Origin of the sequence: Sphingomonas sediminicola (assembly GCF_049991885.1) — a bacterium.
Taxonomy (GTDB): domain Bacteria; phylum Pseudomonadota; class Alphaproteobacteria; order Sphingomonadales; family Sphingomonadaceae; genus Sphingomicrobium; species Sphingomicrobium sediminicola.
In genome coordinates this window covers 2,051,919-2,106,790 of record NZ_CP178916.1, presented here as the reverse complement: position 1 = coordinate 2,106,790, position 54,872 = coordinate 2,051,919, and the positions used below count along the sequence as shown (strand labels likewise).

At 64.1% G+C, this 54,872-nt stretch carries 56 protein-coding genes (2 of these 56 cut by a window edge); 33 read left to right on the top strand and 23 right to left on the bottom strand.

Translation table 11 applies throughout. From position 1 onward, the window contains the following. Positions 1-386, top strand: partial view of a DUF4893 domain-containing protein gene (locus tag ACMC5O_RS10955; protein ID WP_246444664.1) — the 3' portion only. Its footprint begins 250 nt before the window's first position; the window shows 386 of its 636 coding nt (coding positions 251-636); the start codon falls outside the window, past its left edge; its stop codon occupies positions 384-386. Continuing rightward, entirely contained in the window at positions 386-1,702 is a 1,317-nt protein-coding gene (locus ACMC5O_RS10950) for an amidohydrolase (protein ID WP_187708763.1), read from the top strand. Before ACMC5O_RS10955 ends, ACMC5O_RS10950 begins: the two co-directional genes overlap by 1 nt. On the opposite strand, the gene ACMC5O_RS10945 is transcribed toward ACMC5O_RS10950, so the two are convergent. After that, a complete protein-coding gene (locus tag ACMC5O_RS10945; RefSeq protein ID WP_187708764.1) occupies positions 1,699-2,640 on the bottom strand; it encodes an aldo/keto reductase in 942 nt (313 codons plus the stop codon). The two genes, ACMC5O_RS10950 and ACMC5O_RS10945, sit on opposite strands and share 4 nt — an antisense overlap. Positions 2,641-2,729: 89 nt before the next feature. Here ACMC5O_RS10945 and prsK point away from each other — a divergent pair, with 89 nt between their 5' ends. The 4 genes from prsK to ACMC5O_RS10925 all read left to right on the top strand — a co-directional run bounded on the left by prsK (position 2,730) and on the right by ACMC5O_RS10925 (position 8,837). Beyond that, complete coding sequence (gene prsK / locus ACMC5O_RS10940) at positions 2,730-4,787, top strand: XrtA/PEP-CTERM system histidine kinase PrsK (RefSeq protein ID WP_187708765.1); 2,058 nt, start codon at positions 2,730-2,732, stop codon at positions 4,785-4,787. Then, positions 4,784-6,148, top strand: coding sequence for a PEP-CTERM-box response regulator transcription factor (prsR, locus tag ACMC5O_RS10935; RefSeq protein WP_187708766.1), 1,365 nt, complete (start codon positions 4,784-4,786; stop codon positions 6,146-6,148). Before prsK ends, prsR begins: the two co-directional genes overlap by 4 nt. A gap of 80 nt (positions 6,149-6,228) precedes the next feature. After that, on the top strand, positions 6,229-8,076 hold the full coding sequence (locus ACMC5O_RS10930) for a DUF885 domain-containing protein (RefSeq protein WP_426692847.1): 1,848 nt from the start codon (positions 6,229-6,231) through the stop codon (positions 8,074-8,076). Between the two features lie 56 nt (positions 8,077-8,132). Continuing rightward, on the top strand, positions 8,133-8,837 hold the full coding sequence (locus ACMC5O_RS10925) for a VIT1/CCC1 transporter family protein (RefSeq protein WP_187708767.1): 705 nt from the start codon (positions 8,133-8,135) through the stop codon (positions 8,835-8,837). A gap of 1 nt (position 8,838) precedes the next feature. On the opposite strand, the gene ACMC5O_RS10920 is transcribed toward ACMC5O_RS10925, so the two are convergent. Both ACMC5O_RS10920 and ACMC5O_RS10915 read right to left on the bottom strand, forming a co-directional pair. Next, complete coding sequence (locus ACMC5O_RS10920) at positions 8,839-9,288, bottom strand: hypothetical protein (RefSeq protein ID WP_187708768.1); 450 nt, start codon at positions 9,286-9,288, stop codon at positions 8,839-8,841. Between the two features lie 57 nt (positions 9,289-9,345). Then, the gene (locus ACMC5O_RS10915) at positions 9,346-11,130 is read right to left on the bottom strand and encodes an ABC-F family ATP-binding cassette domain-containing protein (protein WP_426692846.1); all 1,785 of its coding nucleotides are present in this window, start codon (positions 11,128-11,130) and stop codon (positions 9,346-9,348) included. Between the two features lie 165 nt (positions 11,131-11,295). Here ACMC5O_RS10915 and ACMC5O_RS10910 point away from each other — a divergent pair, with 165 nt between their 5' ends. Continuing rightward, positions 11,296-11,592, top strand: coding sequence for a hypothetical protein (locus ACMC5O_RS10910; RefSeq protein ID WP_187708769.1), 297 nt, complete (start codon positions 11,296-11,298; stop codon positions 11,590-11,592). A gap of 55 nt (positions 11,593-11,647) precedes the next feature. On the opposite strand, the gene ACMC5O_RS10905 is transcribed toward ACMC5O_RS10910, so the two are convergent. Further along, positions 11,648-12,547 carry a hypothetical protein gene (locus ACMC5O_RS10905; RefSeq protein WP_426692845.1) on the bottom strand — a complete coding sequence of 300 codons (900 nt, stop codon included), beginning with the start codon at positions 12,545-12,547 and terminating at the stop codon, positions 11,648-11,650. A gap of 132 nt (positions 12,548-12,679) precedes the next feature. On the opposite strand from ACMC5O_RS10905, the gene ACMC5O_RS10900 reads away from it, so the two are divergent. Continuing rightward, complete coding sequence (locus ACMC5O_RS10900; RefSeq protein WP_426692844.1) at positions 12,680-14,206, top strand: winged helix-turn-helix domain-containing protein; 1,527 nt, start codon at positions 12,680-12,682, stop codon at positions 14,204-14,206. On the opposite strand, the gene ACMC5O_RS10895 is transcribed toward ACMC5O_RS10900, so the two are convergent. Further along, entirely contained in the window at positions 14,203-16,257 is a 2,055-nt protein-coding gene (locus ACMC5O_RS10895) for a TonB-dependent receptor (protein ID WP_426692843.1), read from the bottom strand. The genes ACMC5O_RS10900 and ACMC5O_RS10895 overlap by 4 nt on opposite strands. Positions 16,258-16,434: 177 nt before the next feature. Between ACMC5O_RS10895 and ACMC5O_RS10890 the strand changes: the two genes are divergently transcribed. From ACMC5O_RS10890 to ACMC5O_RS10880, 3 genes are all read left to right on the top strand, one after another. Further along, on the top strand, positions 16,435-17,109 hold the full coding sequence (locus tag ACMC5O_RS10890) for a response regulator transcription factor (RefSeq protein WP_187708776.1): 675 nt from the start codon (positions 16,435-16,437) through the stop codon (positions 17,107-17,109). A 92-nt stretch (positions 17,110-17,201) separates the two neighbouring features. Beyond that, a complete protein-coding gene (locus tag ACMC5O_RS10885) occupies positions 17,202-18,506 on the top strand; it encodes an ATP-binding protein (RefSeq protein WP_426693527.1) in 1,305 nt (434 codons plus the stop codon). A gap of 32 nt (positions 18,507-18,538) precedes the next feature. Further along, complete coding sequence (locus tag ACMC5O_RS10880; protein ID WP_246444276.1) at positions 18,539-19,552, top strand: polyprenyl synthetase family protein; 1,014 nt, start codon at positions 18,539-18,541, stop codon at positions 19,550-19,552. On the opposite strand, the gene ACMC5O_RS10875 is transcribed toward ACMC5O_RS10880, so the two are convergent. After that, positions 19,546-20,157: a hypothetical protein gene (locus ACMC5O_RS10875; protein ID WP_426692842.1), complete on the bottom strand. Its 612-nt coding sequence runs from the start codon at positions 20,155-20,157 to the stop codon at positions 19,546-19,548. The genes ACMC5O_RS10880 and ACMC5O_RS10875 overlap by 7 nt on opposite strands. A 120-nt stretch (positions 20,158-20,277) precedes the next feature. Here ACMC5O_RS10875 and ACMC5O_RS10870 point away from each other — a divergent pair, with 120 nt between their 5' ends. Next, positions 20,278-20,559, top strand: coding sequence for an NADH dehydrogenase ubiquinone Fe-S protein 4 (locus tag ACMC5O_RS10870; RefSeq protein ID WP_187708778.1), 282 nt, complete (start codon positions 20,278-20,280; stop codon positions 20,557-20,559). 278 nt (positions 20,560-20,837) lie between these two features. Here the strand turns inward: ACMC5O_RS10870 and ACMC5O_RS10865 are convergent, their stop codons facing one another. After that, positions 20,838-21,086 carry a hypothetical protein gene (locus ACMC5O_RS10865; RefSeq protein WP_187708779.1) on the bottom strand — a complete coding sequence of 83 codons (249 nt, stop codon included), beginning with the start codon at positions 21,084-21,086 and terminating at the stop codon, positions 20,838-20,840. 83 nt (positions 21,087-21,169) lie between these two features. Between ACMC5O_RS10865 and ACMC5O_RS10860 the strand changes: the two genes are divergently transcribed. From ACMC5O_RS10860 to ACMC5O_RS10820, 9 genes are all read left to right on the top strand, one after another. Beyond that, complete coding sequence (locus tag ACMC5O_RS10860; protein WP_343070204.1) at positions 21,170-22,453, top strand: dipeptidase; 1,284 nt, start codon at positions 21,170-21,172, stop codon at positions 22,451-22,453. Positions 22,454-22,489: 36 nt separating this feature from the next. Beyond that, positions 22,490-24,406, top strand: a complete 1,917-nt coding sequence (locus tag ACMC5O_RS10855) for a S9 family peptidase (protein ID WP_187708780.1) — start codon at positions 22,490-22,492, stop codon at positions 24,404-24,406. Further along, a complete protein-coding gene (locus tag ACMC5O_RS10850) occupies positions 24,403-25,068 on the top strand; it encodes an MBL fold metallo-hydrolase (protein WP_187708781.1) in 666 nt (221 codons plus the stop codon). The genes ACMC5O_RS10855 and ACMC5O_RS10850 overlap by 4 nt, the downstream gene beginning before the upstream one ends. A gap of 14 nt (positions 25,069-25,082) precedes the next feature. After that, positions 25,083-25,742, top strand: a complete 660-nt coding sequence (locus ACMC5O_RS10845; protein ID WP_426692841.1) for a hypothetical protein — start codon at positions 25,083-25,085, stop codon at positions 25,740-25,742. A 145-nt stretch (positions 25,743-25,887) separates the two neighbouring features. Then, positions 25,888-26,067: a 50S ribosomal protein L32 gene (rpmF, locus tag ACMC5O_RS10840; protein ID WP_187708782.1), complete on the top strand. Its 180-nt coding sequence runs from the start codon at positions 25,888-25,890 to the stop codon at positions 26,065-26,067. Between the two features lie 29 nt (positions 26,068-26,096). After that, the gene (gene plsX / locus ACMC5O_RS10835; protein WP_187708783.1) at positions 26,097-27,143 is read left to right on the top strand and encodes a phosphate acyltransferase PlsX; all 1,047 of its coding nucleotides are present in this window, start codon (positions 26,097-26,099) and stop codon (positions 27,141-27,143) included. Then, a complete protein-coding gene (locus tag ACMC5O_RS10830; RefSeq protein ID WP_426692840.1) occupies positions 27,140-28,099 on the top strand; it encodes a beta-ketoacyl-ACP synthase III in 960 nt (319 codons plus the stop codon). The genes plsX and ACMC5O_RS10830 overlap by 4 nt, the downstream gene beginning before the upstream one ends. Positions 28,100-28,245: 146 nt before the next feature. Next, complete coding sequence (locus ACMC5O_RS10825) at positions 28,246-28,539, top strand: integration host factor subunit alpha (protein ID WP_187709805.1); 294 nt, start codon at positions 28,246-28,248, stop codon at positions 28,537-28,539. An 8-nt stretch (positions 28,540-28,547) separates the two neighbouring features. Next, entirely contained in the window at positions 28,548-28,931 is a 384-nt protein-coding gene (locus tag ACMC5O_RS10820; protein WP_187708785.1) for a MerR family transcriptional regulator, read from the top strand. On the opposite strand, the gene ACMC5O_RS10815 is transcribed toward ACMC5O_RS10820, so the two are convergent. Both ACMC5O_RS10815 and ACMC5O_RS10810 read right to left on the bottom strand, forming a co-directional pair. Then, positions 28,928-29,437, bottom strand: coding sequence for a SixA phosphatase family protein (locus ACMC5O_RS10815; protein WP_187708786.1), 510 nt, complete (start codon positions 29,435-29,437; stop codon positions 28,928-28,930). The two genes, ACMC5O_RS10820 and ACMC5O_RS10815, sit on opposite strands and share 4 nt — an antisense overlap. Then, on the bottom strand, positions 29,434-32,139 hold the full coding sequence (locus tag ACMC5O_RS10810) for an ATP-dependent DNA helicase (protein ID WP_426692839.1): 2,706 nt from the start codon (positions 32,137-32,139) through the stop codon (positions 29,434-29,436). The genes ACMC5O_RS10815 and ACMC5O_RS10810 overlap by 4 nt, the downstream gene beginning before the upstream one ends. Before the next feature lie 70 nt (positions 32,140-32,209). Here ACMC5O_RS10810 and ACMC5O_RS10805 point away from each other — a divergent pair, with 70 nt between their 5' ends. After that, entirely contained in the window at positions 32,210-33,766 is a 1,557-nt protein-coding gene (locus ACMC5O_RS10805) for a lysine--tRNA ligase (RefSeq protein WP_246444278.1), read from the top strand. Here the strand turns inward: ACMC5O_RS10805 and ACMC5O_RS10800 are convergent. Together ACMC5O_RS10800 and ACMC5O_RS10795 are read right to left on the bottom strand one after the other, a co-directional pair. Further along, positions 33,763-33,969, bottom strand: coding sequence for a hypothetical protein (locus tag ACMC5O_RS10800; protein ID WP_187708788.1), 207 nt, complete (start codon positions 33,967-33,969; stop codon positions 33,763-33,765). The two genes, ACMC5O_RS10805 and ACMC5O_RS10800, sit on opposite strands and share 4 nt — an antisense overlap. 101 nt (positions 33,970-34,070) lie before the next feature. Continuing rightward, entirely contained in the window at positions 34,071-35,111 is a 1,041-nt protein-coding gene (locus ACMC5O_RS10795; protein ID WP_426692838.1) for a S41 family peptidase, read from the bottom strand. Positions 35,112-35,257: 146 nt separating this feature from the next. On the opposite strand from ACMC5O_RS10795, the gene ACMC5O_RS10790 reads away from it, so the two are divergent. Beyond that, complete coding sequence (locus ACMC5O_RS10790) at positions 35,258-35,731, top strand: Lrp/AsnC family transcriptional regulator (RefSeq protein WP_187708791.1); 474 nt, start codon at positions 35,258-35,260, stop codon at positions 35,729-35,731. Here the strand turns inward: ACMC5O_RS10790 and ACMC5O_RS10785 are convergent. After that, positions 35,724-37,574 (bottom strand): DUF885 domain-containing protein, encoded by a 1,851-nt coding sequence (locus ACMC5O_RS10785; RefSeq protein WP_426692837.1) that lies wholly within the window; start codon positions 37,572-37,574, stop codon positions 35,724-35,726. The two genes, ACMC5O_RS10790 and ACMC5O_RS10785, sit on opposite strands and share 8 nt — an antisense overlap. Positions 37,575-37,663: 89 nt before the next feature. After that, a complete protein-coding gene (locus ACMC5O_RS10780) occupies positions 37,664-38,611 on the bottom strand; it encodes an RcnB family protein (protein WP_246444281.1) in 948 nt (315 codons plus the stop codon). Between the two features lie 127 nt (positions 38,612-38,738). Here ACMC5O_RS10780 and ACMC5O_RS10775 point away from each other — a divergent pair, with 127 nt between their 5' ends. The 5 genes from ACMC5O_RS10775 to ACMC5O_RS10755 all read left to right on the top strand — a co-directional run bounded on the left by ACMC5O_RS10775 (position 38,739) and on the right by ACMC5O_RS10755 (position 42,073). Beyond that, entirely contained in the window at positions 38,739-39,521 is a 783-nt protein-coding gene (locus tag ACMC5O_RS10775) for an alpha/beta fold hydrolase (RefSeq protein ID WP_187708792.1), read from the top strand. Between the two features lie 8 nt (positions 39,522-39,529). After that, on the top strand, positions 39,530-40,690 hold the full coding sequence (locus tag ACMC5O_RS10770) for an acetyl-CoA C-acetyltransferase (protein WP_426692836.1): 1,161 nt from the start codon (positions 39,530-39,532) through the stop codon (positions 40,688-40,690). Position 40,691: 1 nt separating this feature from the next. Then, positions 40,692-41,009 carry a 2Fe-2S iron-sulfur cluster-binding protein gene (locus ACMC5O_RS10765; RefSeq protein WP_187708793.1) on the top strand — a complete coding sequence of 106 codons (318 nt, stop codon included), beginning with the start codon at positions 40,692-40,694 and terminating at the stop codon, positions 41,007-41,009. Positions 41,010-41,308: 299 nt separating this feature from the next. Beyond that, positions 41,309-41,479, top strand: a complete 171-nt coding sequence (locus ACMC5O_RS10760; protein WP_426692835.1) for a hypothetical protein — start codon at positions 41,309-41,311, stop codon at positions 41,477-41,479. Positions 41,480-41,812: 333 nt separating this feature from the next. Then, on the top strand, positions 41,813-42,073 hold the full coding sequence (locus ACMC5O_RS10755; protein WP_187708794.1) for a hypothetical protein: 261 nt from the start codon (positions 41,813-41,815) through the stop codon (positions 42,071-42,073). 96 nt (positions 42,074-42,169) lie between these two features. On the opposite strand, the gene ACMC5O_RS10750 is transcribed toward ACMC5O_RS10755, so the two are convergent. Beyond that, the gene (locus ACMC5O_RS10750) at positions 42,170-42,640 is read right to left on the bottom strand and encodes an ester cyclase (protein ID WP_187708795.1); all 471 of its coding nucleotides are present in this window, start codon (positions 42,638-42,640) and stop codon (positions 42,170-42,172) included. Between the two features lie 73 nt (positions 42,641-42,713). Here ACMC5O_RS10750 and ACMC5O_RS10745 point away from each other — a divergent pair, with 73 nt between their 5' ends. Beyond that, positions 42,714-43,286, top strand: coding sequence for a TetR/AcrR family transcriptional regulator (locus tag ACMC5O_RS10745; protein WP_426692834.1), 573 nt, complete (start codon positions 42,714-42,716; stop codon positions 43,284-43,286). A 166-nt stretch (positions 43,287-43,452) separates the two neighbouring features. Next, complete coding sequence (locus tag ACMC5O_RS10740) at positions 43,453-45,756, top strand: bifunctional salicylyl-CoA 5-hydroxylase/oxidoreductase (RefSeq protein WP_426692833.1); 2,304 nt, start codon at positions 43,453-43,455, stop codon at positions 45,754-45,756. Here ACMC5O_RS10740 and ACMC5O_RS10735 read toward each other — a convergent pair. Genes ACMC5O_RS10735 through ccoN form a run of 9 tightly spaced genes read right to left on the bottom strand, consistent with a single transcriptional unit; the run spans position 45,753 to position 53,620 of the window. Further along, positions 45,753-45,950: a hypothetical protein gene (locus ACMC5O_RS10735; protein WP_187708798.1), complete on the bottom strand. Its 198-nt coding sequence runs from the start codon at positions 45,948-45,950 to the stop codon at positions 45,753-45,755. The genes ACMC5O_RS10740 and ACMC5O_RS10735 overlap by 4 nt on opposite strands. After that, positions 45,940-46,098, bottom strand: a complete 159-nt coding sequence (gene ccoS / locus ACMC5O_RS10730; RefSeq protein WP_187708799.1) for a cbb3-type cytochrome oxidase assembly protein CcoS — start codon at positions 46,096-46,098, stop codon at positions 45,940-45,942. The genes ACMC5O_RS10735 and ccoS overlap by 11 nt, the downstream gene beginning before the upstream one ends. Next, on the bottom strand, positions 46,095-48,224 hold the full coding sequence (locus tag ACMC5O_RS10725) for a heavy metal translocating P-type ATPase (protein ID WP_281389394.1): 2,130 nt from the start codon (positions 48,222-48,224) through the stop codon (positions 46,095-46,097). The genes ccoS and ACMC5O_RS10725 overlap by 4 nt, the downstream gene beginning before the upstream one ends. Next, positions 48,221-48,664: a FixH family protein gene (locus ACMC5O_RS10720; protein WP_246444284.1), complete on the bottom strand. Its 444-nt coding sequence runs from the start codon at positions 48,662-48,664 to the stop codon at positions 48,221-48,223. The genes ACMC5O_RS10725 and ACMC5O_RS10720 overlap by 4 nt, the downstream gene beginning before the upstream one ends. Before the next feature lie 4 nt (positions 48,665-48,668). Further along, positions 48,669-50,132, bottom strand: a complete 1,464-nt coding sequence (gene ccoG / locus ACMC5O_RS10715; protein ID WP_426692832.1) for a cytochrome c oxidase accessory protein CcoG — start codon at positions 50,130-50,132, stop codon at positions 48,669-48,671. Then, positions 50,119-51,081: a cytochrome-c oxidase, cbb3-type subunit III gene (gene ccoP / locus ACMC5O_RS10710; protein ID WP_426692831.1), complete on the bottom strand. Its 963-nt coding sequence runs from the start codon at positions 51,079-51,081 to the stop codon at positions 50,119-50,121. The genes ccoG and ccoP overlap by 14 nt, the downstream gene beginning before the upstream one ends. Continuing rightward, positions 51,074-51,235, bottom strand: a complete 162-nt coding sequence (locus ACMC5O_RS10705) for a cbb3-type cytochrome c oxidase subunit 3 (RefSeq protein ID WP_187708801.1) — start codon at positions 51,233-51,235, stop codon at positions 51,074-51,076. Before ACMC5O_RS10705 ends, ccoP begins: the two co-directional genes overlap by 8 nt. Continuing rightward, positions 51,232-51,963 (bottom strand): cytochrome-c oxidase, cbb3-type subunit II, encoded by a 732-nt coding sequence (gene ccoO / locus ACMC5O_RS10700; protein WP_187708802.1) that lies wholly within the window; start codon positions 51,961-51,963, stop codon positions 51,232-51,234. Before ccoO ends, ACMC5O_RS10705 begins: the two co-directional genes overlap by 4 nt. 13 nt (positions 51,964-51,976) lie before the next feature. Continuing rightward, a complete protein-coding gene (gene ccoN / locus ACMC5O_RS10695; protein WP_426692830.1) occupies positions 51,977-53,620 on the bottom strand; it encodes a cytochrome-c oxidase, cbb3-type subunit I in 1,644 nt (547 codons plus the stop codon). 172 nt (positions 53,621-53,792) lie between these two features. Here ccoN and ACMC5O_RS10690 point away from each other — a divergent pair, with 172 nt between their 5' ends. The 3 genes in view from ACMC5O_RS10690 to moaB are tightly spaced (at most 3 nt apart) and all read left to right on the top strand, a layout consistent with a single transcriptional unit that may run on beyond the window. Next, a complete protein-coding gene (locus tag ACMC5O_RS10690) occupies positions 53,793-54,032 on the top strand; it encodes a MoaD/ThiS family protein (protein ID WP_187708803.1) in 240 nt (79 codons plus the stop codon). Beyond that, complete coding sequence (locus ACMC5O_RS10685; protein ID WP_187708804.1) at positions 54,032-54,490, top strand: molybdenum cofactor biosynthesis protein MoaE; 459 nt, start codon at positions 54,032-54,034, stop codon at positions 54,488-54,490. The genes ACMC5O_RS10690 and ACMC5O_RS10685 overlap by 1 nt, the downstream gene beginning before the upstream one ends. A gap of 3 nt (positions 54,491-54,493) precedes the next feature. Then, positions 54,494-54,872: the 5' portion of a molybdenum cofactor biosynthesis protein B gene (gene moaB / locus ACMC5O_RS10680; RefSeq protein WP_426692829.1), read on the top strand. The gene runs 158 nt beyond the window's last position; only the first 379 of its 537 coding nucleotides appear in the window; its start codon is at positions 54,494-54,496; the stop codon falls past the right edge of the window.

The window sequence follows — 54,872 nt, the reverse complement described above, 5'->3', positions numbered from 1 at the left end:
GACCGATCCCGAACGGCGACTATCGCTGCCGGGTGATCAAGGTCGGCGCAAGGCAGGCCGGACTGCTCAACTACGTCTCCTATCCCGCATTCGTGTGCCGCATCCAGCAGGATGGCGAGCTTCAGGACTTCGCGAAGCTGACAGGATCGCAGCGGCAGGTTGGAAAGCTGTTTCCGGGCGATGCGCTTCGGCAGGTCTTCCTCGGCACCCTGATCCTCGGCGACGAGGCGCAGTCGATGCAATATGGCCGCGACACGCAGCGCGATGTGGCAGGGTTCGTCGAAAGGATCGGACCGAACCGCTGGAGGCTGATCATGCCCCGGCCTCATTTCGAATCTCAGATGGACGTGATGGAATTGCTTCCATCGACCCAGGGAGCGCGTTGATGAAGCTGACCTTCGGACTGGTGATTGCCGCCATGACCCTACCGACCGCCGCCAATGCTGCCGCACTGCGAGACGCGATCCGCGCCGACATGCCGCAGCTGATGACCCTCTACCGCGACCTCCACGCGAACCCAGAGCTGTCGATGCAGGAGGTGCGCACGCCCGCCAAGCTCGCTGCAGAGATGCGCAAGCTCGGCTTCAAGGTGACCGAGAAGGTCGGCAAGACCGGTGTGGTTTCGGTCATGCAGAATGGTCCCGGGCCGGTGCTGCTGCTCCGCGCCGACATGGACGCCCTTCCCGTGGTTGAGCAGACGGGCCTTCCGTTCGCGTCGAAGGTTCGTGCGACCGCACGGTCAGGCGTCGAGACCGGTGTCATGCACGCCTGCGGCCACGATACGCACATGTCCTCGTTCATCGGCACCGCCCGGCGGCTTGCGGCGATGAAGGATCAATGGTCGGGCACGCTCGTCATGGTTCTCCAGCCGGGCGAGGAGACCGGCGAGGGCGCGAAAGCGATGCTCGACGATGGGCTCTACACCCGCTTTCCGAAGCCGAATTACGCGCTCGCCTTCCATGATGCCGCAGCTCTTCCGGCCGGGACGATCGGAGTCACGCCGGGATATGCGCTTGCCAACGTCGATAGCGTCGACATTTTGGTGAGGGGCCTTGGCGGGCACGGCGCCTACCCTCAAACGACAAAGGACCCGATCGTGCTTGCCTCGCGGATCGTGGGTGCGCTGCAGACCCTGGTCAGCCGCGAGAACAACCCCCTCGATCCGGCCGTCGTAACCGTTGGCAGCTTTCAGGCGGGAGCCAAGCACAACATCATCTCGGATGAGGCCAAGCTCCAGCTGACCGTTCGAAGCTACAAGCCGGAAGTCCGGAAGCTGCTGCTCGACGGGATCAAGCGGATCGCCAGGGGTGAAGCCATAGCGGCGGGCGTGCCGGAGGACCGGATGCCGGTCGTTACGATACGCGAGGAAATGTACACGCCCGCGACATTCAACACGGAAGACTTTTCCAAAAAGACGCTCGATCTCTTCCAGCAGCATTTTGGTGCCGAGCGGGCGAGCCTTACGCCCCCGGTGATGGGCGGCGAGGACTTCAGCCGCTTCTGGCTTGCGGACAAGGAGGTCCAGAGCCTGATCTTCTGGGTGGGAGGGACGCCCAAGGACAAATGGGATGCAGCGGGCGGCGACACGCTCAAGCTCCCGTCCTTGCACAGCCCCTTCTGGGCGCCCGATGCGGAGGCAGTCATTTCAACCGCGACCGAGGCGATGACGGTGGCGTCGCTGGACGTGCTCAAGAAAGGCTAGCGACTCGCCTCGTCGAGCAATGCAATCTGCTCCGGCGTGAGCGCCAGGCTCATCGCCGCCGTCAGTTCCTTCAGCTGGTCCACGCTGGTCGCGCTGGCGAGCGCCGCCGTGATTCCGGGCTGCGCGATTGTCCATGCGAGGGTGATCGACGCAAGCGCCGCCCCGGTCTCGGCCGCGATCCGGTCAAGCGCCGCGAGCACGCGCATTCCCCGGCCTTCGAGATATTCGACATTGCGAAGTCCGCGCGGACTTTTGTCGAGGTCGTCCTTGCTCCGGTACTTGCCGGTGAGGAAGCCATTGGCGAGCCCGTAAAAGGGAATGATCCCGAGCCCGTGCGCCAGCGCCGTATCACGAAGCGCGCCTTCCAGCTCCTCTCGCTCAACGAGGTTGTACCAGGTCTGCAGGACGCTGGGCTTAGTGAGGCTATCGGCGGTCGCTGCCCGCATCGCCTCGTCGAGCCGCTCCGGCGAATATTGCGACATGCCGATGGAGCGGATCTTGCCGGCCTTCACCAGCGCATCCATCGCTCCGAGGCTGTCGGCGAGCGGGACGTTCGGATCGTCCTTGTGGTGATAGTAGAGATCGATCGTGTCGATCCCGAGCCGCTGGAGCGAAGCATCGCAGGCCGCGGCGATCTTCTCCGGGGCCAGCCCCTCGAAGAAACCCACCTTCGTCGCGAGGACGATCTTGTCGCGCTTGGCCGGATCGCGCCTCAGCCAGTTGCCGATGACGGTCTCGCTCTCGCCTCCCTTGTTGCCGGGAACCCAGGCCGAATAGACGTCCGCGCTGTCGACCATGTTGCCGCCGGCGTCGACGAACGCGTCCAGGATATCGAAGCTGGTCGGCTCGTCCGCCGTCCAGCCGAAGACATTGCCACCGAGCGCCAGCGGCGCGACCGAGATTCCGCTTTGTCCAAGCGAGCGCTTTTCCACCGTCATAGAGGCGCCTTAGCGCATCCGTTCACCAGATATTTGTAAAATCTAGCGACACCCCTTCGCATGTCGGTGGAATTGACAGGTGTGTGTCGGTGCAGGCCCTGATCGCCTTCTGGAGCCACGCCCTGTGCGCGGCGGCCTTCCTCGGCCTGCTGATCTGGCGTCTGGGCGCGATCCGGCAGCAGGACCAGCGCCTGCTGCTCGCCGGATTCGCGGTCACCGCCTGCTGGGCCTGGCTTAACGCCATACTCCCCAGCGACCCGCTGACCAGTTACGCGGAGACGGCTCGGAACCTCATCTGGATCGGCCTGATCCACAGCCTGTCCTCGAGCAGCGACGAGCGCCAGCATGGGGTTCGGCTGGTCTACGCAGCCGTAGCGGCGGTGCTCGGCTTCCAGATGGTCGTGACGAGCTTGCGCTACTTCATCCCGACCGACTCGGTCCGTGACACGGCGACCCTGCTCCGAATCACCGCGGCCGCCGGTTCGTTGGTGCTGGTCCACAACCTTTACGGGCAGGCGTCACCCGCGAGCCGGTCGAACATCCGGCTGGCCATGCTCGCGCTTTCGCTGACGTGGAGTTACGACCTCAACCTCTACACGATCTCTTACCTGGACAGCCGGCTGGCGCCCGACCTTCTCGAATGGCGCGGGGCGATCGTCGCTGCGACCGCGCCGATGTTCGCGATGGCCGCCAGGCGCGAGGAGGGCTGGCGCATCCGCCTGTCTCGCGCGGCAACGTTCCAGTCTCTCTCCCTGTTGGCGATCTGCGCTTACTTCGCCGTCATGGCGATACTCGCCACGGCACTTCGGGGCACGAGCGTCGAATGGGCGCGCGGCGGCCTTGTCGGGCTACTCGCTGTGATGACGGTCGCGGCCATGGCCCTGTTGCCGAGCGCCAAGGCGCGCAGCTGGGCCAAGGTCAAAATCTCCAAGCATTTGTTCGAGCACCGCTACGACTACCGAACCGAGTGGCTGCGTTTCACCGAGACAGTCGGAACGACCGGTTCGGACGCGGCCCCGCTCGGTGAGCGCGTGGTCAAGGCGTTCGCGGACATCCTCGACGCGCCGGGCGGGATCCTTCTGGCGAGGGATCCGGCAGGCGCGATCACGGCTGCTTCGTCGTGGAACTGGTCGGGCAAGAATCCCCCATCCACGGAGCTGGATCGCGTTCTGACGTTCTGGTCGGCGCTGGAGTCGAATGGCCGGATCGTAGAGTTCGATGCTCTCCGCAGCGGGATTGCGCGGCCTGAGGATTGCGCAATGCTCCCACCGCAATGGATGCTCGACGAGCGACGTGCGTGGGTGGGCGTTCCGCTGATCCATGGCGAGCGGCTCTTCGGCCTGATCCTGCTCGCCGCGCCGGACTATCGCCGCGTCCTCGACTGGGAAGATTTCGACCTCCTGCGCACCGCCGGACGTCAGGCGGCAAGCTCGCTTGCCGAAGCATATGGTCAGGAGGCCCTGTCGAACGCCCAGAGGTTCGAGGAATTCAACCGGCGCTTCGCCTTCATCCTGCACGACATCAAGAATTTGGTGAGCCAGCTGTCCCTGCTGTCGCGCAACGCGGAGCGCCACGCCGACAATCCCGAGTTCCGCGCCGACATGGTCGCGACCCTGCGCAGCTCGGTCGGCAAGATGAACGACCTGCTGGCGAGGCTTTCGCCGCAGGCACAGGCCCGCGCCCAGCGGGCAGAGCCGCAGCCGCTTCGCACCATCCTTTCCGATGCGATCGCCGCGAAGCGGCGGGACCACGAAGTGAAGCTGCTTGGCGACACCACCCTCTGGGCGGTCGTCGACGCGATGGGGCTCGAGCAGGCGGTCGGGCACCTGATCCAGAACGCCGTGGAGGCGAGTTCGTCCGATGCGCCGATCACCGTCCGCGTTGCCCCCGTCGGCGACGAAGTCCGCATCACCATCGCCGATCATGGAACCGGTATGGACGGCGACTTCGTCCGCAATCGCCTGTTCCAGCCGTTCGCGTCCACCAAGCCCGGCGGCTTCGGCATCGGCTCGTTCGAGGCCCGCTCGCTGATCGTTGCGATGGGCGGCCGCCTGGTCGTCGACAGCACGCCGGGCGCGGGCAGTGAATTCTCCATCTTCCTTCCAGCGGCCGACGAGGCTGCTCAACCGCAACGGAAACGCGCATGACCGACCAGAAACTCCCCGTGCTCCTGATCGTCGAAGACGACGAAGGCCTGCAACGCCAGCTCAAATGGGCCTACGAAGGCTATGAGGTCGTGCTCGCAGGCAATCGCGAAGCGGCGATCGAGGCGCTGCGGCTTCACGAGCCTGCTGTCGTCACGCTCGACCTGGGGCTGCCGCCTGATCCGGACGGGACGAGCGAAGGCTTCGAGACCCTTTCGCAGATCCTGAAGCTGAAGCCGGATACGAAGGTGATCGTCGCGTCGGGTCACGGCGCGCGCGAAAGCATGTTGAAGGCGATCGGGCTCGGCGCCTATGATTTCTACCGCAAGCCGGTCGATATCGACGAGCTAGGCCTGATTGTGGCGCGCGCCTTCCACGTTGCCGACATCGAGGCCGAGAACCGGCGGCTCGAACAGGCCGGCGGCGGGCAGGTGCTCGGCTCGATCATCAGCTCGGCGCCCGAGATGCTGAAGGTTGGCAAGACGATTGAGCGTGTCGCCACCGCAGACGTGTCGGTGATGCTGCTTGGCGCGTCGGGTACCGGCAAGGAATTGCTGGCCCGCGCGGTCCACGAGAAGAGCGGACGAAAGGGCGAGTTCATCGCCATCAACTGCGCCGCCATTCCTGAGACGCTGCTTGAGGCCGAGCTATTCGGATACGAGCGCGGAGCGTTCACCGGTGCGGTCAAATCGAACGTCGGCAAGATCGAAATGGCCGAGGGCGGGACGCTCTTCCTCGACGAAGTCGGCGACATCCCGCTCGCACTTCAGGTCAAGCTGCTCCGCTTTCTCCAGGAGCGCGTGATCGAGCGCATCGGCGGACGCCAGCCGATCGCCGTCGACACGCGGATCGTCTGCGCAACACACCAGGACTTGGACGCGATGACTGCGGACGGCCGCTTCCGCGAGGACCTCTATTATCGCCTCGCCGAGATCGTGGTGAAGATCCCGTCGCTTAGCGAGCGGCCCGGCGACGCGGTCCTGCTCGCTCGTCATTTCGTGAATCGCTTCGGCAAGGAGCTGAACACCAAGGTTCAGTCGCTTTCCGCCGACGCTGTTGCGGCAGTCGACGCCTATGGCTGGCCGGGCAACGTCCGCGAGCTCGAAAACCGGATCAAGCGCGCGGTGATCATGGCCGACGGTAAGTCGGTGAGCGCCGACGACCTCGACTTGCCGGGAAGCGTGAACGCGGAGGAGGCCGAGAGTGCGTTGAACCTCCGCGCGGCCCGCGAGACTGCCGACCGCAAGGCGATCCGCCAGGCCCTGAGCCGGACCGAGAACAACATCTCGGGTGCCGCCAAGCTACTCGGGATCAGCCGACCGACGCTCTACGACCTGCTCAAGCAGTACCAACTGCAAGCGTAGGCATTTCTTCGACCAACGGGTCTTGCTGGCGAGGCGGCGCGCCTTATCCCTCTTCGGCGTTTCGAATCCGGGGAGAATTCATGGATCGCCGCCAATTTCTGTCGACTGCCGGTGCGGCCGCCGGTTTGTCGTTCGTCAGCGCATTCGCGTCGAAGCCGGCGCTCGCTTTTGCAGCCTCCGCGCAGACGGCCGCGGGTCCGAAGGATGCGGCGCTCAACCAGATTTTCGACCGGATCTTTCAGGAGCAGGTGGCAACGAGCCCGAGGCTCGCGACCTACACCGGCCTCGACAAGGGCGCGCTCGCGCCGCTCAAGTCGAAGCTCGACACGAGGCCGGACCAGCAGGCGCGGATCGAGGAAATCGCCCGGACCAACAAGTTCATCGGCTGGCTCGAAGCCGTGCCGGAGGCCGGCCTTTCGGATCTATCCAAGCTCAACCGCGAGGTCGTGATCTGGGACCTGCGCACCAACAATGTCGGCCCGGAGAAATTTGACGTTTCCAACCCGCAGAGCCCTTATGTGATCAGCCAGCAGGACGGGGCCTATTTCTCGACCCCCGATTTCCTGCATTCGGCGCACACGATCGAGAATGCCGCCGATGCGGAGGCGTATCTGTCGCGGCTTTCGCAATTCGCGACGGTTCTCGACAACGAGACGGTCGAGCAGCAGCGGCAGGCGGCGCGCGGCTATCTCGCTCCAGGCTGGTCGCTCGACCTCGCGCTTGGGCAGATGCGCGCGCTGCGCGAGCCTGCCGCCGAACAGAGCAACATGGCGGCGTCTGTTGCCGATCGCGCGGCGGCGAAGCAGATCGCCGGTGATTGGCGCGGGCGCGCGGCGAAGATCGTCGCCGACCAGGTCTATCCGGCCCTCGACAAGCAGATCGCGGCAGTCGCGGCGCTTCGGGCGAAGAGCCAGGCCGGTGACGGCGTGTGGCGAGTGCCTAATGGCGACGACCTCTACGAGGCCGCGCTCGCCGAGGCGACGACTACGAAATTCACCGCCGACGAGATTCACCGGATCGGGCTCCAGCAGGTCGCCGAGATCACTGCGGAGCTCGACAAGATCCTCCGTTCGGCCGGTTACACCAGCGGCAGCGTCGGGGAACGGCTGACGGCGCTGAACAAGTCTCCTGATCAGCTCTACTCGAACACGGACGCTGGCCGCACCGAGCTTCTTGCTAGCCTGAATGCCGGCATGGCGGACATGACCGCCCGGCTTCCCCGCGCCTTTCACAATCCGCCGAAAGACCCGCTAGAAATCCGCAGGGTACCGCCGGAAATCCAGGACGGCGCTTCCAACGGATATTATCGTCCAGCGGCGCTCGATGGGTCGCGGCCGGCCATTTATTTCATCAATCTCAAGTCGACGTCGGACTGGCCGAAATATTCGCTTCCGGCGCTGACCTATCATGAGGGCGTTCCCGGGCATCACTTGCAGAACAGCGTGACCCAGGCATCGGGCGACATTCCGATGCTGAGGCGGATCGCTTTCTATTCGGCCTATGGCGAGGGCTGGGCGCTGTACGCGGAGCAAGTTGCCGACGAGTTGGGCGCATACAAGGGCATCGAGCGCGCCGGATATCTGCAGTCCTTCCTGTTCCGGGCCGAACGTCTCGTCGTTGACACCGGCCTCAACCACATGCGGTGGAGCCGCGAGCAGGCGGTCGATCATATGGTCGCCGCGACCGGCTTCGCGCGCGGTCGGGTCCAGCGTGAAGTCGAACGCTACTGCGCGTCGCCGGGTCAGGCTTGCAGCTACAAGATCGGGCACCTTGCCTGGAATCGCGCCCGCAAGGAGGCGCAGCAGGCGCTTGGCTCGAAGTTCGACATACGCGACTTCCACGACATCCTCGTCGAAGGTGCGATGCCGTTGACCATCTTCGAACGCCGCGTTCGCGAGCGGACGGCGGCGGCGAGGAAGGTAGCCTGATCAGGCCGATTGCAAGCAGGCCACTCCGCCCGATAGAGTGAAGGCGGAGGTGGCCCGTGAGCCGACTGCACACACATCCTGAACGTCACGCGTCCTCCCGCATCGGCTGGCTTCGGGCGGCGGTGCTGGGTGCGAATGACGGCATCGTTTCCACCGCCAGCCTGATTGTCGGCGTAGCGGCATCGGACGCGAGCCGGTCGAGCGTGCTGATTGCGGGCGTCGCCTCGCTTTTCGCAGGCGCAATGTCCATGGCGGCGGGCGAATATGTGTCGGTCAGCTCCCAGTCCGATACCGAGAAGGCAGACCTGGCCCGAGAGAAGGGCGAGCTCGCGCACCAGCCCGAACTCGAACGCGAAGAGCTCATCCGGATTTATGAAGCGCGAGGAGTCGAGCGGAAGACTGCGGAGGCCGTTGCCGACCAGATGACGGCGCACGATGCGCTCGGCGCGCATGCACGCGACGAACTCGGCTTGTCGGAGACCATGTCCGCGCGTCCCCTTCAGGCCGCGATCGCATCGGCGCTGACGTTCACCGCCGGTGCCGCGGCGCCGCTTCTCGTCGTTACGGTCGTTCCGGTCGCACTGCTCATTCCGGCAGTCGCGTTCGTTTCGCTGCTATGCCTTGCCGTGCTTGGCACGCTGGGCGCAAAGGCCGGCGGTGCGCCGCTCGCGCCGTCCCTTTTGCGGGTCACCTTCTGGGGAGCACTGGCAATGGCCGTGACCGCCGGAGTTGGGCGGCTCTTCGGGACTGCGGTGGCCTAGATCACTGTTCGTGGCCGAGGAATTCCGCTTCGCTCTCGGGCCATTTCGGTCCTGAGACCCAGTACGTGCCCATGAGCGTCCGCTTGACCTTCAGCATCGTGCCCGGCGGCGGCGGGTCGCGGTGCGATTTCGTGGGCTGGACCGACCAGCGATCGCCATTGTCGAAAAGTACCCACAAGCTGCTTCCGCCCCAATGACCGGACGCCTTGACCGCTCCTTCGAGAGCCAAAGGCGCCTTCTTTTCCTTCAGCACCATGCTCCCGCGGGCGAGAGCCTCCTTCAGAGGAAGGATCGATTGGTCGTAACAGCGAAGCCGCTCTTCATTCGAACTGATGGATCCGCACGCTAATATGGCCTGGACGCGCTGGTCCGGCTTGTCCTTTGCCGAGGCAATTGCTGGAACGGGCAACAGGACAATTGCGGCGATAATGATGCCCGCCCACTTTGACATGGTCTTCCCCCTCGATCGGACGATCAGCATCGCACCGCTACCCGCGCAGCGGAAGTCCTATCTCGACAGTTCCTCGGCCATTTCGGCAACCTCGAGCCAGCGCTCCTCGGCTGCATGCTTTTCGGTGCGAAGCTTTGCCGCCTGGTCGCTTAGATCGGCGAAGCGCTTGGGATCGCGCACGTAGAGATCCGGATCTGCAAGCACGTCTTCGGTCGCCGCGATCTGCGCCTCGAGCCGTTCGATCTCGCCCGGAAGCCGGTCGAGGTCGCGCTGGTCCTTGTAGCTGAGCTTCCCGCTCGGCGCCGGCCTGCGATCTTCAGTGACCGGCGGCGCCTTGGGCTTCGAGACAGGCGCAGCCTGCGTCCTCCGGCGCTTTGCCCAATCCTCATAACCACCCGCGACAATGTCGACGCGACCCGACCCGTCGAGGCCCAGCGTGACCGTCACCGTCCGGTCGAGGAAATCGCGGTCGTGGCTGACGATCAGGACCGTGCCTTCGTAATCGGCGATGACTTCCTGCAGCAGATCGAGCGTCTCGAGATCGAGGTCGTTGGTCGGTTCGTCGAGCACCAGCAGGTTCGCCTCGCGGGCAAACTCCCGCGCCAGCAGCAGACGCGACCGCTCACCGCCGGAGAGCGACCCGACCGGGGCTTCGGTCAGCTCCGGCGAAAAGAGGAATTCCTTGAGATAGCCCTTGATGTGCTTCTTGGTGCCCCGAACGTCGATCCAATCGCCGCCCTCCGCGAGCACGTCGCGGACGCGCTTGGCCGGGTCCATGAGCTTGCGCTGCTGGTCGATGACGATGCCGGAAAGCGTCTTCGCGCGCTCGACCTTGCCCTCGTCGGGCGCCAGCTCGCCGGTGAGCAGCTTGAGCAGGGTCGTCTTGCCCGCGCCGTTCGGTCCGACGATGCCGATCCGGTCCCCGCGCTGGATGCGCAACGTGAAGTCGCGGATGATCTGGCGGTCGCCATAATTCTTCGAGACGCGGTCGGCGTCGATCACGGCCTTTGAACGAACGTCGTCCTTGGCGACCGCAAGCTTCGCCGTGCCCGGGCCGCCGATCATCGCAGCCCGCTGGGCGCGCATGTCATGGAGTTTGGCGAGGCGGCCTTGGTTGCGGCGGCGGCGGGCCGTGACACCGCGCTCCAGCCAGCGCAGCTCGAGGGCCAGCTTGGCGTCGAGTTTTTCCGCCGCGCGAGCCTCTTCCTCATAGGCTTTCTCCATCCACGCTTCGAAACCGCCGAATCCGATCTCGGCGCGGCGGAGATGGCCGCGGTCGAGCCAGAGGCAACTTTTCGTCAGGCGGGTGAGGAAGGTCCGGTCGTGGCTGATGACGATGAAGGCTCCGGCGAACCGGTTCAGCCAGTCTTCGAGCCACTCGATTCCGGAAAGGTCCAGATGGTTGGTCGGCTCGTCGAGGAACAGAACGTCCGGCTCCTGAGCGAGCGCTCGGGTGATCGCCGCGCGTCGCCGCTCCCCCCCGCTTGCGGTCGCAACCGGCCGCGACAGGTCGAGCCCGATCTGGTCGGCGATCGCGGCCGCCTCGTGCGTTTCCGGAGCATCGGAGCCATCGAGCACCCAGTCGAAAAGGGTTGCGTGGTCGCCCATGTCCGGATCCTGCTCGAGCAGGGCGACGCGGCTGCCCGGCACGATGGTGCGCTTGCCCTCGTCGGTATCAATCAGGCCCGCCAGGCACTTCAGGAGCGTCGTCTTGCCCGCGCCATTGCGGCCGATCAGCGCAAGCCGGTCGCGCGGACGGATATGGACGTCGAGGTGGCGGAACAGCCAGCCTTCGCCCTGGACGAGCCCGAGGTCTTCATAGGAGAGTGTCGCCGCAGCCATGCGGCGCCCCTAGCCAGTCCGCTTCATAAGGGGAACCGGTGTGGCCGGAGGGTCACTTCCGTAAACGCATATTTTACGGCAGTCTGCGGAGCTTAACGGCTCTGTTCAGGACCATTCATAAGGCATTCAATGGTTTCTGATAAAACCCGTGCCCAGAGAAAAGCCATGAGCCTGTACCGTAGAATCGCTCTGGCCGCGCTTGGCGCAGGCCTGCTTACGTCGCCCGCGCTAGCGGAACCGAAGCGCGATGCCGATCGTGCGTTCGACGCGGCTCGTCAGGGACGCGCAATGCCGCTCCCAAGCATCGAGCGCCGCGTGATGCCCTTCATGGGGGGTGCCGACTATCTCGGTCCCGAGTTCGACGGCGACACCTATCGGCTGAAGTTCGTCAAGGACGGCCGCGTGATCTGGGTGGACGTGGACGCCGCGACCGGCCGGATCAAGGGCAAATCGAGGCCGTAGCCTCCTGCTTTCTCCGGCCGATCCCGGCGGCCACGGACAAGGCGCCCCAACGCTCCTAATTGCCCGTGGCTTTGTCCCGGCTGGCGTACCAGATGTCGGGACCTTCACTTCCGGGCCGACCCGAGCTCAGGATCATGAACGAGCCGTCCTTGCTGATCACGGGCCGCGAATTGGTCGAAACCGAGCTCAGTTCAGACAGGTGAATGGCGGGGCCGAACGGCTCCGACGTGTTCGAACGCGTTGCATAATAGATGTCGTTGGCTCCAAGCCCGCCCGTCCTCGTGGAATCGAAGAAGATGGTCAGGCCGTTGCGCGTGACACTCGGCCGATTGTCGGATGCCGAGCTGTTCGGTCCACCGGCGAGCAACGTCTTCGGCCCACCATTGATACTCTGATAGATGTTGCCGTCGCCCGCACCGCCGTTCTGGCGGCTCGAGAAGATCATCACTTCGCGGCCCTCGTCGTCTTCGTAGAAGGATGGGCTTTCATCCAGCCAGCCCGGAGTGTTGACGTTCGGGCCGAGGTTCTGAGGCTGGCTCCAGCCGTTCGGGCCAAGCTTGCTGACATAGATATCGTACGACGGATCATCCCGGTTGCTGGAGAAATAAAGCCGATGACCCGGTGTTAGCGTCGGGCATGAGTCGTTCGCGGACGTATTGATCGGCGCCGGCAGCCGCACTGGCGCGCCGAACCCTTCTGACGTGCTCGACCGAGTGGCCATGAAGATGTCGAAATTGCCGTTGCTGAAGGAGTTGTAGAGTAGGGTCAGGCCGTCCGGCGAGGTGCTTGCGCAACCATCGATGCTCGGCGTGTTGATCGCGGTGCTCGATCCCGGCAGGCTCTCGACGTTTACCGGGATGTTCCAGCCGTCCCAATTTTTGGCGCCCACAGCGGTTGCGCTCAGTACGGCCAGGAAACCGACGGCAGACGCCGTCTTCGAAATGTGCCTTTTCATTCTAACCTCCCGTCAATCCGCAAGTGATTGAGCGGGCGTAGAATCGGGTCTGAGGATGTGCGATGGAGGTTTGCCGATGATCTTATGATCATTTGCTGATCGTTGTTTTGTCGCGGAGGCGTGGGGGCATCGATGTTGAAGCTGAGCGACCTGGCGCTTCGGCCGGATCTGCAGCTCGGCCCCATGCTCGTGAGCCCGTCCCGCCGGCTCGTCGAGGGACCAGGCGGCCACACTCATCTCGAGCCTTTGATCATGCAGGTGTTCCTCCTGCTGCTCGATGCGGGTGGGAAGGTCGTAACCCGCAATGAATTGTTCGACCAGTGTTGGGGCGGGGTCATCGTCGGCGACGACAGCCTCAATCGCGCAATCGCGAAGGTGCGGAGAACGTCGGCGCATGTTGCGCCTGGCCTTCTCGAGATCGAGACGATCCCGCGCACGGGCTACCGGCTGACAGGCGAGATACTCGAATTACTGAGCAAGGATGATGCGACGAGCCCGGGTAGGGAAGCGCCGCAAGCGATTTCCCGACGCAGGCTTGTTGGTGGAGCCGCAGCCACGGCCGCAGCCCTTGGTGCAGGGGGGATTTGGTTCTTCAACTCGCGCGAAGACCGCGAATTCAAGGAGCTGATGGATCGCGGTGAAGATGCGCAGGCTACGAGTGATCCAGACAGCCATCCCGCGGAATATTTTCGGAGGGCCGTCGCTTTGCGGCCGGCCGACGCCAAAGCACAAGGCAGCCTGGCTTATGCCGAGGCGATACGCACGGACAATGGCCAGCCCGACCAGACCCGGGCAGCGCTGCAAGAGGCGGAAAGCGCGGCGACGGCTGCACTTGCTCTCGATCCCAACGAGCCGAACGCCCAGCTCGCCCGAATTATACTACAAAGTAGCAGCCTGGACCTGGCGGGCACCGAAGATCGGCTACGTCGAATCCTGGGGGCCTATCCCGACAGTATCAATGCGATGAAGCAGCTATGGAATTTGCTTCAATGCGTAGGCAGAAGCCGGGAGGCGCTAGCGCTCGTCGAGCGGTCGCTGGCCATCAAGCCGCTCGCTTCCGGATCACATTATCCGCGAGCGCAACTCCTTTGGATCACAGGCCGAACGGCCGAAGCGGACAGGGTGATTGAGAGGGCGATGCAGTATTGGCCGACGCACAGATTTGTGCGGTTTGCGCGATTCATCATTTTCGCGTTCACCGACCGGCCTCGCGCGGCGCTCGCGATGATCGAGAAACCGGGAACCGCGCCGCAGAATTACTCGCCCGAAGCAATCGCGCTGTGGCGCGTGTCTCTTCCGGCATTGGACCAGCGAACGCCGGCGAGCATTGCGGCCGCACGCAAGGCAAACCTCGAGGCAGTGAAAAAGAACCTGCGCCTGACTTCACAGGCGACGATGGTGATGTCTGCGCTCGGCGAGATCGACACCGCATTCGAGATCGCCAATGCATTCTTTGCGGTCGGGGGATCGAACGAGTCCGGTCGCGGCGCAAATACGCCAGTGAAAAGCACCGCTTGGCGCTTTGCCCCGTGGCTATTCATCCCACCCATAGCTCCGATGCGTGCCGACCCCCGGTTCCAGAGTCTGGTCGAGGGGATCGGATTGAGCGACTATTGGAAGGCACGAAATGTCCGGCCGGATTACCTGAAGCAGCTCTAGAAGCGCACTTCCAGGCCGGCCGCAAACGTGCGCGGGTCTTCGGATTCACCGGATTGAGGGAGACTGGTTAGCGGATCCGGATCGCTTAGATCGAGCATGTTGAGTGCATCGAAGACGTTTCGAACCTGCGCGAACAGCGAAACTCGCTCAAGGTCATACTGCGCGCGAGCGTCGATCCTTAGGCTGCTTCGTACACGAACCTCCGGCGAGTTTTCGGGGTCCGTGAAATATGGGCTGTGACGCCGAACCTGCGCAGAAATCCGTACCCTATCGATCGGCTTCCAGTCGATCGCCGCCGACCCGCTGAAGTGGGGCGACCGATCGAATTCATTGCCTTCCAGACCCGCGCTTTCAGCGTCTGTCCGGATGATCTCTGTTCCCAGCAAGCCCACCGCAACGGTGAGTGACAGCGTCTTATCGAACCGCCAGTTCAGCTGCCCCTCGGCGCCGTAGCTGCGGGCCTTGGGGACGTTGAAGAGATTCGCAAACCCGACCGGCCGGCCTGACGGCGTGCGGATGAGTATCGGCTTTGAGCGCTGCGCGTTGCGCATGTCGTAATAGAAGAGGTTCGCCTCTGCGGTCGCGTGTCCTCCGGCCAGCTCCGCCCTGGCAAAGACCTCGTAATCCCAGAGGGATTCGGCCCTGAAGTCGTCAGGCCGCGAAGTATCCACCCTGATTGTCGTTCCGCCCGGATTGTAGGCCCTCTGGACCATCGCGCCGATCCGCAGCTGGGGAGTGACGTCGTACGCGAAGGTGATCTTTGGCAACCAGGCATCGAACGTTCCGACGAAATCGACCGGAATCTCGAAAGATGTCGCGGTAAGCGCACCCTGCCTTTTCTGCCGGTCGCGCTGGTAGCGGATGCCGGCTGTCATTTTGGCGCGTGAGGAGAGCGCAAGGCTCGCGTCCACGAATACGCCCGATCCGTCCTGCCAGTCGCGGAACCGGCCGATAGACCCCGAAAGCAGGGACAGGTTGATGTACTGCTTGAGCCGCACATGCGTGTGGGAAGCGCCGCCGACGATCGACAGGGGCCCCTCGGGCGACCACCTGAGAATCGCTTCCGCTGACCAGTCGCGGCCGTCGTTTCTCGTTTGGCCGAAGTTGGGTATTGCAAGCCGCTGCGCCTTGCTGTCGCCGCCGGTCAGCATGACGTCCGCCATCAAATCGTCGCTCAGTTCATGACGGAGCCCCGCGGTCAGCGAATCCACGTTGATCCGAAACACTCCGTAGCCGCCGTCTTCATCCCTGCGTTCACGGAACGGTGCAGTGAGCCCGACGGCCTGGGGCATTTGCGATTGAGAATGGACGTAGGTCAGGTTGATCCGAGTACGGGACGAGGGCTTCAGAGCAAGCTTTGCGCGGAGCAGTCCAAAGACATCGTGGCTGGGATCGCCGCCCTCGATTTCGTCGATGATCTTGCTGGTCGTGCGGCTGTAACGGAAATCGCCCGCGACCCTGAGCGCGACCGCTTCGCCGGCGAGCGGCCCGGATGCGACAGCTGAGACTTGCCGCATCCTGAAGTCGCCGACGATTCCGCGCGCCCGGAATTCCGGATGTGCAGAAGGTTCGTTCGTATTGACGAAAATCGCGCCGGCGATCGAGTTCTGGCCTTGGGTGGTGGTCTGCGGCGTCCGGAAAACTTCTAGCCGCTGCACATCCCAAACGGGGAAAGTGCCGAAGACAAATTCGTTGTAGGTCACCGGCCGCCCGTCGACGATCAGCGTCATCCTTGGACGATTGCCGCCAAGAAAGGCCGGGAGCGCGTATAATGGCCCTGTCGTATCGAGCCCACGGATTGCCGGCGCTTGGCTGCCGTTGCCCAGTTGTACGTTGGGGATCAGCGCCAGGATGTCATCGACGCGATTGGCGCCGCTAGCCTCGATTTCAGCCTCGTTGACGACCGTGACGCTGGAAGATGTCTCGCGAAGAGTGCGAGAAACGCGCTCGCCGGTGACGATGACGTCCCGTTCCTGTTCATCAGAAGTGGTCACGGAATCTGGATTCGCTGCGAGAACGGCCAGCACGATCAAACCGACAGGCGCGGGCATGAACCCCCCTAAGGCCACGCAGACGCAGTCGATGTTACATAAGTTATTGCCTTTGGCCTAGTAACTGGCGGCGCATTGACATTTGCGCGGACCTCCCCAGTTCATTCCGCTCAAGCAACCGTTCAGCTTCGCGTTGGTTTGAGGCTGCGAAACACGGTTTTTAGGGGACTGACACGCATGCGTGTGCTGATCGTCGAAGACGAGCCCAATCTCGGGCGGCAGCTCCGTTCGACTCTCGAAGGCGCCGGTTATGCCGTCGACCTCGCGACGGATGGGGAAGACGGACATTATCTCGGCTCCACCGAGAGCTACGACGCTGTGATCCTCGATCTTGGGCTTCCTGAGGTAGACGGTCTCACGGTGCTCGATCGGTGGCGGAGGGAAGGCCGGCGCATGCCTGTTCTCGTGCTGACTGCCCGCGATAGCTGGTCGGACAAGGTCGCCGGCCTCGACGCGGGCGCGGACGATTATCTCGCCAAGCCATTCCAGACCGAGGAACTGATCGCGCGGCTTCGCGCGCTCATCCGCCGCGCGTCGGGCAATGCCTCGTCGGAGCTGATAGCCGGCGACATCCGCCTCGACACACGGTCGGGCAAGGTCACCAAGGACGGCGAGCCGGTGAAGCTCACGGCGCAGGAGTACAAGCTGCTCAGCTATCTGATGCATCACAAGGGCAAGGTCGTCAGCCGCACCGAGCTTATCGAGCATATCTACGACCAGGACTTCGACCGGGATTCGAACACGATCGAAGTGTTCGTGACGCGCATCCGCAAGAAGCTCGGTGCGGACGTCATCACCACCATTCGCGGGCTGGGCTACACGCTCGATGACCCGGAGGATAAGCGCGCTTGAACGATCAAACCGCCCCGGCAACGGCGGCGGATGGGCAAGCCGTAGCGCCGCCGAGACGCAAGGTCGCGCGCGTCGGCTCGCTGACGCGGCGCATGATCGTCGTCGCGGCGTTCTGGATTACCGCTCTTCTGCTGATGGGCGGCTTTGCGCTGGACCGTGTGCTGTCTGCGTCGATCGTCCAGAACTTCGACGACCAGCTCAAATATGTCCTCAACGCGATGATCGCGGCGTCGGAAATCGGACCGGACGGCGAGGTTCGCTTCAACCGTCCCCCCGCCGACCAGAGGTTCATCGAGCCCTATTCCGGCGTCTATTTCCAGGTCAGTGGCCAGGGGGCCGACACCTTCCCCTCGCGCTCCTTGTGGGATCGGCGGCTGCAAGTCCAGGACCGCCACCAGGACGTCAACGTCCACACTTACGACAGCGACGAATTCGACGGCGAGCCGCTGCGTATCTCCGAACGCGACGTTATCCTTCCGGGCTCGAAAGTCCGCTGGCGCTTCCAGGTCGCGCAATCGCGCGAGATGATCGACACACAGATCAAGCAGCTGCGCTCGACCCTGTTCTGGAGCTTCTTCGCGCTCGGCATCGGCCTGCTGATCCTTGCCGCGCTCCAGACGTTTTATGGATTGTGGCCGCTTCGAAGGGTCCGGCAGGATGTCGCTGCCATCCGATCCGGCGCGAAGACGCGTATTACCGAGGACTTCCCGAATGAGGTCCGCCCACTCACCGACGAAATCAACCAGTTGCTCGCGCACAGCGAGGAGCAGGCGGAAGAAGCGCGTCGCCATGCGGGCAACCTCGCCCATGCGCTGAAGACGCCGCTGACGGTTATCACCAATGCCGCGACCGCAAACGCGCCGGACCTCGCCGAAACCGTATGCCGGGAGGCGATCGTCATGCGCCGGCAGGTCGACCACCATCTCGCCCGAGCCCGCGCGATCGGCCGGCGCGCCTCGGCGCATGCGCGCGCGACTGTCTGGGAGAGCCTGGAATCGGTGCAACGCGCAGTCGACCGGCTCTACGAGAAGGTCACCGTCGACATCGCGGGAGACAAGAAGGCCCAGGTCCGTGTCGAGCGGCAGGACCTCGACGAGATGCTCGGCAACCTGGTCGAGAATGCCGCGAAATATGGCGGCGGCCGGGTGTTTGTTACCGTCGAGCCGCAGGACGGGATGATCGACATATTGGTCGAGGACGACGGCAAGGGGATTCCCCAACAGCAGCGCGAAGCGATCTTCCAGCGCGGTGCCCGCCTCGACACCGACAAGCCGGGCACGGGTCTCGGCCTGGCCATCGTCCGCGATGTCGCCGAAATCTACGGCGGCAAGATCACGCTGGAGGAAAGCGAGGATCTCGGCGGGCTTCTCGCGCGGCTGAGCCTTCCGGCGGGCTAGGAAAAAGGCCGCGCGGCGGCTAGGTGGCGCGCGTGACCGCGACCGTCCACGAACTCAAGCCCGCGACCGCTCCTTCGCTCGAGCCGCTGATGGCACTCGTCGCCGATGACATGCACGGCGTGAACGCCGTCATCCTCGAGCGCATGCAGAGCAAGGTCGCGCTGATACCTGAACTGGCTGGCCACCTGATCGCCGGTGGCGGCAAGAGGATGCGGCCGATGCTGACGCTCGGGTCGGCGGCGCTGCTCGGCTATAGCGGAACGCGGCACCAGAAGCTCGCGGCGGCGGTCGAGTTCATCCACACGGCGACGCTGCTTCACGACGATGTCGTGGACGGCTCCGGCCTGCGCCGCGGCAAGCGCACCGCGAACCTCATCTGGGGCAATCCGGCGACCGTGCTCGTCGGCGACTTCCTGTTCAGCCGCGCCTTCGAGTTGATGGTGGAGGACGGCAGCCTTCGCGTGCTCAAGATCCTCAGCCATGCCTCTGCGGTAATTGCCGAGGGCGAGGTCGAGCAGCTGACCACCCAGCGCCGCGTCGAAACCGACGAAGACCAGTATCTGACCATCATCTCGGCCAAGACCGCAGCTTTGTTCGCTGCAGCCTGCCGAATTGCGCCGGTCGTTGCCGAAGCGGGCGAGGAAGCCGAGGTCGCGCTCGAGAAATATGGCAAATATCTCGGGATTGCGTTCCAGCTCGTCGACGACGCGCTCGACTATGGCTCGAAGCAGGACATCATGGGTAAGGGCGTGGGCGACGACTTCCGCGACGGAAAAGTCACGCTGCCCGTCATCCTCGCTCACGCGCGCGGGTCCGACGAAGACCGGGCCTTCTGGCGCGATGCGATGCTCGGCGAGCGTATCTCAGACGAAGACCTGACGCACGCAATCGCACTGCTACGCGGGACAGATGCCCTATCCGAAACCATCGAGCGCGCGCGCCACTATGGACGGCGCGCGCTAGACGCGCTTGCGCAATTCCCGGCGGGCAAGGCGAAATCGGCGCTCAGCGAAGCGGTCGAGTTCGCCATTTCCCGCGCTTACTGAGCGGCCTTCCCCCCGGTCGGTATCATGAGGTGCGCGTAAGGCGTGCCCGACCACATGACGTAGGGGGATGCCGTGTCCGGCTTCGCACCTGACGGATATCCGGCGAGGATCTCCTTGGAGCCCACGATCATGATGTGCGGACCCGTCTTGATCCAATCGTTCTGGGCAGTCGGAGCCGTCGCATAGGGATCGGAGTTGCTGGCGTCCGTTCCGCCTTCGAGCATGTACATCACGCCGACGGTGTTGGCAGGCGGGTCCTTCTTGCCCATCCAGGCCTGCGCCCACTTCGCCGCATTGGCGTCCATGCACATCGGGTCGGGTCCCGGAGTCGTCGGGCTGTCGGGCATGCAGGTCCAGCCGTTCGTTCCTTCGCGCAGGGTCTTCATCGACCCGTCGGCCTGCGCCTGGACAATCGTCGCGCCCTCGGAAATCGATGAGGGCGCGGCCGACATTGCGCTCGCGACCGGGTCATTGTGGTCGGTCGCTGAAGCCGCTGCATTCTCGGCATTCGCTTCCTGCACGTTGGTCGCCACCGGCGACTTGTTGCAGCCGAACAGGGCCAGCGACACTCCCGCCGCCAGCAACGCATAACTTGCACGATACATGCTGTTCCTCCTCTCCCAGGGAGGACGCGCCGATTAGCACAAACTGCTGCGCCGCGCACGAGAACATCTGCGCCACTCAAGCGCTTGATTTCGGAGCGGCACTGGGCCACCTCGCGGGTAATGACGATTGCACGCATTTCCGAGCTCGACCGTCGCACGACTCAGTCGGGCAGGGCCAACAACGGCCTCTGGCTTCTCGAGTTCGAGCGCGAGCAGGCGCTCCGTCCCGACCCGCTGACCGGCTGGAACGGATCTGGCGACACGAACACGCAGGTGCGCATCACGTTCAAGACCAAGGATGAGGCAATCGCATTCTGCGAAAAGCGCGGGCTTCAGTATCATCTGATCCCGGCGGCTCCGCTGAAGATGAAGCTCCAGGCCTACGCCGACAACTTCCGTTAGGCCTTGCCAGCTTCTCGGCCGGCCGCCAGACATAGGGCGCGCCTGCGCGGAGCATCCCGCGGCTGATCCTGCGCGATCGAACCGAGCGGCCGGAAGCCATCGCAAGCGGCAACATGCTGCTGGTCGGTCGCATCCCGATTTGATCGAAAAGACGGTGGCCCGACTACTTGATAACCCCGCAACACTGAATGCGATGCGGAGACCGAGTTATCCCTATGGCGACGGCCGTGCGTCGCAGCGGATTGCGCACGAGATCGTAAGCTGGCTCAGGCGCGGCGTCAGGCCGGCCGAACCTCGATCGCCATCGCTCCGGTCGACGACAGTACCAGCCGCGCAGTAGCCGCCGCGCGCCGTCCAAATGTCGCGGCCTGCAGCTCGTTCCGGGCGGCATGATGGTCGAACTTGAAGCCGGCCTGGTCCGCTTCGCGCTTCAGCTGGTCGAGGTGCGTTTCGAGATCCGTGATCCCATCCTCGGGATCGAAGCGCATGGTGATCGACAGGTCTGGACGTGGGGCTGGCTGACTCATCAACGCCTTCATTGACGGCGAAGCGGGGAAGGACAAGCCCTGCCGATTGCGCACGGCTGTTTCGGCCCATACACCTTCGCGCCATGGACATGAAAACCCGCCTGCTCGCAGCCGCAGCCGCGCTGCTCGTCGCTACCCCAGCATTGGCCCAGCCGATCCCGGCCCCAGTCCAAAAGCGGATCGACCGGATCCTCAAGCGAACGCCGCTGATCGATGGCCACAACGACGTGCCGGAGCAGATCCGCGAGAATTGGAAGATGAGCGTCGAGGGTCTCGCGAGCGGCTCAGACAAGCGTCAGCCGAACCCGATGATGACCGACATGGCCCGCCTTCACGAAGGCCGGGTCGGCGGCCAGTTCTGGTCGGTCTACATCGACGCGAGCGTTCATGGAGATGAGGCGATCCGCCAGACCCTGGAGCAGATCGACATCGTGACGAGGCTTGTCAAAGCCTATCCGAACGATCTCGAGCTCGCGTCGACCGCTGCCGACTTCGAGCGCATCCACCGCAAGGGCAAGATTGCGTCCGTGATGGGGGTTGAAGGGGGCCACCAGATGGGCGGATCGATGGCGGCGCTCCGCCAGTTCTACCGGCTCGGCGCCCGCTACATGACGCTGACCCACTTCGCGACCAACGACTGGGCGGACAGCGCAACCGACGATCCGAAGTACGGCGGCCTCAGCCCGTTCGGCGTCGAGGTCGTCAAAGAGATGAACCGCATCGGCATGCTGGTCGACCTCGCCCACGTGTCACCGGACACGATGAAGGACGCGATCGAGGCTTCGAAGGCTCCGGTCATCTTTTCGCACAGCAACGCGCGCGCGCTCGAAGACCATCCGCGCAATGTGCCGGACGACGTGCTCGCGTTGCTTCCGGCGAACGGCGGCGTGGTGATGGTAAACTTCTACACCGGCTATCTCTCCGAGCCCTTCCGCCAGTGGAACGCGATGCGCGCGGGTGAAGAGGCCAAGCTCAAATCGCTCTTCACCGGCCAGCCCGACAAGCGCACGGCAGCAATGGATGCATGGGACAAGGCGAACCCGCCCCCAAAGGCGGAGATCGGAATCATCGCCGACCACATCGAGCATATCGCCAAGGTCGCCGGGGACGATCATGTCGGCCTCGGTGGCGATCTCGACGGCATTCCCTATGATCAGTCCCCACCGGGCATGAACAGCGTTAGCGGCTACCCCTTGCTATTCGCCGAGCTGATCCGCCGCGGCTGGAGCGACAAGGATCTCGCCAAGCTCGCCGGCGGGAACATCCTCCGCGTCCTGCGCCGGGCCGAGGAAGTGTCGGCGTCGATGAAGGACGTGCCGCCGTCGCTCGCGACCTTGCCGGCGCCTGCGCCCGCCAAGCCCGAATAGTTCACCGACCAACAATCCGATCAGGGGAGCATCATTTTGCGTTCCATCCGTGTCGCCCTCGCCGCCGCCGCTTTGTTGTCGACAGCTGCAGTCGCCGAAGTTCCCAAACCCGCGGCGCTGACTGCCGACGGCCTACCTGCCGTCCCGGACGAGCTTGCGGCGCGCACTCGCCCTTACATGGAGTTCCGCACGGCCGGCTTTGGAGGCTGGAACGCGGCCGATCGGTCAATGCTGATCGCGACCCGCTTCGGGAATACCAGCCAGCTCCACACGGTCGCGGCGCCGATGGGGATGCGCCGCCAGATCAGCTTCGAGGTCGAGCCCGTCGGCGGAAGCTGGTCTCCCAAAGGTGACGTGCTGGTCGTGACCAAGGACAAGGGTGGCGACGAATTCTACCAGCTCTACACCTTGGCGTCGGGAACACTGACGCTTTTGACCGACGGCAAGAGCCGCAATGAGTTCGGCACTTGGGACAAGGAGGGCCGGCTGGTTGGATATAATTCGACCCGTCGCAACGGCACCGATTCCGACCTCTACATCGTCGATCCGCGCGACCCGAAGAGCAATCGCCTGGTCGCGCAGGTGAAGGGCGGCGGATGGAACTTCGACAGCTTTGCTCCCGGCGGCGCGCAGGCGGCGGTGATGGAGTACATCTCGATCACGAAGAGCAATCCGTACCTGCTGGACGTCGCCAGCGGAAAGCTCGCGCCGATTGGCGATCACAGGAAGGCCATTTCCTACGGCGACCTCGAGTTCGCGCCCGACGGAACGCTGTGGGCGACCTCCGACGAGAACAGCGACGTCCTGCGACTCGGACGCCTCGATCCCAAGACCGGCAAGTTCACGCCCGTGAGCCCCAAGTCGCTCTGGGACGTCGAGGAATTCGAGTTTAGCAAGGACGGTCGGACGATCGCCTACACGGTCAACGAAGCGGGTAGCAGCCGTCTCTTCCTGCTCGACGTGGCAAGCGGCCGCGCTCAACAGGCCGCCAGCCTCCCGCTCGGGCAAATCTCCAATCTCGAATTCGCACCCTGGGGAGCACTTGGATTCTCGATGGTCTCGGCAAAGAGCCCGAGCGACGCTTACTCCCTCGATCCGCACACGTTTTCCGTCACGCGCTGGACGCAAAGCGAGACTGGCGGCCTGGACCCGAACATCAACGTCGAGCCTGAGCTGATCGAGGCAAAGAGCTTCGACGGCGAAACCGTCTCGGGCTTCCTTTATCGGCCAGACCCGGCGAAATTCCCCGGCAGGCGGCCGCTGCTTTTCAACATCCACGGTGGTCCGGAATCGCAGAGCCGACCCGGCTTCCTCGGCCGCAACAATTATCTCGTGAACGAGCTTGGAATCGCGATCTTCTATCCGAACGTGCGCGGCTCGTCGGGCTACGGAAAACGCTTCGTCAGCCTCGATAACGGGCCGTTCAAGCGTGAGAACAGCGTGAAGGACATCGGTGCCTTCCTCGACCGGCTTTCCGCCGATCCCAGGATCGATGCGTCGCGCATGGCGGAGACGGGCGGAAGCTATGGCGGCTACATGTGCTACGCCTCGGCCATTGCCTATGCGGACCGGTTCAAGGGCTCGCTGTGCGTGGTGGCCATCTCCAATTTCGTGACGTTCCTGGAGAACACGCAAAGCTATCGCCGCGACCTTCGCCGCGTCGAATATGGCGACGAGCGTGACCCGAAGCAGCGCAAAAAGCTGCTCGAAATCTCGCCGCTCCGACGGGTCAGCGAGATCAAGGCGCCTCTGTTCGTGGTGACCGGAGCCAACGACCCGCGCGTTCCGAAGTCGGAGGCAGACCAGGTTGTAAAGGCGGTCCGCGCCAATGGCAGCGAGGTCTGGCACCTCGTCGGCGAAAATGAGGGCCACGGGTTCGCAAAGAAGGAGAACCAGGACTATCAGTTTTGGTCGACCCTCCAGTTCTGGGAAAAGACCCTGCTCGCCAAATGACCGAGGCGAACCCACCTCTTCGCGCCGCCATCATCCCGGTCACGCCGCTGCAGCAGAATTGCACACTGTTGTGGTGCACAAAGACGATGCGCGGCACGCTCACGGATCCGGGCGGAGACCTGCCTAAGCTAAAAGCGGCGGCGCAGCAGGCCGGGGTGACGATTGAGAAGATCCTGCTGACCCACGGCCACATCGACCATTGCGGGTCGGCCGGAATCCTCGCCGAGGAGCTGGGCGTCCCGATCGAAGGGCCGCACGAGGCCGACCGCTTCTGGATCTCGCGTCTCGACGACGACGGGAAGCGCTGGGGCATCACCGGCAAGCCGTTCGAGCCCAATCGCTGGCTCGAGGATGGCGACACCGCGACGGTCGGCGAGCTGACCTTCGACGTCCGTCACTGCCCCGGCCACACGCCGGGCCACGTCGTCTTCCACCACGCGGAGTCGAAACTGGCGATCGTCGGCGACGTTCTCTTCAAAGGCTCGATCGGGCGCTGGGACTTCCCGATGGGCAATCATCAGCAACTCATCGAATCGATTACACAGAAGCTCTGGCCGATGGGCGGCGAGACGGCCTTCATACCGGGGCACGGGCCGATGTCGACCTTCGGGCATGAGCGGGCGACAAATCCGTTCTGCGGAGATGCGGCGTTGGCGGCCTGAGTGGGAGAGCATCAATGGGGTTGGATCTCGTTGTCGAAGGATGCCCAAAGCCAGGACACGAAGCAGAATGGCGAGAAATTCTCGCGCGATCTTTTGGTGACGGCGAACCAATCGATTCGGACGCCAGTCGCTTCGGCGAGATCAGCATCCCCCCGCATGAGCGAGTTGGAGCTCCCCGTGTCGGCTTCGACCCTGATGCGGATAGCTGGATTATCCAGGCGCGCGGGGCGCAAACGCCAGCGGAGGTGGCAGCCGCACTGAAAGACTTCCACGGGTACTGTGTCCTGCGATTGGCAAGATCCGATGGCATCCCCTTGTATAGCCATGGAGGCCAATACGAGGGATTGGATGAAACTAGCTTCCGTGGTGCATTCCTTGGCGCATGCACAGATGTTCTTTCGTCGCAGCTGATTGAGGCTGCTTGGGAGCACAGATTTCCTGAGGAAGCTGTCGAGTATGGCCGCGACTTGCTCGCGGCGGCCGACGTGGCGAAGACAGCGGATGTCGATACTGGAGTGCAGACCAGTGGCTTAGGGCGAATGTTCGGCCTCGGTCGGCCAAAGCGGCCGCCGAGTGAATTCCCGCTCGAGGAACAGAAGAGGATAGTTGAGGCTGCAGGAAAGTGGTTCGTCTTCTGGGGCGAGCGCGGCCATGCAATTCGCGCTTGGTTCTAATAGTCCGACCGCCTTGCGCTCTCGTCTCTTTCCGTTATAGGAGCCGCGTTCGCGACGATCCGGACGCCGCCGCGGGGCTTCCCCGTTGAAGAGGCACCGATCGTCGCCAATTTTTTTGTAATCAGATTCCAAGACAGGTGCCTCCATGGCCGTTCCGAAGAGAAAAACCTCGCCCTCGAAGCGCAACATGCGCCGCAGCCACCACGCGCTGAAGGCCACGACGTTTCAGGAATGCCCGAACTGCGGTGAGCTGAAGCTCCCCCACAATCTGTGCCAGGCATGCGGCCACTATAATGGCCGCGAGATCGTTTCGACTGAAGCCTAACGGCCAAAGGAGGCGCGGGGCTGAAGGCGATGAACGCAGGCCCGCGGATCGCGATTGATGCAATGGGAGGCGACACCGGCCCGGCGGCGATCATCGCCGGCGTCGTCCGCGCATGCCGCAAGGATTCCGCCCTTCAATTCACCCTCTTCGGCGACGAGAAGATCGTCCGCGCGGAGCTAAAGAAGCATGGCCAGCTCGATCGCGGTGTGATTGTTTGTCACACGCCCGAATCCATCGCCGCTTCAGAGAAACCCAGCCAGGCGATCCGCCGCGCCAAGACGACGTCGATGGGCGTGGCAATCAATGCCGTGAAAGACGGGCAGGCCGACGCCGCGGTCTCCGGAGGAAACACCGGCGCGCTGATGGCTATGTCGAAGCTTGCGCTGCGCACCATGCCCGGCATCGACCGGCCGGCGCTCGCCGCTTTGTTGCCGACGCTCGGCGAGCAAGACTGTGTCATGCTCGACCTTGGCGCCAACACCGAGTGCGACGCCCAGAACCTCGTCCAGTTCGCAGTGATGGGCTCGGCATATGCGCGCACTGTCCTGGGCGTTTCGAAGCCGCGTGTGAAGCTGCTCAACATTGGAACCGAGGAGTTAAAGGGCACGGACGAGCTCAAGGAGGCTGCCGCTCTGCTGCGCGATGCCGATTATCTGGCGTTCCGGTTCGACGGCTTCACCGAGGGCGACCAATTGTCGCGCGGCAACGTCGACGTGGTCGTAACCGACGGCTTCTCCGGCAACATCGCGCTCAAGACCGCCGAGGGCACCGCGCGCTTCGTGACCGATCTTCTGCGCCGGGCCTTCAAGAGCTCGCTTCGCTCCAAGGCGGGGTTCGCGTTGTCGAAGCCGGCGCTGAACCTGCTCAAGCACCACCTCGACCCGAACAACCACAACGGCGCGGTCTTCCTCGGCCTCAACGGCCTGGTCGTGAAAAGCCACGGCGGCGCGAATCCGAAAGGCGTCGCCAACGCGATCAACGTCGCGGCGAGCATGGTCCGCAACGACATCATCCGGAAGATCGGCGACGATCTCGACAATTTCCGGGCTCACGCCTTCAACGAGGCTGCCCAGTGACCCTTCGTTCCGTCGTCATTGGAACCGGTTCCGCTCTCCCCAAGCGCCGCGTCGACAATGAAGAACTGGCGCGGCAGGTCGACACGTCCGACCAGTGGATCGTCGAGCGTACCGGCATTCGCAGCCGCTACATTGCGGGCGAAGGCGAGACGACCGCGAGCCTCGCGACCGACGCAGCGCGCGCCGCGCTCGAGAATGCCGGGATCGAATCGGCCGAAGTCGACCTGATCGTCCTAGCAACGGCGACCCCCGACCAGACCTTCCCGTCGTCGGCAACCAAGGTTCAGGCCGCGCTTGGAATCAACGATTGCGTTGCTTTCGACGTCCACGCCGTCTGCACCGGCTTCCTCTATGCCGTGAGCGTTGCGGACGCGATGATCCGTGGGGGCACGGGTCGGACCGCGCTCGTCATTGGCGCAGAGACATTCAGCAGGATCCTCGACTGGGAAGACCGTACCACTTGCGTCCTGTTCGGCGATGGTGCCGGGGCGCTCGTCCTGCGCGCGGAGGAAGGCGAGCGCGGAATCCTGGCGACGAAACTACACGCCGATGGCCGTCACAACGATTTGCTGTTCGTCGATGGCGGGCCTTCCACGACTGGCACGGTCGGCAAGCTCCGGATGAAGGGGCGCGAAGTTTTCCGCCACGCAGTCGTGAATCTCGCCGACGTGCTGAACGAAGTACTGACCGCGACCGACCTGAAGGCCGAGGACGTTGATTGGGTCGTGCCACATCAGGCCAATGCGCGGATCCTCGACGCGACTGCGAAGAAGCTCGGCCTTCCGAGCGAGAAGGTCGTCGTCACGGTGGACCGGCATGCAAATACGTCGGCCGCATCGGTTCCTCTTGCGTTGGACACTGCGGTGAAGGATGGACGAATCAAGCGCGGGGATATTGTTGTTCTCGAAGCCATGGGGGGTGGCTTCACGTGGGGGGCTGCAGTCCTCAGGTATTGAAAACTAATGGAAATCAGTGAAAAGTCGCATTGTCGACACGGCTGATTTCCGTTACGCAGCTGTAATATGCCGTAACCGGGGATGCGGCGAGTCTTGGGCGGGAGAATCAGATGGCCGACCTCGGCATCGCACGGATGAGCAAGGAGATGGGTTTGGGCGGGACGTTGACCCGTGCCGACTTGGCGGACGTCGTCCATAATAGGCTAGGCCTATCGCGCGCCGAATCGGCGCAGCTCGTCGAGCGGGTGCTTCACCACATGTGCCATGCCCTGTCGGAGGGTCAGAACGTGAAGATCTCCGGCTTCGGAAGCTTCATCCTTCGCGACAAAGGCGAGCGCGTCGGCCGCAACCCGAAGACGGGCATCGAGGTTGCGATCGCTCCGCGGCGCGTCATGACCTTCCGCGCGAGCCAGATCATGCGCGACAGGATTGCCCGGTAAGAATCGGGATGGCGACCGGCGAAAAGGCTCCGGGCGCCTTCAAGACAATCGGCGAGCTTTCCAACGAGCTCGGCGTTGCGCAGCACATCCTGCGTTATTGGGAAACCAAGTTTCCCCAGCTGCGGCCGCTTCAGCGCGCCGGCAACCGGCGCTACTACCGGCCTGCCGACGTCGAGCTTGCGCGTATGATCCATCGCCTCCTGAACAGCGAGGGCTATACGGTCCGGGGCGTCCAGAAAGTGCTTCGGAGCAAGGACGTGCCGCAGGTTGGGCCGGTCGCCGCTGCCGTCGGCGATGCCGCCGTTGCAATGGAGCGTCCATCCGCGAGCAGCATCGACGTCGAGCGCCTGAAGGCGATCCGCCACCATCTTGCGGCGCTGATCGAAGACTAAAGATCGCGGGGTTTAACGAAGCTCCGAAGGCGGCCGGTCCCGGACGCCACGTCCGGCCAGTCTTCGACGTCGAAGGTGATTTCCGCCATCGCGCCCGTTGGGAATTTGTGAGCCACTTCTTCCCTTAGCTCGTTCGGTCCGTTCGAAAGGACGAGAACCAGCTCGTGCATTCCGGGATTATGACCGACGATCAGTAGTCGAGCGGCGTCGGCGGGCGCGCGGCGTACCAGTTCGACCAATGTTTCCGTCTCCGCGAGATAGATCGCCCGGTCTTCGACCGCGTTGAGCTTGCCGCCGAAGCCCTCCTCCGCCCGCGCCAAGGTCTCCTTCGTCCGAACGGCAGGGCTTAGTAGGACCAGGTCCGGGACAAGCTCCCGCTCGCGCATTTCGTGGCCGATCGCCTTCGCAGCCTTCCAGCCCCGATCGTTCAACGGTCGGTCGAAATCCTTGAGCGAGGAATCGCCCCAGTCCGATTTGGCGTGACGAAGAAGGTAAAGCGTCTTCATTTGACGGGCTCCGGAACCGCTGTCGCCGGCCTAGCAGATCGCGTCGCCGCGACGTGCGCAATCGCCTCGTCGAGCGGAACGCGGCGGATCGGCACGCCTGGCGGGAAAGCCGACAGGAGCCGCGACGGCATTGCCGCCGACAGGATCACGAACGTCCCGCGATCACCCTCGCGACGAATCAATCGGCCGAATGCCTGTGCGAGGCGGGCGCGGACGACTGCATCGTCATAGGCGCTACCGCCGCCCGCCATTCTCCGGGCCGCGTGCAGTACTGTTGGTCGCGGCCAGGGCACCCGCTCCATCAATACCAGCCGAAGCGATTCGCCCGGCACATCGACTCCATCGCGAAGGGCATCTGTTCCTAGTAGCGACGCACGAGGATCGTCGCGGAAGATGTCGACTAGAGTCCCGGGATCTATGGGGTCGACGTGCTGCGCGAGCAGGGGCAGGCCGGTGCGTGCCAGCCGGTCGGCGATGCGCGAATGCACCGTCTTCAGCCGCTGGATAGCGGTGAACAGCCCAAGTGTCCCGCCGCCCGCCGCCTCAATCAAGCGAGCATAGGCACCCGCAAGTCCCGCCGAGTCGCCCTGCTTTACGTCGGTGACGATCAGCACTTCGGAGCAGGCGGCATAGTCGAAGGGGCTGTTAGCCTCGAACCGGTCGACATTCGATTCGAGGTGCGCCGCTCCGGTCCGTGCTTCGGCCCGAGCCCAGCTTCCATCGCCGCCCCGAAGCGTCGCGGAGGTGACCAGCACGCCATGCGCCTGCTTCAGTACCGCACCGGCAAGCGGCTTGGTTGGGTCGAGCCAGCGGCGATGGATCGCCACATCGAACTCGCGTCCTTCTGCGCGCTCGATGGCCAACCAATCTACGAACTCGGGGTCCGCCGCTCCGCCGACCCGGCCCAGCAGCGCGATCCAGGCCGAAAGGATCTCGCGCCGCCAGGAAAGGCCGTTGATCGCACCCTCGACCCGCGCACGAGCTTGCGAATCGAGCCAGTCAGGTGCGTCCTCGATGACCGCTTCGAGGCGGCGGCCAAGCGCGGCCAGCGGCTTAAGAAGGGCCTCGAGCGTCTCCAGCGCCTTCGCGGCCGCAGCGACCAGCGCGCCGTCCGGCTCGGCAAGTTCGGTCTCGATCCCGTAACCCGCGTCCTGCGCCTTGGCCCGTGCGTAGACCATCCCGCGCACCTCGCCGAGCAAGGCCTCGAAGGGGCCGAACGGCGATCCTTCGATGATCCGCTGCAGCCAGCCGTCGGACGGTAATGCCTTCGCCGCGTCGATGGCCGCCTCCAGCGCTTGCGCGCCTTCGTCGTCATAGCTGGCGACATCCATCAGGCGCGCCGCAAGCCCACGCCGCCGGCCCCGCGAGCGGCCTTCCGGCCCGACGATCCAGCGCCGCATCTCGATCGCGTCCTGCCCGCCGAAGGCGACGGCGAACGTCGAATCCGCGGCATCGAACAGGTGATGGCCTTCATCGAAGATGATCCGCTGAGGCGAATCTTCGCGGGCGCGAGCGGCGTTGACCATCACCAGCGCATGGTTGGCAATCACGATGTCGGCTTCGCGACCGGCGCGCTCAGCCTTCTCGATGAAACAACGCCGATAGTGAGGGCAACCCGCATAAACGCATTCGCCGCGACGGTCGGTCAGTGCGGTAGCGCCTGCGCGGCGAAACAGGCTCGGCAGCCAGCCGGGCAGGTCCCCGCCGACCATGTCGCCGTCCTTGGAATAGGCGGCCCAACGCCCGACCAGCTGGGCGAGGATTGCCGCCCGACCCGCGAACGATCCCTGCAACGCGTCCTCGAGGTTGAGCAGGCAGAGATAATTCTCGCGGCCCTTGCGGACGACGATCCGACGGGCGCGCTCCTCGGCGTTTTCGAATAGCCGCGGGCCCTCGGCATCGAGTTGCCGCTGCAGCGCCTTGGTAAAGGTCGAGACCCACACCGTCCCGCCGGAAGCCTCCGACCAGAGCGATGCAGGCGACAGATAGGCGAGCGTCTTGCCGATTCCGGTGCCCGCCTCGGCCAGAAGCATATTCGGCGAATCTTTTTGCCGTCGCGGCGCGAAGATGCTGGTCGCTTCCCCGGCCATGGCCGATTGCCCGGCGCGAAGCTCGGACCGCGATCCGGTCAGCTTCTTCAGCCGGTCTCGCGCCGCGTCTGGATCGATCATAACGGTCCGCGGCGGCGGGCGATCAGCCGTTTCCTCCCATTGCTTGAGTCGCGAAAAGAGCATTCGCTCGCCGCGCTCCGGCCGTTCGAGCCGGGCGGCGATCAGCGGCGCCCAGCCCCAGCCCATACGCGCCAGCGACTGGCTCGACGTCCAGGCGCCCTCGCGTTCCTTCCAGTCGGACTGTTCCAGCACGTCGAGCAAGGCGACTGCTATGGCCCGGAACGACTCCGCCGCCTGCGCCTCTCCCGTAGGCGGCTCCAGCCCGACCGCGCGGCACATGCCTGCTACCGTCGGCACTGCGAATCGCGCCGGATGGATGAAAGCGAACAGCTCCAGAAGGTCGAGTCCCGACAATTCGGGGTAGCCGAGGCGCTGTCCGACGAGTGGCGCGTTGAGGATGATGTGGGGCGTTTCGGCAGCACGCGCGATTGCCTCTCCGCGGCTCGCCTCGCGCGATTCGTCGCCGCTATTGGCGATCCAGATGCCGGCGTGGGTTGCGTGCAGCGCGGGAAGAGGCAAAGGAGCGCCCATTCCCAGACCTTGTCGCCAAGAGAACAGAAGAGCAACGGATTTGGACGCGCAGACCCTTCGGACAGCCGCAATGGCTTCAAAGGCCTGGCCTTACGAAGAGGCGCGCAAGCTCCTGAAGCGCTGGCCGGATGGAAAGCCCAACGGCGAGCCGATGGTCTTCGAGACCGGCTACGGTCCGTCGGGCCTCCCGCACATCGGCACGTTCAACGAGGTGCTGCGTACCACCTTCGTCCGCCAGGCCTATGAGGAACTCACTGGTGGAGCGCGGACGCGCCTGATCGCCTTCAGCGACGACATGGACGGCCTGCGCAAGGTCCCGGACAATGTTCCCGAGCAGGAAATGCTGACGCAGCATCTCGGAAAGCCGCTGACGCAAATCCCCGATCCGTTCGGGAGCCACGAGAGCTTCGCGCATCACAATAATGCGATGCTCCGCCATTTCCTCGACCGCTACGGCTTCGACTATGAATTTCTGTCCGCGACCGAATGCTATTCAAGCGGCCGGTTCGACGAAGTCCTGCGCTCGGTCCTTCGTAACTGGGACGGCGTGATGGGCGTGATGCTCCCGACCCTTCGCGAAGAACGCCGGCAGACCTATTCGCCGATCCTGCCGGTATCGCCCACGAGCGGCCGCGTCCTGCAGGTGCCCGTCGAGGTCATCGATGCCGAGGCCGGGCTCATCGCCTTCAACGACGAGGAAGGCCGCGTCGAGCAGTCGGCGCTTGGCGGACAGGCGAAGCTTCAGTGGAAGGTCGATTGGGCCGCCCGCTGGGTCGCGCTCGGCGTCGACTATGAGATGGCCGGCAAGGATTTGATCGACAGCGTCGTCCAGTCATCGAAGATCACGCGCGTCCTCGGTGGTCGCCCGCCGGAGGGCTTCAATTACGAGATGTTCCTCGACGAAAAAGGAGAGAAGATCTCAAAGTCGAAGGGCAACGGGCTCAGCCTCGAGGAATGGTTGCGCTACGGCAGTGAGCCGAGCCTCGCATTCTACATTTACCGCGAGCCGAAGAAGGCGAAGAGCCTTCACCTCGGTCTCATCCCGCGCGCGGTCGACGAATATTGGCAGTTCCGCGGGAACTATCAGAGCCAGCCGATAGAGCAGCAGCTCGGCAATCCGGTCCATCACATCCACAACGGCGCTGCGCCGGAGCCGCAGAGCCTGCCGCTCACTTACGGCCTGCTGCTTAACCTCGTCAGCCTGCCGGGCATCCACGACAAGGAGACCGCCTGGCGGTTCGTGCAGCGCTACGCACCGGACACGTCGGCGGACACGCATGCCGAGCTCGACGAGCTGATCGGGCTCGCCGTCAATTACGCTCGTGATTTCGTTGTTCCGACGCTGAAGCGGCGGTCACCGACCGAGCTGGAGGCAGCGGCGCTGCGCGACCTCGACAAGGAATTAGCGGAGCTTCCGGCCGATGCCGAAGGCGAGGCGATCCAACATCTCGTGTTCGAGGTCGGCAAGCGCCATCCGTTCGAGAGCCTGCGCGGCTGGTTTCAGGCGCTTTACGAAACGCTGCTCGGATCGAGCCAGGGCCCGCGCATGGGCAGCTTCATCGCGCTCTACGGCGTGGACAATAGCCGGAAGCTGATCGCAGAAGCCTTGGAGAGTGTCGCGGCCTAAGGCATGAAGGCGCGGAGGCCTGCCGAGATCGGCACCTCGCCAAGCGCCTGTTCGCTCACCACCACGACTTCAGCACCCTGCTTGGCGTGAGGGCATCCGCCACTCAGGTGCGGTTCGCTTTCTGCGGGAGGCTGCTGAGCAGCAACGGGCGCGACCCAGCACAAAGCCGCCATCATTAGCAGGTTCCGAATTTGCCTTGCCATCGATGTGCTCCTCGACCCGTCCATTCTACTCCCGCTGGCCGTCGCAATTCGTGCAATTTCGATGGGCCGCCTGCCAGAAATCGGCAAACGGCCCACGTGTTTCACTGCAGCGAAGCCAGTGCCGCACTGCCGGTGACCTTGGCGCCCGCCAGCTTGAGAGCCTCGTCGAGCGCCTTGTCGGCAGGGACTGCAACGTCCGGCTTCACGCCAGTGCCTTCCCAGCTTTCGCCCGTGTCCGGGTCGAACGTACGGCCAACCGGGATAAACGCGGCGTAGCCCGTGCCCATCGGCGCCATCCCGCCGAAATGCGCCCCTCCACCGGTCGCTTCGCCGACCAGAGTCGCGCGATGCGTGCGCTTCAGCGCCAGGGACAGATGCTCGGCGGCAGAGAAGGTCCGCTTCGAGGTCAGCAGATAGACCTGGGCGTCCTTGAGGCCGCTTTGCTGAGCGGCCGGGACGGCCAGATGCTCTCGCCGGTTGATGGTGTCGGGACCCGCGATCCTGCGGAGCAGGGGGTCCTTCGGATCGAACGGCGATCCATATTTCGCCTCGACTGCGCTTCGGATGTCCATGTCGAGGAGGGTCGTCGGCTTCGCGTAGATCTGCGCGAAGATCAGGTTCATCTCGGCCAGTCCACCGCCGCCATTGTGGCGGATGTCGATGATCAGCGACTTGGCATCCTTGTGCTCATCCAGGAACTTGCGGACCTCCGCCAATGTCGTCTCGCTGCCCGGGAAGCCGTTGAAGTCGATGTAGGCAACGCCGGGGGCCAGCCAGCCGGCCTTCGCAACGTCGTTGACGTTCGCGGGTCCCCCGTTCGGCGCCTGGGCAGTGCCGCGCTCTTCGGGACGAGCTACTTCGAGCCGAAGGTGTCCGTCCTTGTGAAATTCGCGAAGGTCGTCGGTTACCTTGCGGGCAAAGGTCTCGGCGTCCCCGAAGTCCGAATATTTCCCGGCCGCGAGGTTCGCGCGGAGGAATATCGCGTACTTCCGCCCGTATTCCGGAAAGAGGTAGTTCTCCTCGACCGCATTGGCGAGGTCGCGCACCGCTGCCTCGGCATCTGCCTTCACGAACGGCGCTTTCGCAGGCGCGGTCTCCGCGGCAGGAAGTGGCGCGGCCTGAGCGAGGAGCGGCGCGGACATGCAGGCTACTCCTGCGAGAAAGATCATCTTCAACGGCATTGTGAAACTCACTACTGTATTACATACATAATACAGTAACGCAATCCGGGCGCTCGTTGCACGCAAATTTGCTTCACTTCACGCCAAATTTTGGCAGGCTGCATTCCATGCTCGACCGTTTCGACATCGCGCTTCTGAATCTCGTCCAGAGAGACGACGGCCGAACCGCCGATTCGCTAGCGACGGAGGTGGCGCTGTCGCCGTCCGCGATCGCGCGCCGGCTTCGGCGGCTTCGTGCCGACGGCACCATCGCCCGGACTATTGCCCTGCTTGCGCCGCGTTTCACGGACCGCCGTCTCCGCGCGATCGTCCTGATCCAACTCAGCGAGCACGCCGACCTGAAGGGCAAGAACGCGCTTGAGAAACGTCTGCTGGACTCGCCGTGCGTGCAGTTCTGCTACGAGATCGCCGGACCCCACGACATCCTCGCGCTCTTCGACTGCGAGAGCATGTCGGCCTTCAATGAGGCTGCGGACGAACTGCTCGTCTCGTCGCCGACGGTGCGGCGGTACGAGACGCATTTCGTCAAGCGCGAGGTGAAGTTCGCGCCCTTCGTCGAGCTGAGCGAACCGGCTAGCTAGACTTCTTCGCCGCGATCCAGCGGTCGATCTTCTGCTCCAGGATCTGGAGCGGAAGGGCGCCGGTGTTCAGCACCTGCGCGTGGAACTCGCGGATGTCGAACCTGTCGCCGAGCTCCGCCTTCGCCTTGTCGCGAAGGCGCTGAATGGTGAGCGCGCCAACCTTGTAGGCGGTCGCCTGGCTGGGGATCGCGATGTAGCGCTCGACCTCCGCCGTCGCGTCGGTGCGGCCCATGCCCGAATGATCGAGCATGTATTTGATCGCCTGATCGCGGGTCCAACCCTTCGAATGGATCCCGGTGTCGACCACCAGCCGCATCGCGCGCAGCATCTCGTCGTTCAAGGTTCCGAAGCGCTGGTACGGGTCCCTGTACAGGCCCATGTCGTAGCCGAGTGTCTCGGCGTAGAGCGCCCAGCCTTCGACATAGGCGGTGTTCCCGCCGAACCGCATGAACGCGGGCAGCGCCTCATTCTCCTGCGCCAGGCTGATCTGAAAGTGATGCCCGGGCTCGCCCTCGTGAAGGAACAGGGTCGTTTCGCCCCAAGTGCTGCGTGACGGCAGGTCATAGGCGTTGAAGTAGAAGGTGCCGGGCCTTGAGCCGTCGGGCGTGCCCTGCTCGTACGAGCCGCCGGCCTCGAACTTCTCGCGGAACGGATCGTAAGGCTTGATGACCAGCGACGCCTTGGGGACCGTTGAGAAATATGTCGGGATCTTCGCCTCGACCGTCCTGCCGATGCGGTAATAGTCCTGGGTCAGCGAATCCCGGCTCTTCGGCTGGAACTGCTTCGCCGAGCGCATGTGTTCGAAGAACTGGTGGAGAGTGCCCTTGAAGCCGACCTCCTGCCGGACCTTCTCCATCTCCGCCGTGATCCGCTCTACCTCTTTCAGGCCGAGCTCATGAATCTGCTCGGGAGTCATCGGGAGCGTCGTCGTCGACTGGACCTCGTAGCGGTACAGATTGTCGCCGCCCTTCATGTACATGAGGCCGACGCCCTCCCGGGCATTGCCGAGATATTCGTTCTTCAGGAAGTCGCGCAGGCGGGTGAGGACGGGAAAGAGCTCGTCGGTGATCGCCGCGCGATACTCCTTCGTCAGCCGCGCGCGATCCGCCGCGCTGATCGCCTCCGGGAATTGCTTGACCGGTCCGTAATAGGGCGAGTCCTCCGGCTTCATCTTCAGCTGCTCGTTGAGCTGCTCGATCATGTTGCGGACGGTCAGCTTGGTCTCGACGACCCCCGCCTGCTCGCCTTCCCGGAACCGACCGATGGCGCGGTCGATATAGGTGACGAAATCCTTGTGACGCTTGAGGTTGTTTTCATAGTCCTCGAGCGTGTTGAACGGCGCACCACCCTTCCCGCTGGCGAAGGTCGGATAGAAGGTGTGCAGGCCGTAGAAGTGGTTCATGGGCCGGACTTTGGTGAAGTTCAGTATGTCCGGCTGGTACGCGCGCAGCTCGTCCTTGGTCGTATAATCGAACGTGTCGTAGGCGAGCTGGTCGGTCGCATCGAGATGGTCGCGGGGGATTGCCTTGAGCGCGGCGAGGTCTGCCTCTGCAGCCGCCTTTTCGCCCGCATAATATTCGTCTGTGATGTTGTCGCCGAGCCGGTCCGCGTAGCGAAGGTCCCCGCGGAAGAGGGCCTGCACCGGATTGCGCTTGAGATAGGCCTCGTCGCTCGCCTTGAAGAGTTCGAACAGCCGATCGTGGGCGCTCTTCTCCGCAACCGGCGGCGCAGCAGGCCCGGCGGCCGAAGCGATCGGCTCCGGCGCTGCAGCGGGCGCCGTCGCACAGGCTGCAAGCGCGACGATCGATGCGCCAAGAACGAGCAGGCGGAAACTGTGCTTCATCGTGAAACTTTCATTGCGGGCTGGCGGGGATGGAAAAGGGGCGCTGCGGCCAAGCCGCAACGCCCCTTCGTCCAATGACCTTCTGCTGTCTACCAGAAGAAGTCGTAGATCACATCGACCACGCTACCGGTGTAGATGTTCACCAGCACGGCGTCGTTGTGATAGCGGATCCAGCGATACGGTCCGTACGCCGGCGGCAGGCGATAATAGGACGGATCGTTCAGCCAGAAGCTGCTGCCGTAATAGCTGGGCCACAGGCGCCAGCCGATGCCGTAGCGGAAGTAATCCCAGCCGAACGGATCGTAATAGAAGCCGATGTGGAACCGCGACCGGTGCCGGTGGCGCCAGTCGTTCCAATCGTACCGCCGATCGTGCCGCCAGTTGTGGTCCCAGCGCCTGCTGGGATTGGCCTGCAGCGTTTTAGCGGCGCGCGGCTCCGGCGGCTCGGTCCCGAATACCGGAGTGCGGCTGATTCGACGCTCGGTCGGGGTCAGGACTCGCGGAAGCGGGCGGCGCGGCTCGACCAGCCCGCCTTCGCGGGTGCCGGGCGCGGTGCGCACATGGTCCTGGATCGACGAATTGCTGCCCGACCCGTCGCGCTCGACCCGGCGCCAGTTGCGGACCGTGTCGCCCTGGTTCGTGACCTCGCGCACTCGCTCGGTCGCCGGCCGCTCCGGAAGCGTCGGACGCCCCTCCGGCTTGCGGACTCTCTGATCGAACGAGCTATCCGAGTCCTGCCGCCAGCTGCGGACGGTGTCGCCGGCCGATCCGCGCTGCACGTGCTCGGCCCGGGGAGTGTCGGACGTATTCGTGATGCCGTCGCCGAACGCGCGCTGGCCGCCCGTATCCGGCCGGCTAACGTTTTCGGAGCTTCGCTGTGGCCGGACAACGGGGGCTTCCCGTCTAGGCGCATCATTGTCGGACTGCGCGCGCTCCGAACGATTGGCCCGGCGATTGGGAGTGCCGTCATTGTCGGGCGCCGCGAGCGCTGGCGAGGCCGCACTGGCCAGGAGCATCAGGATAAGGAAGTCACGCATGGCCACTACCTCGGCACTGTCGGTTTCTACGGCGATCCGTGCGCCTTTGCAGATGAGCGGAGCGTGAACCGTTCCGCAAGCGAATCGTAATCTTGCAAACCGCGGCGCCGCCGTTCACGCGAACGCGATGGCAGCGATCGAAACTTCACGAGGCAAGGTTGGCTTCGTCGAGCAGGGCGGCGACGGCCGTACGCCAATCATTTTCCTGCACGGCGTGGGCTCTGACAAGTCCGTCTGGCGCCCGCAGCTCGAGCATTTCGCCCGGTCACGGCGAGCGCTCGCGTTCGACTATCCCGGCTACGGTGAAAGCGCGTTCGTCGAAGGCGCGACGCGGGACGATTTTGCAGCCGCAGTCCTTGTCGCGATGGATGCGCTCGGAGTAGAAAAGGCGCATGTCTGCGGACTCTCGCTCGGCGGTGTCGTCGCCATTGCATTGAACGCCGCCGTACCCGATCGAAGCGCTTCGCTGATTATCGCCGACAGCTTCGCGGTGCACCCGGACGGTCAGGCCATCTACAACCGTTCCATCGCGGCCAGCAGTGACATCCGCGGGCTCGCCGAGGCTCGCGTCGGCGCGCTCCTCGCGTCCGAAGAAAGGGACCTTCGCGGGGACGTCATCGACACAATGGCCCGGATCGATCCCGCGGCCTACCGGATCGGCGCCGAGGCCGTCTGGCTCGCCGACCAGCGCGTCCGCGCGGCCTCCATCGCCGTCCCCACGCTGATCATCGTCGGTGACGAGGACGCCATCACCCCGCCGGCCCTGTCCGAAGAGCTTCACGCGCTCATCCCCGGCTCGCGGCTGGAAGTGATCGCGGGCGCCTCGCACCTCGCCAACCTCGACAAGCCCGCCGAATTCAATGCGGCCATCGACGACTTCCTTTCCGCCGTCGAGGCCGAAGCGTACTGAGGGCCGCAATGGAAGCCTATATCATCGATGCAGCGCGGACCGCGGGCGGCAAGCGCGAAGGCGCTCTGAAGGACTGGCATCCGGCGGACCTCGGCGCCGCCGTTCTCAACGCCCTGGTCGAACGGACCGGTATCGATCCCGCGGCCATCGACGACGTGATCGTCGGTTGCGTCGGCCAGGTGGGCGAGCAGGCCTTTCACATCGGCCGCAACGTGGTGATGGCCTCCAAGCTTCCCGACAGCGTTCCAGCCGTGTCGATTGATCGCCAGTGCGGAAGCTCGCAGCAGTCGGTCCACTTCGCTGCCCAGGCTGTGATGAGCGGAACGCAGGACATGGTCATAGCCGCGGGCGTCGAGAGCATGACGCGGGTGCCGATGGGAACCCCGATCATCCTGCCGATGCAGGCGGGCATCGGCATCGGTCCCTGGCCGCAGTCGATCAAGGATCGCTACGGCGTCAACGACTTCACCCAGTTCCGCGGCGCGGAGATGATGGCGAAGAAGTACGGCTTCTCGCGCGGCGACCTTGATGCGTTTGCGCTCGAAAGTCACCGCAAGGCTGCCGCCGCGACGCAAGCCGGTGCATTCGAGGCGGAGATTGTGCCACTGCCCGTCAACGGCGACACGCACCGCACCGACGAGGGCATTCGCTACGACGCATCGCTGGAAGGTCTCGGCGGCCTGAAGACCCTGGTTCCCGACGGCGTGATCACTGCCGGCAATGCCTCGCAGATCTGCGACGGCGCGTCGGGGGTCCTGATCGTCAACGAGCGCGCCCTGAAAGCGCACAACCTGGCGCCGATCGCCCGAATCGATCATCTGACGGTCACCGCCGGCGACCCCGTGATCATGCTCGACGAGCCGATCCGCGCCACGCGCGTCGCGCTGGAACGGTCGGGCCGGTCAATGGACGAGCTCGACCTGTACGAAGTCAACGAGGCGTTCGCGCCGGTTCCGCTGGCCTGGCTTCAGCAGCTCCAAGCCGACCCGTCGCGCCTCAACGTGCACGGCGGCTCCATCGCCCTCGGCCATCCGCTCGGCGCGTCCGGAGCGAAGCTGATGGCGACGCTCGTCCACGCGCTCCGCCTTCACGGTAAGCGCTTCGGCCTGCAAACGATGTGCGAAGGCGGCGGCATCGCCAACGTCACCATCGTGGAGGCGCTGGGCTGACGTGCCGACGGTCTGGGCCACGACGCGCGGAGGCGAAACACGCGAGGTCCACGCGAAATCCGGCCAATCGCTCAAGGACAATCTCAAGCGCGGCGGAATGGACGAGATCCTTGGGCTGTGCGGCGGCTGCGCAAGCTGCGGCACCTGCCACGTCTATGTCGCGGACGACTGGTTCCACCGCCTTCCGCCGATCCAGTCGGACGAGGAAACCATCCTCGCCTTCTCCGACTGGCGCGAACCGAACAGCCGCCTGTCCTGCCAGATCAAGGTGACGGATGAGCTGGAAGGCCTCTGCGTGACGGTCGCCCCCGAGGACTGACATAGGGACTTCCCCTACGGATAACTCCTTATTCGGCCTGTCATAATTCCAATGTATCCGGCGATTGAGGCATCGCTTTCGGTCTAGCAAACAACGGCGAGACAATGCCTCATCCCCAGGCTCGGCTCTCCTCCCCTCACCACCACCCGTAAGAGAGCCGAGCCCACCTGGGGCTGGGCCGCTCCATCCGGGACTTCCAGACACGCTGCTAGTGCCTCGACCCAAAGCGGACATTAGAGATTGCTGTGACCCAGCATTGGTGCTTGGATCCGGGCCGCTGGGACTCGGGGACGGGCATCGTGAAATTGTATCGGATCAACAAGTTGACTGGGCCAGGAGGTGCGGTCGTCAAGAAGAAAGACGTCCTTGCGGCGTCTGACAGGGACGCGGTGCAAAGAGCCGCCGATAGCGAAGACTGCCCGGTGTGCGACGTCCTTAAGGACGGGCAGACCGTAGGATCGGTGACCTAGGCGTCATCTTCCTCGCATTCTCTGCGGTGACGGCGCAGCATTTCGTCGGATTCTCCCACAAGACGCTCAGTCTCAGCAATGCTTTTCCGCAGGTCGTCTTGGCTCGCCTCGATCTCTGCTGTGTGCTGCTTTCGCCGCTCAGCGCGCTTTTTTGGGTCTGACATAGGTAATCAACAATCCGCGTATGGGTTTGGGCCCACGTCGAGTGTCCGCTTTCCACCCAAAGAAGACATTCGGTTCGCTCACTCCGCTCCTGGCTTTGCTTCGACATCGGGGTCGCAAGAGCTACTGCTGCCACTTGCCGGCCCGCCCGTCCTGGATCAGATGAGATCGATGAACCTCGATGATCAGTTCCACCGATACTTTGGCACTTCAGATCTGGCGGCAGTCCCACCGGAAGCTCTCGACGCCGGCATCGAACACATGCAGGTCGACCTCGGTCTGACCAGGGACCGAGGTGAGCGGTTTGCCCTTTGGGCGCTGCTGCAGACACTGGGGTCGGCGCCCGACCTGGACGTCGTATTCGAGACCGACGCAGATCGTGAGGCAGCGCGGAATTTCATGGATCTGATTCAAGGGGCAAGCGGCGCGTAGGTTGGCGCCGGCTCACCAGACCGCTTCCGTACGCTCTCTGCCGAAAACGGACATTCGCGCCCGCCCAAATCTGGTTTCACCGAAGCTTGGTGAAATTCAATTCGCCGCCAGCTGATTCATCATCGCAAGGCGATCAGTCAGGCTCCATTCCTCGACGATGCGCCCATCCCTGAAACGGAAGATCGTCACTCCCTCGACCTCCATCGTTGCGCCCTTGCCAGGCATACCTGCCGCCGCAACCGAGTTCGTACCCTTGGCGCGCCAGCGAACCGCGACGAGATCATCTTCTCCAATGAGGTGATCGACCATCACCTGCAGGTTCGGCACCGCCGCCCGGATCGCCTGGCCGGACCGATTGTCCTCTTCGAGCGAATAATCCTTGCCGCCGGCATGCGCGACGAAACCCGGCCCGTAGATTTCGTCGAGCTTGCTGAAGTCGCCTCGCCCCATTTTCTCGAGCAAGACCCGCGAAGCCGTGATTTTGTCGGCGGCGATGTCCGCCAATGCCGGCGAGGCATACGCGACACAGGCGAACAGCAGGGCGGCACGAAAGATTCGAGATTTCATTGGATCGTTCCTTTTTCAACGTACATCGTACGTGACACTTGACCCGATAAACTTACGTTGTATGTTTGTCAACATGCCAGAACCCCCGCGTGTGCCGAGAGGCGCGCTCAACCGAGATCGGATCATTGAAGCTGCGTTGGAGTTGATCGACTCGGAAGGTCTCGACGGGCTGAGCGCGCGGCAGCTGGCCGCCCGCCTCGGCTGCAAGGCGATGTCGCTCTACAACCATGTCGCCAGCATGGACGATCTGCTCGACGGCGTCGTGGACCAGCTGCTCGCTTCAGTGCTTCCTGCGGCTCCGCTTCCGGGCGATATCGCGGCCGCTGCTTCGGCCTATCTGACGCTCGCCGTACGACACCCGGACGCATTCATCCTCGTCGCTACTCGTGTCTGGCGAGGGCCGAACGCGAAGGCGGCCGCGATGGCCTTCGTATCCTATTTCCAGGCGATGGGGTGCAGCGAACAGGAGGCCTTGAGGCGCGCTCGCGTGCTCGGGGCTTATCTCAATGGGGCCGGCCTTGCCCTGGGAGCATGGAAGAGGAGCGAAGGAACCGCAGGACGAACCGGTAACGGAAAGGCCGTTAGGCAGGATCTGAAAGCTGGCCTCGGTGACCTCCTTGCCATGCTGTCTAGGCCGGTGGGTTGACCTGTTTGCGGACATTGCGCTGTCCTACGCGAGGCCTGTTGTGCCATGCTGCGGCCATGTCGCTCCGTTGCCTGAACCCGAGTTCGAACCTCCGCCCAGCAGATGCCGCACGGGCTCGCTCGCGCGCGTTAAGGAGCGAACTTGGCGAACGTCCGAGGATTTTCCGGTGAAGATCGCCTGCGTCGGCGCCGGTCCGGCCGGCCTCTACTTCGCCATCTCAATGAAACTGCGCGACCCGTCGCACGACATCATTGTTTTCGAGCGCAACGCGCCGGGCGTGACGTTCGGCTGGGGCGTCGTCTTTTCCGACCAAACGGTCGAGAACCTTCAAGCCAACGATCCGAAGTCCGCCAGGATCATTGCCGACGAATTCGCGCATTGGGACGATATCGACGTTCACTTTGGCGGCGAGACGATCACGTCTTCAGGCCACGGCTTCATCGGCATCGGACGCAAGCGCCTGCTCGAAATCCTTCAGGATCGGACGCGCGAACTTGGCGTGAATATCGAATTCAATGCAGAGTGCGATCCGGCGGACGCGAAGTGGCGCGAGTACGACCTCGTCATCGCGTCGGACGGCATCAACTCGCGCTTCCGCGACGCATATGCCGATGCATTCGGCGTCGACATCGATGTGCGCGCGAACAAGTTCGTGTGGCTCGGAACGTCGAAGGTCTTCGACGCCTTCACTTTCGCGTTCGAGAAGACCGAGCACGGGTGGATCTGGGCGCACGCCTATCGCTTCGCGCCGGACTGCTCGACCTTCATCGTCGAATGTTCGGAGGAGACTTGGCGCAATTTCGGCTTTGACCGGATGGAGCAGGCCGAGGCCATCGCCGCGTGCGAAAAGCTGTTCGCCAAATATCTCGACGGCCACAGCCTCATGTCGAACGCCGCGCATTTGCGCGGGTCGGCGGCATGGCTGAACTTCCGGCGCATCAAATGCGAGCGCTGGTCGACTGGCAATGTCATTCTTCTAGGAGACGCTGCGCATACGGCGCACTTCTCGGTCGGGTCTGGCACCAAGCTTGCGCTCGAGGACGCGATCAAGCTTGCGGACGTGCTCAATCGCCCGGGGCTTAGTCTCGAGGCCGCGATGGATGAATATGTCGCGGAGCGGAATCTCGAAGTCCTCAAGCTGCAGAACAGCGCGCGCAACTCGACCGAATGGTTCGAGACACTCGAGCGCTACACGCATTTCGAGCCGCTGCAGTTCGCTTACTCGCTGTTGACGCGCAGCCAGCGCATCAGTCATGAGAACCTCCGCCTTCGCGATCGCGAATGGCTGGAAGGTGTCGAGCGCTGGTTCTGGAAGCGCGCCACCGAGGGCCGCTCGAACAAGACCGCGCCGCCGATGTTCGCACCGTTCAAGCTGCGCGAGATGATTGTGGAGAACCGCGTCACCGTCTCGCCTATGGCGATGTACTCGGCGGTCGATGGAACGCCGAATGACTTCCACTTCGTGCATTACGGCGAGCGTGCGATCGGCGGTGCGGGGCTCGTCTTCACCGAGATGACCTGCGTGTCGCCGGAGGGACGGATCAGTCCGGGCTGCACGGGCATGTGGAACGCCGACCATGTCGTCGCGTGGAAACGCATCGTCGATTTCGTGCACGCCAATTCGAAGGCAAAGATCTGCCTCCAACTCGGCCATTCTGGCGCGAAGGGTTCGACCCGCGTCGGCTGGGAAGAGGACAATGCGCCGCTGCCCGACGGCAACTGGCCAGTGATGGCCGCGAGTGACGTGGCCTGGTCGCCGGTCAACCAGGTGCCGATGCCGATGACCCGCACGGACATGGATGCGGTGCGCGACCAATTCGTCGCCGCAGTGCGCATGGGAATCGAGGCCGGCTTCGACATGGTCGAGCTGCACGCGGCGCACGGCTATTTGCTGTCCGGGTTCCTGACACCTCTGCAGAACAAGCGCACCGACGAATATGGCGGGTCGCTCGAGAACCGCATTCGCTATCCGCTCGAAGTCTTCGCGGCGATGCGCGACGCATGGCCGGCAGACAAACCCATGTCGGTGCGCATTTCTGCGACCGATTGGGCCGGCGAACAGGGAATCACGCCCGACGACGCGGTCGAGATTGCGGAAGCCTTCGCGCACGGGGGCGCGGACCTGATCGACGTTTCGGCAGGGCAGACATGGACCGGCGCACAGCCAGTCTACGGACGCATGTTCCAGACGCCGTTCAGCGACAAGCTCCGCAACGAAGCTCGCCTCGCGACGATGGCGGTCGGCAACATCTACGAGCCCGACCACGCCAATTCGATCCTCGCCGCCGGCCGCGCCGACCTTGTCGCGCTGGCGAGGCCGCACCTGATCGATCCGTTCTGGACTCTGCGCGCCGCGGCGCAGCTCGATTACCGCGACGTCCACGTCCCGCCGCAGTATCTCAATGGAATGAGCCAGCTCGCCCGGAACCTGAAGCGGGAGGCCGAAGCCGCAGCCGCACTACGCGTCTAGTCTTCCTCGTCGTCCGGTCTCGGCAAGGTGCAGGCATGGCAGCCGGCCATGGCCTTCTCCGGAGCGGGCTGAGCCGGAGCTTTCTCGCCGCAGTGTCCTGAATGGCTCCTACCCGGGCCGTGCATCGTCATCGGGGCTTGAGCGAGCCCAAGGCAGGCGCCGACGGCGAGCACGACCTGGAGCTCAGTTGCCACCGTCTTGCTCTTCCTCGTCGATCAGGATGCGCATTGCGGCGCCGTCGAGATCTTCGAACTGTCCGCTCTTCACTGACCAGAAGAAGGCGCCGAGACCCAGCAGGCCAAGGCCGAGCGCAATCGGAAGAAGGAAGCCGATGCCGGTCATCTCGCGGCACTCCTCAGGCGAAGCGCGTTGGCGACGACCAGGATCGAGCTCCCGGACATTGCGAGCGCAGCGATCAGCGGCGTGACCATGCCCGCGATCGCGAGCGGCACGGCCAGCACGTTGTAGCCGATCGCGAGGGCAAAATTCTGCTTCACAACGCGCATCATCCTGCGCGCGGCGCGGACGGACCGCGGAACGGCGTCGAGGCTATCGCCGAAAAACACGATGTCGGCCGCCATCTGCCCGACATCCGACGCCGCCGCAGGGGCCATTGCCACGTCGGCCGCCTTAAGCGCCGGCCCGTCGTTCAGTCCGTCCCCGACCATCAGCACGTGATGTCCCGCCGCCTGCTGCTCGATGACCAGCACGTTCTTCTCGGCAGGAGTGACGCGGGCACGCCATTGAATTCCCATAACACCGGCAACCTGTCGAACGACATCGACCTGGTCACCGCTAATGAGCTGCGGGAGGACTTTGAGGCCGTCGAGTTCTGCCATCGCGCGTTGCGCGTCCGGCCGAAGAGCGTCCGCGAAATGGATGAGGCGGACACCTCCGTCGGTCGGCCCGAATGCCGCCGTGGTCGTTCCGCCGTCTCGGTCGGTGCCGACCCAGTCGGGCCGTCCGAACCTCCAGCGGCGGTCGGCAAAATAGCCTTCGACGCCCAGGCCGGGGACTTCAGCGATCCGATCGCCCTTCGCCGCCTCGACACCCTCCAGGGCGCTGGTCACCGAGCGGGCGAGCGGGTGGCGGCTGGCGTGGGCGAGCGCAGCGAGGATGGCGCGCTCGCCTACCTTCTCCGGCAGGTCCGAAGCATCAAGGCGACCGCGTGTCGCAGTACCGGTCTTGTCGAGCAGGGCGATGTCGGCAGTCGCCAGCCGCTCCAGAGCCGAGCCTTCTTTCACCAAAATGCCCCGCTTCATCAGCGCGCCCGCGGTGACGACCTGCGCAATCGGAACGGCAAGGCCGAGCGCGCATGGGCAGGTGATGATCAAGACCGCAACCGCGATCAGCAGCGACTGATGAATGCCCGTGCCCGCGAGCATCCAGCCGAGGAAGGTCAAGCCGGCAAGACTGTGGACCGCCGGTGCGTAGAGACGCGCGGCGCGGTCGGCGATCCGGACGTAAAGCGACTTCGATCCGCTCGCCTGCTCCATCAACCGCGCGATGTCGGCGATAGCGGTCTGGTTGCCGACCGCCGTGGCGCGGATGGTCAGCGGCCGGGAAAGGTTGATCGTGCCGGCCAGCACGCGACCGCCGGGCGCAATCCGTTCGGGCAGGCTTTCTCCGGTGATGTGCGCTCGGTCGATGTTGCTGCTGCCTTCGACCACGACCCCATCGGCCGCAATGCGCTCGCCCGCCGCGACGAACAGCAAGTCGCCGGGGAGCAGCATGTCGACTCGGCGGCGCACCTGCTTCCCGTTGATCAGCACGGTCGCCTCGCTGGGAACGCGGCGGAGCAAAGCTGCAACCGAATCCTCCGCTCGGGCACGCATTACGCTGTCGAGGAATCGCCCAGCCAGAAGGAAGAACAGCAGCATGACTGCGCCGTCGAAATAGGCATGCTCGCCGCCGGTCGCCGTCTCGTAGAGGCTCATCGCCACCGTGACGATGACGCCGATCGAGATCGGCACGTCCATGTTGGTTCGGCGCTTGCGGATCGCAGCAAGCGCGCTCTCGAAGAACGGGCGACCGGAATAAGCGACTGCCGGCACGCCGATCAGAGCGCTGATCCAGTGGAAGAGGTCGCGCGTCGTCCCAACCGCGCCGGCCCAGACGCTGACGGACAGGAGCATGATGTTCATCGCCGCGAAGCCCGATACGGCAAGCGCGAGCACCAGCTTCCGGCTTTCGTCCGAGCGCTTCCCGGTTATGGCGTCGCCGGCGAACGGATGCGCGTCGAAGCCGACCTTCCGGAGGGCCTTGAGGATGACGTCCTCGCCGACTGCAGGATCGTGCTCGACACGGACCCTGCGGGCCGAGAGGTTCACGCGTGCCGAGTGAATGCCGGGAATCTCGACAAGTCCGCCTTCGATGCGCGCGATGCAGGCGGCGCAGCGCATGCCTTCCACCGCAAAGAGCGACGCCTCGAAAGCATCCGGCTTTGTGATTGCGGCGTGCGCGTTCACGATCGCACTTCGCGGAGGTAACGGGCCTCGGAATTGCCCTGTTGCAAGGTAATCCGGAGCTTCCACCGTCCTGATGGCATCGCATCCGCCGAACGAAAGTGATTGGTCCCCGCGACGACCATGGGAATCCTACGGTCATCGACCTGCCCGAGCGGGTGCTCGGCGACGACATTTGCGACTGCGTGCGACACGCCCTTGGTGTCGAGGATCAGGCGATTGCCTTCGACGCGAGCTGCAACGTCCCAGCCGAGCCGATCCTGCGCAGCACTCTCGGCGATCCAGCGATTGTAATCCTGGCTGGCGACATAGCCGTTCTCGGCAAGCACTCCGCCGAAAGTGCTCGTCGCGAGCCTTGCCATCGTCAGGTTCACGGCAATGACCAGTGCGAAGAAGCCGACGAGGATTGCGGTCGCGTGATAGCCGGTGAAACGCTGGTTCATTCGCTTATTCCTCCGGCCGTTCGAAGCGTGCCTGGCCGACCGCCTGTCCCCCATCTTCGTCGAGCGCGCGAGCCGTGAACAATATGGGAGTCTGCGTAGGTCCGGTGTCGGGCGCCGCGAGATAAATGCTTTGCTTGAGGACGCTGTCCGGCTCGACCTCGAACGTCACGGTGGGCGTCGCGGCTTGGCGGCTCATCTCCTGATTCCACATCCGGCCGTCGATGCCGCGTACGCTCAGCTCGTAGCGGCGAGCACGATTTTCCATGTTGCGGAGTTTGATCGTGTAGCTGTTGCGGACCTGTCCGTCGCTGAGGCGAATCCAGACCGGGTTACGGCTTTGAGCGACGTCCAGTTCGATCCGCTCGCGGGTTCCGAGCGTGAACAGGAGCGCAGCGCCAATCGCAACCCAGACGGAAAGATAGAGTAGCGTGCGAAGGCGTAGCAGGCGTTGCAGAGGTGTCCTTGTCGGCTGTCCCGAACGAGCCAGCCGTTCGTCAGCGATCGTCGTGTAGCCGATCAGCTTCCGGGGCTTTCCGATCTTGTCCATCACCTGGTCGCAAGCGTCGATGCATAGCGCGCAGGTGATGCAACCGATCTGCGGCCCTTCGCGGATGTCGATGCCCGTCGGGCAGACTGCGACGCAAGCCATGCAGTCGATGCAGTCGCCTTGCGGAAGGAGCGCCGCCGCATCCTCCTCCCGGCGCTTGACGCCGCGGCCCCGCGGTTCTCCCCGCCAACCCTTGTAGGTTACGACGAGGCTCTGCTCGTCGAGCATCGCGCCCTGAATCCGCGGCCACGGGCACATGTAGATGCACACCTGCTCGCGCATGAACCCGCCGAAGATAAAGGTCGTCGCGGTGAGGGTTCCGATCGTCAGGTAAGCGATTCTTGGAGCATCGCCGTGCATCAGCTGCTGGAACAGGGTTGGGGCGTCTGCGAAATAGAAGATCCACGCGCCGCCGGTCAGCACTCCGACGATCAGCCAGAGCGTCCATTTGATCAGCCGCTTGGTGACCTTCAGCGCGCTCCATGGGGCCTCGTCGAGCTTGCGCTGAGCATTCCGGTCGCCGTCGACGAAGCGCTCGATGTGCTGGAACAGGTCGGTCCAGACGGTCTGAGGGCAGGCATAGCCGCACCAGGCCCGTCCGACCGCGCTTGTAACCAGGAACAGGCCGATCGCGGCCATGATCAGCAGGCCAGCGACGTAATAGAATTCGTGCGGCCAGATCTCTATCGAGAACATGTAGAAGCGCCGGTGGGCGAGATCGACCAGCACCGCCTGGCTCGGCGCGTGCGGGCCGCGATCCCAGCGCAGCCACGGAGTCACATAATAGATCGTGAGCGTGACCAGCATGACGAGCCATTTGAACCGGCGGAACGGTCCGTCGATCTGGCGGGGGAAGACCTTCTTGCGCTTCTCGAAGTAACGGTTCCTGGCGCGGTTGGTCAGATCGTCAGCGGCTTGCATTGGCCTTCATCGGAGCCGGCACCGCGCCGGCCTCCGCTTTCACTTGCGCGTCACTGGCCGGTGCTTCGGCGATGAACTTTTCACCGCCGCCGAGCGAATGGACGTAGGCGGCCAGCATTTTCACGGTGACCGGATCGAGCCGTTGTCCCCATGCGGGCATGATGCCGTAGCGCGAATTGGTAATCGTCTCGGCGATGGAGGCCCGGTCACCTCCATAAAGCCAGATCTTGTCGGTCAGGTTCGGTGCGCCGAGCGCCCGGTTGCCCTTGCCGTCCGCCCCGTGGCAGGGGGCGCAATTGACCGCGAAGAGCGCCGCGCCGCGCTGAGAGGCGGCCCCCGGCTTTTCCGCGCCGGACAGAGTCCGGACGTAGCTGGTGAGATACAGGATCTCGTTCGGCTGGAGGATCCCGTCCCGGCCGAATGCAGGCATCTGGCTCGTGCGGGTCTGCTTGTCGCCCGGCTGGCGAATGCCGTTCTCCAAAGTCTTGTGGATCGCCTTGAGGTCGCCGCCCCAGAGCCAGTCGTCGTCGTTGAGGTTCGGATAGCCCTTTGTCCCCGCTGCGCCGGAGCCGTGGCACTGGACGCAATTGACCTTGAACGCGGCCGCTCCGCCCTGGACTGCGGCGTTCAGCAGCTTGCTGTCCTCCGGCAGTCGCTCGATCGGGATTTGCGCCAGCGCGAGCTCGACCGGGCGTTTGCGGTCCGCTTCGGCCTTCATCTCGGCTTCCAGCTGGCCGCGGCTCGACCAGCCGAGAGTCCCGGCGGTCGCGCTGCTGATCATCGGCCAGGCGGGATAAAGGACAGTGTAGACGACGGCCCAGGCAATGGTCGCGTAGAGCGTCCACAGCCACCAGCGCGGCATCGGGGTATCAAGCTCCTCGATCCCGTCCCATTCGTGGCCGACGGTCTCGGTGCCAGTGGGCTCGTCGATGCGCTTGCGCTCAGCCATCGCTGTTTTCCTCGTCGAAAATCATGGTGGCTGCGTGCCGGTTCGCCGACCGCGCGCCGGGGCGGAAGGCCCATCCCACAAGCGCCAGATAGAGGACCGCCATTGCTGCGAGGGCGTGGCTGTCGGCGAAATGCCGAAGGGCCTCGTAGCTCACCGCTGCACCTCGTGCGGCTCGACCTTGCGGAAGTCGACGTGCGTGCCGAGCTGCTGAAGGTAGGCGACCAAGGCGTCCATTTCGGTCAGGCGCGAAGGCTGGCCGTCGAAGTCGCGGCTCTGCGCATCGGGATAACGCTTTGCCAGACCCGCTGCGTCAGCGTCGCCGGAAGCCTGCGTCCGCATATCCTCCTCGGCCTTCTTGATGTCCTCGTCGCTGTAGGGGACGCCGACCCGGCGAAGCGCGGTCAGATTGCCGCTGTAACCGTCCGTCTGGAGGTCGCGGTCAGCAAGGAATGCGTAAGGCGGCATGATCGATTCCGGCACGACGCTGCGCGGGTCCTTGAGGTGCTGGGCATGCCATTCGTCGGAGTAGCGGCCGCCGACCCGGGCCAGGTCAGGCCCCGTCCGCTTCGAGCCCCATTGGAAGGGGTGGTCGTACATGCTCTCGGCGGCGAGGCTGTAGTGGCCGTAGCGTTCGACCTCGTCCCGGAAGGGGCGGATCATCTGGCTGTGACAGGTGTAGCAGCCTTCGCGCTGGTAGATGTCGCGGCCGGCCTGCTCCAGCGGCGTGAGTGGGCGGACGCCTTCGACCTTCTCGATCGTCTGATCGATCCAGAACAGGGGCGCGATCTCGACGATCCCGCCGATGACGACCGTGACCAGCGCGCCGACCGCAAGCAGGGTCACGTTGCGCTCCAGCTTCTTCTGAAGAGCAAGGATACTCATTGTTCGATACTCCTCAGGCGTGGGCCGGCTGGACGACCGGGCGGTCGGCGGCAACGTCATACTTCGGTGCGTAGAGCGGCTGTTCCTGGCGAACGTCGCCGCGGATGGTCCGCCATACGTTCACGGCCATCATCAGCGCGCCGATGAAGTAGAGGCCGCCGCCGGACAGGCGCATCACGTAATAGGGATGCATCGTCTTCACGATGTCGGCGAAGGAGTAGACGAGGTAACCGTCCTCGCCATATTCGCGCGCCATCAGCCCCTGGCTGATGCCCGCCACCCACATGGAGGCGGCGTAGATCGCAATCCCGACGATCGCCAACCAGAAGTGCCAGTTGACCATGCGGAGCGAGTAGAGCCGCTCGCGGCCCCAGAGGCGCGGGACGAGATAGTAGATCGCAGCGAAGGTGATCATCCCGTTCCAGCCGAGCGCTCCGCTGTGGACGTGGCCGATGGTCCATTCGGTGTAATGCGAGAGCGAATTGACGGCCTTGATGGACATCATCGGGCCCTCGAATGTGCTCATTCCGTAGAAGGCGAGCGCCGCGACCATCATGCGGATGATCGGGTCGGTGCGAAGCTTGTCCCAAGCCCCGTTGAGGGTCATGAGGCCGTTGATCATCCCGCCCCAGCTCGGCATCCACAGCATGACCGAAAAGACCATCCCCAACGTCTGCGCCCAGTCGGGCAGAGCGGTGTAGTGGAGGTGGTGCGGGCCGGCCCAGATGTAGAGAAAGATCAGGCTCCAGAAGTGCACGATCGACAGACGGTAGCTGTAGATCGGGCGTTCAGCCTGCTTGGGCACGAAGTAGTACATCATGGCCAGGAAGCCGGCGGTCAGAAAGAAGCCGACCGCGTTATGGCCGTACCACCACTGCGTGAGGGCATCCTGGACCCCGGAGAAGGCGGAGTAGCTCTTGGAGCCGAGCAGGCTGACCGGCATGCTCAGATTGTTGACCAAGTGGAGCATGGCCACGGTCAGGATGAAACCGAGGTAGAACCAGTTCGCGACGTAGATGTGCGGCTCGCTCCGCTTCATGATCGTGCCGACAAACACTGCGAGGTAGGCGACCCAAACGAGGGTCAGCCAGATGTCGACGTACCATTCGGGCTCGGCATATTCGCGCGATTCCGTGACCCCCATGAGGTAACCGGTCGCGGCCAGGACGATGAACAGCTGGTAACCCCAGAACACGAAGCGTGCGAGCGACGGCAAGGCTAGGCGGGCCCGGCAGGTTCGCTGGACCACGTAGAAGCTCGTCGTGATGAGCGCGGTGCCACCGAATGCGAAGATGACCGCGCTGGTGTGCAAGGGCCGGAGCCTTCCGAAGGTCGACCATTCGAAATGGAGGTTGAGCAGCGGGAAGGAGAGCTGGGCCGCGATGACTAGTCCCACCAAGAAGCCGACCACGCCCCAGAAGACGGTCAGGATCACGCCGAACCTGATGAGCTGGTCGTCGTACCGACTCTCGAGATCACGTGCCGAGGGCTGCAGGAACCCAATGCCGTTGGCGGTCGCGAATGCGGCGAGAATGCCCGCACTGGCGAAGATCAGCATGTGGACTGCAAATGCTGAATCGCGAGCGGCCGCCGCCATGAACAAGGCGGCGCACGCGGCGACCAACAGTGAGAAACTGCGCGAAATCGTCGAGACCATGGAGGCCCTCCCAGCCTTCGCCACTATGCGGAGCGGGCAGCCGATCATTTGATGGAGGTCAATTCTCGCGGATAACGGACTGGAACGTATGGGCAGTCTTGACCTGCATCACTCTGCCAGGCTTCCCGGGCAGCTAGCGCCGCTCTCGGCCAAGATGATAAGGCGCAGAGGCATGAAGATTCACTTCTACGGAAGGCTGGCGGAATCGGTCGGCCGGGAGATCGAAGTCGATGTTCCGGAAAGCTGTTCGGTCTCGGAGCTGCGGGCGCTTTTAGCGACAGAGTATCCGCGTGCGGCGAATGCGCTCGGGCATCGGGTCCGCGCATTGGTCGGCGATATCGTGGTCGCGGACAGCCACATCGTCCGCTCCGGCGACAGCGTCGAATTCTTCCCACCGGTATCCGGAGGCTGATGAGCGTCAGAGCGCGCCTTGAAGCTGGTCCGTTCGATCCGTCGGCCGAGCTGGCGAGATTGGTCGAGGCTGCTTCGAACGATGGCGCGGTGGTCAGTTTCGTCGGCCTCGCCCGGCCGCAATCGAAGGATGGAGCGAATGTCGACCGGCTGGTGCTGGAACATCACCCGCGCCTGACCCTGAAATCGCTCGAGGATATCGCGGTCGAAGCCGCGGAGCGGTTCGATGTGAGCCAGGTCAGGGTCGTCCATCGCTGCGGCGAGATTGGCGCGGGCGAGCCGATCGTCTTCGCCGCCGCGGCGTCCGCGCACCGGCGGGCAGCGTTCGAGGCGGCCGATTACCTCATGGACCGCTTGAAGACCGAAGCAGTCTTCTGGAAACGCGAGGAAGGCCCGGCCGGCGCAAGCTGGATCGAGCCGACCGAGGCGGATTATGCCGACCGGGGCCGGTGGGAGTGACGCGTGGCTGGAATTGACGAGAGCCTGACCTTCTATCCGCTGCGCATTGCCGTGCTGACGGTGTCCGACACGCGCGACGAGCAAACGGATAAGTCCGGCGGCCTTCTTGCAGAGCGGCTGACAGCTGCTGGGCATGAGCTTGCCGGCAAGGCGATCGTGACCGACGACGTGGACGCGATCCGGAGACAGGTCCGGTCGTGGGTCGACGACCCGGGCGTGGACCTTGTCATCTCTACCGGCGGCACGGGCTTTTCCCCGCGGGACGTGACTCCGGAATCGGTCAAGCCCCTGTTCCGGCGGGAGATGGACGGCTTCTCGATACTGTTTCACCAGGCGAGTTTCGGAACCGTGGGTTTCTCAACGCTTCAGTCACGGGCGTTCG

What these genes read in the sequence shown, in the direction of transcription:
- ACMC5O_RS10950 (WP_187708763.1), top strand. Translation starts at nt 386, where the DNA reads ATGAAGCTGACCTTCGGACTGGTGATTGCCGCCATGACCCTACCGACC.
- ACMC5O_RS10945 (WP_187708764.1), bottom strand. Translation starts at nt 2,640, where the DNA reads ATGACGGTGGAAAAGCGCTCGCTTGGACAAAGCGGAATCTCGGTCGCG.
- prsR (WP_187708766.1), top strand. Translation starts at nt 4,784, where the DNA reads ATGACCGACCAGAAACTCCCCGTGCTCCTGATCGTCGAAGACGACGAA.
- ACMC5O_RS10930 (WP_426692847.1), top strand. Translation starts at nt 6,229, where the DNA reads ATGGATCGCCGCCAATTTCTGTCGACTGCCGGTGCGGCCGCCGGTTTG.
- ACMC5O_RS10920 (WP_187708768.1), bottom strand. Translation starts at nt 9,288, where the DNA reads ATGTCAAAGTGGGCGGGCATCATTATCGCCGCAATTGTCCTGTTGCCC.
- ACMC5O_RS10915 (WP_426692846.1), bottom strand. Translation starts at nt 11,130, where the DNA reads ATGGCTGCGGCGACACTCTCCTATGAAGACCTCGGGCTCGTCCAGGGC.
- ACMC5O_RS10910 (WP_187708769.1), top strand. Translation starts at nt 11,296, where the DNA reads ATGAGCCTGTACCGTAGAATCGCTCTGGCCGCGCTTGGCGCAGGCCTG.
- ACMC5O_RS10905 (WP_426692845.1), bottom strand. Translation starts at nt 12,547, where the DNA reads ATGAAAAGGCACATTTCGAAGACGGCGTCTGCCGTCGGTTTCCTGGCC.
- ACMC5O_RS10900 (WP_426692844.1), top strand. Translation starts at nt 12,680, where the DNA reads ATGTTGAAGCTGAGCGACCTGGCGCTTCGGCCGGATCTGCAGCTCGGC.
- ACMC5O_RS10895 (WP_426692843.1), bottom strand. Translation starts at nt 16,257, where the DNA reads ATGCCCGCGCCTGTCGGTTTGATCGTGCTGGCCGTTCTCGCAGCGAAT.
- ACMC5O_RS10890 (WP_187708776.1), top strand. Translation starts at nt 16,435, where the DNA reads ATGCGTGTGCTGATCGTCGAAGACGAGCCCAATCTCGGGCGGCAGCTC.
- ACMC5O_RS10885 (WP_426693527.1), top strand. Translation starts at nt 17,202, where the DNA reads ATGATCGTCGTCGCGGCGTTCTGGATTACCGCTCTTCTGCTGATGGGC.
- ACMC5O_RS10875 (WP_426692842.1), bottom strand. Translation starts at nt 20,157, where the DNA reads ATGTATCGTGCAAGTTATGCGTTGCTGGCGGCGGGAGTGTCGCTGGCC.
- ACMC5O_RS10870 (WP_187708778.1), top strand. Translation starts at nt 20,278, where the DNA reads ATGACGATTGCACGCATTTCCGAGCTCGACCGTCGCACGACTCAGTCG.
- ACMC5O_RS10865 (WP_187708779.1), bottom strand. Translation starts at nt 21,086, where the DNA reads ATGAGTCAGCCAGCCCCACGTCCAGACCTGTCGATCACCATGCGCTTC.
- ACMC5O_RS10860 (WP_343070204.1), top strand. Translation starts at nt 21,170, where the DNA reads ATGGACATGAAAACCCGCCTGCTCGCAGCCGCAGCCGCGCTGCTCGTC.
- ACMC5O_RS10850 (WP_187708781.1), top strand. Translation starts at nt 24,403, where the DNA reads ATGACCGAGGCGAACCCACCTCTTCGCGCCGCCATCATCCCGGTCACG.
- ACMC5O_RS10845 (WP_426692841.1), top strand. Translation starts at nt 25,083, where the DNA reads ATGGGGTTGGATCTCGTTGTCGAAGGATGCCCAAAGCCAGGACACGAA.
- rpmF (WP_187708782.1), top strand. Translation starts at nt 25,888, where the DNA reads ATGGCCGTTCCGAAGAGAAAAACCTCGCCCTCGAAGCGCAACATGCGC.
- plsX (WP_187708783.1), top strand. Translation starts at nt 26,097, where the DNA reads ATGAACGCAGGCCCGCGGATCGCGATTGATGCAATGGGAGGCGACACC.
- ACMC5O_RS10825 (WP_187709805.1), top strand. Translation starts at nt 28,246, where the DNA reads ATGGGTTTGGGCGGGACGTTGACCCGTGCCGACTTGGCGGACGTCGTC.
- ACMC5O_RS10820 (WP_187708785.1), top strand. Translation starts at nt 28,548, where the DNA reads ATGGCGACCGGCGAAAAGGCTCCGGGCGCCTTCAAGACAATCGGCGAG.
- ACMC5O_RS10815 (WP_187708786.1), bottom strand. Translation starts at nt 29,437, where the DNA reads ATGAAGACGCTTTACCTTCTTCGTCACGCCAAATCGGACTGGGGCGAT.
- ACMC5O_RS10810 (WP_426692839.1), bottom strand. Translation starts at nt 32,139, where the DNA reads ATGGGCGCTCCTTTGCCTCTTCCCGCGCTGCACGCAACCCACGCCGGC.
- ACMC5O_RS10805 (WP_246444278.1), top strand. Translation starts at nt 32,210, where the DNA reads ATGGCTTCAAAGGCCTGGCCTTACGAAGAGGCGCGCAAGCTCCTGAAG.
- ACMC5O_RS10800 (WP_187708788.1), bottom strand. Translation starts at nt 33,969, where the DNA reads ATGGCAAGGCAAATTCGGAACCTGCTAATGATGGCGGCTTTGTGCTGG.
- ACMC5O_RS10795 (WP_426692838.1), bottom strand. Translation starts at nt 35,111, where the DNA reads ATGTCCGCGCCGCTCCTCGCTCAGGCCGCGCCACTTCCTGCCGCGGAG.
- ACMC5O_RS10790 (WP_187708791.1), top strand. Translation starts at nt 35,258, where the DNA reads ATGCTCGACCGTTTCGACATCGCGCTTCTGAATCTCGTCCAGAGAGAC.
- ACMC5O_RS10785 (WP_426692837.1), bottom strand. Translation starts at nt 37,574, where the DNA reads ATGAAGCACAGTTTCCGCCTGCTCGTTCTTGGCGCATCGATCGTCGCG.
- ACMC5O_RS10780 (WP_246444281.1), bottom strand. Translation starts at nt 38,611, where the DNA reads ATGCGTGACTTCCTTATCCTGATGCTCCTGGCCAGTGCGGCCTCGCCA.
- ACMC5O_RS10775 (WP_187708792.1), top strand. Translation starts at nt 38,739, where the DNA reads ATGGCAGCGATCGAAACTTCACGAGGCAAGGTTGGCTTCGTCGAGCAG.
- ACMC5O_RS10770 (WP_426692836.1), top strand. Translation starts at nt 39,530, where the DNA reads ATGGAAGCCTATATCATCGATGCAGCGCGGACCGCGGGCGGCAAGCGC.
- ACMC5O_RS10755 (WP_187708794.1), top strand. Translation starts at nt 41,813, where the DNA reads ATGAACCTCGATGATCAGTTCCACCGATACTTTGGCACTTCAGATCTG.
- ACMC5O_RS10750 (WP_187708795.1), bottom strand. Translation starts at nt 42,640, where the DNA reads ATGAAATCTCGAATCTTTCGTGCCGCCCTGCTGTTCGCCTGTGTCGCG.
- ACMC5O_RS10745 (WP_426692834.1), top strand. Translation starts at nt 42,714, where the DNA reads ATGCCAGAACCCCCGCGTGTGCCGAGAGGCGCGCTCAACCGAGATCGG.
- ccoS (WP_187708799.1), bottom strand. Translation starts at nt 46,098, where the DNA reads ATGACCGGCATCGGCTTCCTTCTTCCGATTGCGCTCGGCCTTGGCCTG.
- ACMC5O_RS10720 (WP_246444284.1), bottom strand. Translation starts at nt 48,664, where the DNA reads ATGAACCAGCGTTTCACCGGCTATCACGCGACCGCAATCCTCGTCGGC.
- ccoG (WP_426692832.1), bottom strand. Translation starts at nt 50,132, where the DNA reads ATGCAAGCCGCTGACGATCTGACCAACCGCGCCAGGAACCGTTACTTC.
- ccoP (WP_426692831.1), bottom strand. Translation starts at nt 51,081, where the DNA reads ATGGCTGAGCGCAAGCGCATCGACGAGCCCACTGGCACCGAGACCGTC.
- ccoO (WP_187708802.1), bottom strand. Translation starts at nt 51,963, where the DNA reads ATGAGTATCCTTGCTCTTCAGAAGAAGCTGGAGCGCAACGTGACCCTG.
- ccoN (WP_426692830.1), bottom strand. Translation starts at nt 53,620, where the DNA reads ATGGTCTCGACGATTTCGCGCAGTTTCTCACTGTTGGTCGCCGCGTGC.
- ACMC5O_RS10690 (WP_187708803.1), top strand. Translation starts at nt 53,793, where the DNA reads ATGAAGATTCACTTCTACGGAAGGCTGGCGGAATCGGTCGGCCGGGAG.
- ACMC5O_RS10685 (WP_187708804.1), top strand. Translation starts at nt 54,032, where the DNA reads ATGAGCGTCAGAGCGCGCCTTGAAGCTGGTCCGTTCGATCCGTCGGCC.